This window comes from Cognatiyoonia sediminum (genome assembly GCF_900129845.1).
Lineage (GTDB): Bacteria > Pseudomonadota > Alphaproteobacteria > Rhodobacterales > Rhodobacteraceae > Cognatiyoonia > Cognatiyoonia sediminum.
The window spans coordinates 285,859-343,529 of the sequence record NZ_FQXB01000003.1; the positions used below are offsets into that span (position 1 = coordinate 285,859).

At 54.4% G+C, this 57,671-nt stretch carries 56 protein-coding genes and 2 tRNA genes (1 of these 58 running past the window's edge); 43 read left to right on the plus strand and 15 right to left on the minus strand.

The window, feature by feature from the left end:
• Positions 1–203: 203 nt before the first annotated feature.
• The 15 genes from bchF to BUA85_RS11905 all read left to right on the plus strand — a co-directional run bounded on the left by bchF (position 204) and on the right by BUA85_RS11905 (position 16,021).
• Complete coding sequence (bchF, locus tag BUA85_RS11835; RefSeq protein ID WP_072901508.1) at positions 204–707, plus strand: 2-vinyl bacteriochlorophyllide hydratase; 504 nt, start codon at positions 204–206, stop codon at positions 705–707.
• Entirely contained in the window at positions 704–1,987 is a 1,284-nt protein-coding gene (locus tag BUA85_RS11840) for a ferredoxin:protochlorophyllide reductase (ATP-dependent) subunit N (RefSeq protein ID WP_072901348.1), read from the plus strand. The genes bchF and BUA85_RS11840 overlap by 4 nt, the downstream gene beginning before the upstream one ends.
• On the plus strand, positions 1,984–3,504 hold the full coding sequence (gene bchB / locus BUA85_RS11845; RefSeq protein WP_072901350.1) for a ferredoxin:protochlorophyllide reductase (ATP-dependent) subunit B: 1,521 nt from the start codon (positions 1,984–1,986) through the stop codon (positions 3,502–3,504). Before BUA85_RS11840 ends, bchB begins: the two co-directional genes overlap by 4 nt.
• Position 3,505: 1 nt before the next feature.
• Positions 3,506–7,036: a magnesium chelatase subunit H gene (locus BUA85_RS11850; RefSeq protein ID WP_072901351.1), complete on the plus strand. Its 3,531-nt coding sequence runs from the start codon at positions 3,506–3,508 to the stop codon at positions 7,034–7,036.
• Between the two features lie 27 nt (positions 7,037–7,063).
• Positions 7,064–7,960, plus strand: a complete 897-nt coding sequence (gene bchL, locus BUA85_RS11855) for a ferredoxin:protochlorophyllide reductase (ATP-dependent) iron-sulfur ATP-binding protein (protein ID WP_072901353.1) — start codon at positions 7,064–7,066, stop codon at positions 7,958–7,960.
• 3 nt (positions 7,961–7,963) lie between these two features.
• Entirely contained in the window at positions 7,964–8,653 is a 690-nt protein-coding gene (gene bchM / locus BUA85_RS11860; protein WP_072901354.1) for a magnesium protoporphyrin IX methyltransferase, read from the plus strand.
• On the plus strand, positions 8,653–10,083 hold the full coding sequence (locus BUA85_RS11865) for a PucC family protein (RefSeq protein ID WP_072901356.1): 1,431 nt from the start codon (positions 8,653–8,655) through the stop codon (positions 10,081–10,083). Before bchM ends, BUA85_RS11865 begins: the two co-directional genes overlap by 1 nt.
• Positions 10,084–10,102: 19 nt before the next feature.
• Positions 10,103–10,858, plus strand: a complete 756-nt coding sequence (gene puhA / locus BUA85_RS11870; RefSeq protein ID WP_072901357.1) for a photosynthetic reaction center subunit H — start codon at positions 10,103–10,105, stop codon at positions 10,856–10,858.
• A gap of 60 nt (positions 10,859–10,918) precedes the next feature.
• The gene (puhB, locus tag BUA85_RS11875) at positions 10,919–11,557 is read left to right on the plus strand and encodes a photosynthetic complex putative assembly protein PuhB (RefSeq protein WP_072901358.1); all 639 of its coding nucleotides are present in this window, start codon (positions 10,919–10,921) and stop codon (positions 11,555–11,557) included.
• Between the two features lie 3 nt (positions 11,558–11,560).
• Complete coding sequence (puhC, locus tag BUA85_RS11880) at positions 11,561–12,019, plus strand: photosynthetic complex assembly protein PuhC (protein ID WP_072901360.1); 459 nt, start codon at positions 11,561–11,563, stop codon at positions 12,017–12,019.
• Positions 12,020–12,064: 45 nt separating this feature from the next.
• On the plus strand, positions 12,065–12,361 hold the full coding sequence (locus BUA85_RS11885) for a hypothetical protein (RefSeq protein ID WP_072901362.1): 297 nt from the start codon (positions 12,065–12,067) through the stop codon (positions 12,359–12,361).
• Positions 12,358–13,485, plus strand: a complete 1,128-nt coding sequence (gene acsF / locus BUA85_RS11890; RefSeq protein ID WP_072901364.1) for a magnesium-protoporphyrin IX monomethyl ester (oxidative) cyclase — start codon at positions 12,358–12,360, stop codon at positions 13,483–13,485. Before BUA85_RS11885 ends, acsF begins: the two co-directional genes overlap by 4 nt.
• Entirely contained in the window at positions 13,485–14,282 is a 798-nt protein-coding gene (puhE, locus tag BUA85_RS11895) for a putative photosynthetic complex assembly protein PuhE (RefSeq protein ID WP_072901366.1), read from the plus strand. The genes acsF and puhE overlap by 1 nt, the downstream gene beginning before the upstream one ends.
• On the plus strand, positions 14,272–15,486 hold the full coding sequence (gene hemA / locus BUA85_RS11900; protein WP_072901367.1) for a 5-aminolevulinate synthase: 1,215 nt from the start codon (positions 14,272–14,274) through the stop codon (positions 15,484–15,486). The genes puhE and hemA overlap by 11 nt, the downstream gene beginning before the upstream one ends.
• 97 nt (positions 15,487–15,583) lie before the next feature.
• Positions 15,584–16,021, plus strand: coding sequence for a cytochrome C (locus BUA85_RS11905; protein ID WP_072901509.1), 438 nt, complete (start codon positions 15,584–15,586; stop codon positions 16,019–16,021).
• 27 nt (positions 16,022–16,048) lie between these two features.
• On the opposite strand, the gene bchO is transcribed toward BUA85_RS11905, so the two are convergent.
• From bchO to crtA, 4 genes are read right to left on the minus strand one after another with little or no spacing between them, the layout of a single operon-like run.
• Positions 16,049–16,918 (minus strand): alpha/beta fold hydrolase BchO, encoded by an 870-nt coding sequence (gene bchO / locus BUA85_RS11910; RefSeq protein WP_242649059.1) that lies wholly within the window; start codon positions 16,916–16,918, stop codon positions 16,049–16,051.
• Between the two features lie 3 nt (positions 16,919–16,921).
• Positions 16,922–18,520, minus strand: a complete 1,599-nt coding sequence (locus BUA85_RS11915) for a VWA domain-containing protein (RefSeq protein ID WP_207548148.1) — start codon at positions 18,518–18,520, stop codon at positions 16,922–16,924.
• On the minus strand, positions 18,507–19,511 hold the full coding sequence (gene bchI / locus BUA85_RS11920; protein ID WP_072901370.1) for a magnesium chelatase ATPase subunit I: 1,005 nt from the start codon (positions 19,509–19,511) through the stop codon (positions 18,507–18,509). The genes BUA85_RS11915 and bchI overlap by 14 nt, the downstream gene beginning before the upstream one ends.
• Complete coding sequence (gene crtA / locus BUA85_RS11925; protein WP_072901515.1) at positions 19,508–20,212, minus strand: spheroidene monooxygenase; 705 nt, start codon at positions 20,210–20,212, stop codon at positions 19,508–19,510. Before crtA ends, bchI begins: the two co-directional genes overlap by 4 nt.
• A 117-nt stretch (positions 20,213–20,329) precedes the next feature.
• Here crtA and BUA85_RS11930 point away from each other — a divergent pair, with 117 nt between their 5' ends.
• The 9 genes from BUA85_RS11930 (at position 20,330) to BUA85_RS11970 (ending at position 29,277) form a co-directional block, all read left to right on the plus strand.
• Positions 20,330–21,871: a phytoene desaturase gene (locus tag BUA85_RS11930; protein WP_072901372.1), complete on the plus strand. Its 1,542-nt coding sequence runs from the start codon at positions 20,330–20,332 to the stop codon at positions 21,869–21,871.
• On the plus strand, positions 21,868–22,884 hold the full coding sequence (gene crtB / locus BUA85_RS11935; RefSeq protein ID WP_072901374.1) for a 15-cis-phytoene synthase: 1,017 nt from the start codon (positions 21,868–21,870) through the stop codon (positions 22,882–22,884). Before BUA85_RS11930 ends, crtB begins: the two co-directional genes overlap by 4 nt.
• Positions 22,885–22,921: 37 nt before the next feature.
• Positions 22,922–23,401 (plus strand): tryptophan-rich sensory protein TspO, encoded by a 480-nt coding sequence (gene tspO / locus BUA85_RS11940; protein WP_072901376.1) that lies wholly within the window; start codon positions 22,922–22,924, stop codon positions 23,399–23,401.
• 37 nt (positions 23,402–23,438) lie between these two features.
• The gene (gene ade / locus BUA85_RS11945; RefSeq protein WP_072901378.1) at positions 23,439–25,238 is read left to right on the plus strand and encodes an adenine deaminase; all 1,800 of its coding nucleotides are present in this window, start codon (positions 23,439–23,441) and stop codon (positions 25,236–25,238) included.
• Positions 25,235–26,716 carry an AMP nucleosidase gene (locus BUA85_RS11950; RefSeq protein WP_072901380.1) on the plus strand — a complete coding sequence of 494 codons (1,482 nt, stop codon included), beginning with the start codon at positions 25,235–25,237 and terminating at the stop codon, positions 26,714–26,716. The genes ade and BUA85_RS11950 overlap by 4 nt, the downstream gene beginning before the upstream one ends.
• Before the next feature lie 133 nt (positions 26,717–26,849).
• On the plus strand, positions 26,850–27,137 hold the full coding sequence (locus BUA85_RS11955) for an HU family DNA-binding protein (protein ID WP_072901517.1): 288 nt from the start codon (positions 26,850–26,852) through the stop codon (positions 27,135–27,137).
• Between the two features lie 80 nt (positions 27,138–27,217).
• Complete coding sequence (locus BUA85_RS11960) at positions 27,218–28,090, plus strand: DMT family transporter (protein ID WP_072901382.1); 873 nt, start codon at positions 27,218–27,220, stop codon at positions 28,088–28,090.
• A gap of 59 nt (positions 28,091–28,149) precedes the next feature.
• Entirely contained in the window at positions 28,150–28,863 is a 714-nt protein-coding gene (locus BUA85_RS11965) for a cytochrome c biogenesis CcdA family protein (protein WP_072901384.1), read from the plus strand.
• A 12-nt stretch (positions 28,864–28,875) separates the two neighbouring features.
• A complete protein-coding gene (locus tag BUA85_RS11970; RefSeq protein ID WP_072901386.1) occupies positions 28,876–29,277 on the plus strand; it encodes a thioredoxin family protein in 402 nt (133 codons plus the stop codon).
• On the opposite strand, the gene aroC is transcribed toward BUA85_RS11970, so the two are convergent.
• From aroC to petA, 4 genes are all read right to left on the minus strand, one after another.
• Complete coding sequence (aroC, locus tag BUA85_RS11975) at positions 29,274–30,377, minus strand: chorismate synthase (RefSeq protein WP_072901388.1); 1,104 nt, start codon at positions 30,375–30,377, stop codon at positions 29,274–29,276. The genes BUA85_RS11970 and aroC overlap by 4 nt on opposite strands.
• Before the next feature lie 430 nt (positions 30,378–30,807).
• Positions 30,808–31,662: a cytochrome c1 gene (locus tag BUA85_RS11980; protein WP_072901390.1), complete on the minus strand. Its 855-nt coding sequence runs from the start codon at positions 31,660–31,662 to the stop codon at positions 30,808–30,810.
• 16 nt (positions 31,663–31,678) lie between these two features.
• On the minus strand, positions 31,679–33,019 hold the full coding sequence (locus BUA85_RS11985) for a cytochrome b (protein WP_072901392.1): 1,341 nt from the start codon (positions 33,017–33,019) through the stop codon (positions 31,679–31,681).
• 13 nt (positions 33,020–33,032) lie between these two features.
• Complete coding sequence (gene petA / locus BUA85_RS11990; protein ID WP_072901519.1) at positions 33,033–33,617, minus strand: ubiquinol-cytochrome c reductase iron-sulfur subunit; 585 nt, start codon at positions 33,615–33,617, stop codon at positions 33,033–33,035.
• 154 nt (positions 33,618–33,771) lie between these two features.
• Here petA and BUA85_RS16945 point away from each other — a divergent pair, with 154 nt between their 5' ends.
• The 3 genes from BUA85_RS16945 (at position 33,772) to BUA85_RS12005 (ending at position 35,562) form a co-directional block, all read left to right on the plus strand.
• Positions 33,772–34,143 (plus strand): GFA family protein, encoded by a 372-nt coding sequence (locus BUA85_RS16945; protein WP_083526278.1) that lies wholly within the window; start codon positions 33,772–33,774, stop codon positions 34,141–34,143.
• A 75-nt stretch (positions 34,144–34,218) separates the two neighbouring features.
• Positions 34,219–34,869 carry an outer membrane protein gene (locus tag BUA85_RS12000; RefSeq protein WP_072901522.1) on the plus strand — a complete coding sequence of 217 codons (651 nt, stop codon included), beginning with the start codon at positions 34,219–34,221 and terminating at the stop codon, positions 34,867–34,869.
• Positions 34,870–34,920: 51 nt separating this feature from the next.
• On the plus strand, positions 34,921–35,562 hold the full coding sequence (locus tag BUA85_RS12005) for an outer membrane beta-barrel protein (RefSeq protein WP_072901394.1): 642 nt from the start codon (positions 34,921–34,923) through the stop codon (positions 35,560–35,562).
• Here the strand turns inward: BUA85_RS12005 and BUA85_RS12010 are convergent, their stop codons facing one another.
• From BUA85_RS12010 to dapF, 4 genes are read right to left on the minus strand one after another with little or no spacing between them, the layout of a single operon-like run.
• Positions 35,563–36,165 (minus strand): glutathione S-transferase, encoded by a 603-nt coding sequence (locus tag BUA85_RS12010; RefSeq protein ID WP_072901395.1) that lies wholly within the window; start codon positions 36,163–36,165, stop codon positions 35,563–35,565.
• A gap of 11 nt (positions 36,166–36,176) precedes the next feature.
• Complete coding sequence (locus BUA85_RS12015; protein WP_072901397.1) at positions 36,177–36,821, minus strand: glutathione S-transferase; 645 nt, start codon at positions 36,819–36,821, stop codon at positions 36,177–36,179.
• The gene (gene mtaB / locus BUA85_RS12020) at positions 36,818–38,074 is read right to left on the minus strand and encodes a tRNA (N(6)-L-threonylcarbamoyladenosine(37)-C(2))-methylthiotransferase MtaB (protein WP_072901399.1); all 1,257 of its coding nucleotides are present in this window, start codon (positions 38,072–38,074) and stop codon (positions 36,818–36,820) included. Before mtaB ends, BUA85_RS12015 begins: the two co-directional genes overlap by 4 nt.
• Complete coding sequence (gene dapF / locus BUA85_RS12025; protein WP_072901401.1) at positions 38,074–38,889, minus strand: diaminopimelate epimerase; 816 nt, start codon at positions 38,887–38,889, stop codon at positions 38,074–38,076. Before dapF ends, mtaB begins: the two co-directional genes overlap by 1 nt.
• A gap of 97 nt (positions 38,890–38,986) precedes the next feature.
• On the opposite strand from dapF, the gene BUA85_RS12030 reads away from it, so the two are divergent.
• Both BUA85_RS12030 and BUA85_RS12035 read left to right on the plus strand, forming a co-directional pair.
• Positions 38,987–39,062, plus strand: a tRNA-Lys gene (locus BUA85_RS12030).
• Positions 39,063–39,283: 221 nt separating this feature from the next.
• Complete coding sequence (locus tag BUA85_RS12035; protein ID WP_072901402.1) at positions 39,284–39,991, plus strand: IS6 family transposase; 708 nt, start codon at positions 39,284–39,286, stop codon at positions 39,989–39,991.
• Between the two features lie 248 nt (positions 39,992–40,239).
• Here BUA85_RS12035 and BUA85_RS12040 read toward each other — a convergent pair whose 3' ends face one another.
• Both BUA85_RS12040 and BUA85_RS12045 read right to left on the minus strand, forming a co-directional pair.
• Positions 40,240–41,109 carry a DJ-1/PfpI family protein gene (locus BUA85_RS12040; protein WP_083526268.1) on the minus strand — a complete coding sequence of 290 codons (870 nt, stop codon included), beginning with the start codon at positions 41,107–41,109 and terminating at the stop codon, positions 40,240–40,242.
• A 1-nt stretch (position 41,110) separates the two neighbouring features.
• Positions 41,111–41,752 (minus strand): NAD(P)H-dependent oxidoreductase, encoded by a 642-nt coding sequence (locus BUA85_RS12045; protein WP_072901404.1) that lies wholly within the window; start codon positions 41,750–41,752, stop codon positions 41,111–41,113.
• A 126-nt stretch (positions 41,753–41,878) separates the two neighbouring features.
• Here BUA85_RS12045 and BUA85_RS12050 point away from each other — a divergent pair, with 126 nt between their 5' ends.
• The 13 genes from BUA85_RS12050 (at position 41,879) to BUA85_RS12115 (ending at position 54,618) form a co-directional block, all read left to right on the plus strand.
• Positions 41,879–42,244 (plus strand): winged helix-turn-helix transcriptional regulator, encoded by a 366-nt coding sequence (locus BUA85_RS12050; protein ID WP_072901525.1) that lies wholly within the window; start codon positions 41,879–41,881, stop codon positions 42,242–42,244.
• A 459-nt stretch (positions 42,245–42,703) separates the two neighbouring features.
• The gene (locus BUA85_RS12055; protein WP_072901406.1) at positions 42,704–43,411 is read left to right on the plus strand and encodes an IS6 family transposase; all 708 of its coding nucleotides are present in this window, start codon (positions 42,704–42,706) and stop codon (positions 43,409–43,411) included.
• A 561-nt stretch (positions 43,412–43,972) separates the two neighbouring features.
• Positions 43,973–44,386 (plus strand): NYN domain-containing protein, encoded by a 414-nt coding sequence (locus BUA85_RS17110; protein WP_083526269.1) that lies wholly within the window; start codon positions 43,973–43,975, stop codon positions 44,384–44,386.
• A gap of 533 nt (positions 44,387–44,919) precedes the next feature.
• The gene (locus BUA85_RS12070) at positions 44,920–45,156 is read left to right on the plus strand and encodes a hypothetical protein (RefSeq protein WP_131802807.1); all 237 of its coding nucleotides are present in this window, start codon (positions 44,920–44,922) and stop codon (positions 45,154–45,156) included.
• A gap of 180 nt (positions 45,157–45,336) precedes the next feature.
• The gene (locus BUA85_RS12075) at positions 45,337–45,972 is read left to right on the plus strand and encodes a VPLPA-CTERM sorting domain-containing protein (RefSeq protein ID WP_131802808.1); all 636 of its coding nucleotides are present in this window, start codon (positions 45,337–45,339) and stop codon (positions 45,970–45,972) included.
• A 469-nt stretch (positions 45,973–46,441) separates the two neighbouring features.
• Complete coding sequence (locus BUA85_RS12080) at positions 46,442–47,002, plus strand: hypothetical protein (RefSeq protein WP_072901415.1); 561 nt, start codon at positions 46,442–46,444, stop codon at positions 47,000–47,002.
• Between the two features lie 291 nt (positions 47,003–47,293).
• A complete protein-coding gene (locus BUA85_RS12085; RefSeq protein ID WP_083526270.1) occupies positions 47,294–47,686 on the plus strand; it encodes a hypothetical protein in 393 nt (130 codons plus the stop codon).
• Between the two features lie 378 nt (positions 47,687–48,064).
• A complete protein-coding gene (locus BUA85_RS12090) occupies positions 48,065–48,916 on the plus strand; it encodes a universal stress protein (RefSeq protein WP_072901417.1) in 852 nt (283 codons plus the stop codon).
• 95 nt (positions 48,917–49,011) lie between these two features.
• Entirely contained in the window at positions 49,012–49,989 is a 978-nt protein-coding gene (locus tag BUA85_RS12095) for a Bug family tripartite tricarboxylate transporter substrate binding protein (RefSeq protein WP_072901527.1), read from the plus strand.
• Positions 49,990–50,014: 25 nt separating this feature from the next.
• Positions 50,015–50,518, plus strand: a complete 504-nt coding sequence (locus BUA85_RS12100; protein WP_072901419.1) for a tripartite tricarboxylate transporter TctB family protein — start codon at positions 50,015–50,017, stop codon at positions 50,516–50,518.
• Between the two features lie 25 nt (positions 50,519–50,543).
• Positions 50,544–52,055 carry a tripartite tricarboxylate transporter permease gene (locus BUA85_RS12105; RefSeq protein WP_072901421.1) on the plus strand — a complete coding sequence of 504 codons (1,512 nt, stop codon included), beginning with the start codon at positions 50,544–50,546 and terminating at the stop codon, positions 52,053–52,055.
• A gap of 66 nt (positions 52,056–52,121) precedes the next feature.
• A complete protein-coding gene (locus BUA85_RS12110; protein ID WP_072901528.1) occupies positions 52,122–53,633 on the plus strand; it encodes an AMP-binding protein in 1,512 nt (503 codons plus the stop codon).
• A 10-nt stretch (positions 53,634–53,643) separates the two neighbouring features.
• Positions 53,644–54,618, plus strand: coding sequence for a 2-dehydropantoate 2-reductase (locus tag BUA85_RS12115; protein WP_072901423.1), 975 nt, complete (start codon positions 53,644–53,646; stop codon positions 54,616–54,618).
• Positions 54,619–54,686: 68 nt separating this feature from the next.
• On the opposite strand, the gene BUA85_RS16815 is transcribed toward BUA85_RS12115, so the two are convergent.
• A tRNA-OTHER gene (locus BUA85_RS16815) sits at positions 54,687–54,777 on the minus strand.
• A 1,978-nt stretch (positions 54,778–56,755) separates the two neighbouring features.
• Between BUA85_RS16815 and BUA85_RS12130 the strand changes: the two genes are divergently transcribed.
• Positions 56,756–57,671: the start of an alpha/beta fold hydrolase gene (locus BUA85_RS12130; RefSeq protein ID WP_083526271.1), read on the plus strand. The gene runs 1,124 nt beyond the window's last position; only the first 916 of its 2,040 coding nucleotides appear in the window; its start codon is at positions 56,756–56,758; its stop codon lies off the right edge, out of view.

The window sequence follows — 57,671 nt, forward strand, 5'->3', positions numbered from 1 at the left end:
ATCCTGAAATGTCAAAGAACACTGGTGTCTGAGAAGACTGACGCCACGGCTTAAACCCCTAGTTTTGTCGTGCGAAAGCGGCTCCGCCCCCTGAAGTTGTAAACAATTTCAGTTAATTGACATGTCAGGTATAGTTGACAGATCGCGCCCTCTGAACCTAAGATTTACATAATAAAATGTCAGGGAAAGATTACATGACGATTATGAGCGATCAGCCAAAGGCTGTTGCGGCAGCGCCTCGGCGCGTGTCCGAACCGCTCTATACGCCCGAGCAACGGCAAAGGCGCGACGCAACCGTCTGGACGCTTGTTCAGGGCATCTTGGCGCCCCTGCAGTTTGTCGTCTTCCTTGTCTCTCTCGGCTTGGTCCTTCGCTACATGGCAACAGGTGTCGGTTATGATGCCGCGACTTGGTCGATTGTGATCAAAACGGCGATCCTTTTGACCATCATGGTCACAGGCGCAATCTGGGAAAAAGTCGTCTTCGGTCAGTATCTTTTCGCGCCCTCATTCTTCTGGGAAGACGTTTTTAGCTTTGCGGTTATCGCATTGCATTTATTATACATTTTCGGCCTTTGGTTTGAGTTATTCTCCCCTGACCAACTCATGCTCATCGCCTTGGCAGCCTATGCGGCTTACGTCATCAATGCCGGCCAATTTCTTTGGAAACTCAGACAGGCGCGCCTGCAAGCTGAGGTGCCGGTATGAACGATCTTTCTCCACCGACCGGCGGCGGATGTCGCAATACTCCAATCCTGAAAGAACGTGGCCAGCGGGAAGTCTTTTGTGGCCTGACAGGCATCATTTGGCTGCACCGCAAAATGCAGGATGCGTTCTTCCTCGTCGTCGGCTCGCGTACATGCGCGCACCTTCTTCAATCCGCCGCTGGGGTCATGATCTTTGCCGAACCGCGATTCGGGACAGCGATTCTCGAAGAGACTGACCTCGCCGGAATGGTCGATGCCCATGCCGAATTGGACCGTGAAGTCGCTCGATTGCTGGAAAGGCGCCCTGATATCCGGCAATTGTTTCTTGTCGGATCTTGTCCGTCCGAGGTCATCAAGCTCGATTTAGCGACCGCTGCCGAACGACTCACCAAAGTCTATGCGCCAAATGTTCGTGTCCTGAATTTTTCCGGCTCAGGCATCGAAACCACCTTTACGCAGGGTGAGGACGCCTGTTTGGCTTCCATGGTGCCGGTTTTGCCCGAATCGAACGAACGGCAATTGCTTGTCGCAGGTGCGCTGCCCGACGTGGTTGAAGACCAAATGATGGGCCTCTTTGAGCAGCTCGGCATCGGGCCAGTGAAACTGCTCCCAGCGCGAAACATCGACAACAACACGACTGTTGGGCCAAATACAGTTTACGCGCTCACGCAACCTTTCCTTGGTGACACTGCCGCCGCACTTGACCGACGCGGCGCGCGCCAAATCGCGGCACCTTTTCCCTTTGGTGAGGAAGGAACAACGGCATGGCTCGCCGCCATTGCGGAGGAATTTGGCGTCGACCGTGATCTCTTCGATCAAGTGACCGCAGCGCCTAGGGCACGAGCGCGAAAGGCCATTGCGCAAGCCGCTGAAAACTTGAACGGCAAATCGGTCTTCTTCATGCCCGATAGTCAGCTGGAGGTTCCGCTCGCACGTTTCCTGACGCGCGAGTGCGACATGACAGCAGTCGAGGTCGGCAGCCCCTACATCCACGACACGATCCACGGTCCCGACCTAGAGCTGATCCCTGCTGGCCCAACCATCAGCGAAGGCCAAGACGTCGACAAACAACTCGACCGCGTACGTAACGCCAGACCTGACCTGACGGTTTGCGGGCTTGGTCTTGCCAATCCGTTGGAGGCAGAAGGCCTTAGTACCAAATGGGCAATCGAACTCGTTTTCACGCCTGTTCATTTTTACGAGCAAGCCGGTGATCTTGCGGGCCTCTTCAGCCGTCCGCTTCGGCGGAAATCCAAACTCTCACTGGAGGCGGCGGAATGAAGCTCACCGTTTGGACATATGAAGGGCCGCCCCATGTCGGTGCCATGCGCGTTGCGACGGCGATGAAGGGTCTGCACTTCGTTCTGCATGCGCCGCAGGGCGACACCTACGCCGATCTTCTGTTCACGATGATCGAACGTCGCGACCACCGCCCGCCGGTGACATACACGACGTTCCAAGCCCGCGACCTTGGGTCTGACACCGCCAGCCTATTCAAAGACGCGGCGCAATCGGCAATGACCCACTTCGATCCAGAAGCGATGATTGTTGGCGCGTCTTGCACCGCGGAGTTGATCCAAGATGATCCGGGTGGCCTTGCGGAGACGATGGGCATCGACATTCCTGTCATCCCGCTGGAGCTGCCGAGCTATAGCCGCAAGGAAAACTTCGGTGCGGATGAGACCTTCTATCAGATTGTGAAATCGCTTTCGGTTGCGCAAGCAAAGACGGAACGGATCACCTGCAATATCCTCGGCCCAACCGCACTGGGCTTTCGCCATCGCGACGACGTTGAAGAATTGATCGGCCTTCTGTCTGAATGCGGGATCGATGTAAATGTCGTCGCCCCATTGAATGCAACGCCTTCCGACATCGCGTGTATTCCTGCCGCCCATTTCAACGTTCTTCTATACCCTGAAACGGGCGAAGCCGCCGCGCGTTGGCTCGAACGGACGCATGATCAGCCGTATACGAAAACTGTACCCATCGGCGTTGGCGCGACACGCGATTTCCTTGCCGAAGTCGCTCAGATCACTGGCCGCGACATTACCCCAGACGAAAGCCGCTTACGCCTGCCATGGTGGTCCAAATCGGTAGATAGCACCTACCTGACCGGTAAACGCGTCTTCATCTTTGGTGACGGAACGCATGTTGCCGCCCATGCGCGCATCGCGCGTGATGAAATGGGTTTTGAGGTTGTTGGCATCGGCTGTTTCAACCGCGAACAGGCCCGCAATATTCGTGCCTTGGCAAAGGAATACGGTGTCGAGGCACTGATAACCGAAGACTACCTCGAGGTCGAACAAACCATCGAAGCGCTCGCACCGGAAATGATCCTCGGCACGCAGATGGAACGTCACATCGGCAAGCGCCTTGGCATACCCTGCGCCGTGATCTCTGCCCCCGTTCATGTCCAAGACTTCCCCGCACGCTATTCCCCGCAGGTCGGGTTTGAGGGTGCGAATGTGATTTTCGATACGCTGGTTCATCCGCTCGTGATGGGACTGGAAGAACACCTACTAACGATGTTCCGTGAGGACTTTGAATTCCACGATGACGCAGGCGCCAGCCACCACGGCGGCAAGGCCGTTGAACGTTCAGAGACCGAAATCGAAGAAGCAGTCGCGAGCTCTGACAACGTTGTCTGGCTCAAAGACGCCGAACGCGAGCTGAAGAAAATCCCGTTCTTCGTCCGCGGCAAAGCGCGCCGCAACACCGAAAGTTTCGCCGCTGAGCGAGGGCTATCCGAAATTTCCATCGACACACTTTACGAGGCCAAAGCACACTTTGCGCGATGAGATGACATATCCCCCCTATCGGGTCGTGATTGTCACGCTCGATCAGCACGCCGCCGGTCCGGCTGCGCGTGTTGCGGATAGTCTTGCGCAGGATTTCCCCGGTCTCACCGTCAGCGTTCATGCCGCCGCCGAATGGGGTAAAAACCCACAGGCTTTGGCGGCGACGAAAGAGGCCGTGGCAACCGGCGATATTATCATCGCCAACATGCTGTTCCTTGAGGAGCATGTGCAGGCCATCCATGCCGATTTGCTGGCGCGCCGCGATGATTGCGATGCCTTGGTTGGCATGATTGCAGACACCGATATTGTGAAGCTGACAAAACTCGGCGATCTGGACATGTCCAAACCGTCCAGCGGTGTGATGTCGCTGCTCAAGAAACTGCGCGGCAAATCGAAACCGGGCGCTGGTTCGGGTGCGAAGCAACTCAAGACACTGCGCCGTTTGCCCAAGATTTTGAAGCTAATCCCTGGCAAAGCGCAGGACGTCCGTGCGTGGTTCCTCTCGATGCAATATTGGCTCGGTGGGTCGGATGACAACGTTGAGGGAATGATCCGTTACCTAGTTGGACGGTATGCGCAGCGGGATGGCTGGGGCGACATCGCAGCGCCACTGCCAATCGATTATCCTGAGGTGGGTTTATATCATCCAGACCTTCCGGATCACCACATCACAACCGAACTGGCGGAACTGCCGTCTCCAGCCGCACCGGTCGCCACGGTCGGTTTGCTGATGTTGCGGTCCTACATCCTTGCGTCTGACGCGGCACACTATGACGCTGTGATCCGGTCGTTCGAAGCCGCGAATATCCGCGTCATTCCAGCCTTTGCTGGCGGTTTGGATGGGACGCCTGCGATCGAAACCTACCTTGCGGGCAACATCGATGCGATGGTGTCGCTCACCGGTTTCTCTCTGATCGGTGGCCCGGCCTATAACGACAGCGATGCGGCTGTGGCCCTGCTTCAAAAGCTGAACGTGCCCTACATCGCGGCTCAACCGCTTGAGTTCCAGACGCTCGATCAATGGGCACAGAGCGGTCAGGGTCTTGGCCCAGTCGAAACGACGATGCTTGTCGCTTTGCCAGAGATCGACGGCGCAACCAATCCAACGGTGTTTGCCGGTCGTCACGGCGAAAGTGGCTGTTCTGGCTGTGCTGAGAACTGCGCGGCAGCAGGCACTCTAAAGACTATGGCGCCGTGTCCGGAAAGGATCGCCGCTCTGACGGCACGCGCCAAGAAGTTGGCTGTTCTGCGCCGCAAGGAAAACGCGAAAAAGACAGTTGGGATTGTCCTCTACGGATTCCCACCAAACGCCGGAGCCGTCGGAACAGCCGCCTATCTCAGCGTCTTTGAATCGCTTCACAACACCCTGACCCAGATGAAGCGGGATGGTTACGATCTGGACGTCCCAGAGACAGTTGATGACCTTCGCGCGCTTGTACTTGATGGCAACGCAAAACAATACGGACAAGAAGCTAACGTCGCCGCCCATGTGGTGGCGGAGGACATCGTCCGTAACACGCCATGGCTTTCCGACATTGAAGAGGTGTGGGGCCCTGCACCCGGTCGCATTCAATCCGACGGGCAGGGTGTGTTCATCCTTGGCGCCCAGCTTGGCAAAGTGTTCATCGGCGTCCAACCGACCTTTGGGTATGAGGGCGACCCGATGCGGTTGCTGTTCGAAAAAGGCTTCGCGCCGACCCATGCGTTTGCACAATTCTATCTTTGGATTCGGAACACCCTTCAGGCAGACGCCGTGCTTCATTTCGGGATGCACGGCGCGCTTGAATTTATGCCCGGAAAACAATCCGGGCCTTCGGAAAGCTGCTGGCCGGATCGGCTGATTGGCGATTTGCCCAACATCTATCTTTATGCGGCGAATAACCCTTCAGAGGCCTCGCTCGCCAAGCGGCGCAGCAATGCAATCACCGTCACCCATATGACACCGCCTTTGGCGCAGGCGGGTCTCTATAAGGGTCTGTCCGAGCTGAAAGAGAGCCTTGTTCGGTGGCGTGCGATGGAGCCAAACGATCCGGCGCGCGATGATCTGTCCGCCTTGATCCGTGATCAAGCGAATGCCGTCGACCTGAACGCACGCGATATCGAAAAGCTGTGGCTGACCGTATTGGAAACCGAAGGTTCTTTGATCCCAGACGGTTTGCATATCTTCGGGAAACCGCTGACTGATGCCGCGAAGTTTGATCTGTTGAACTTGATGCCCGCTGAGGCCCGTAAAATAGCTGAGCCGCTCTTAGGCGACGATCACGAGTTACCCGCCTTGATGCGCGCGCTGTCTGGCGAATTCATAGCGCCAGTTCCCGGTGGTGATATCATCCGCAGCCCCGAAATCCTACCTACGGGCCGAAACATTCACGCCTTTGATCCGTTCCGTATGCCGACCGCATTTGCTGTTTCAGAAGGGTCTAAACAAGCGGATTTGTTGCTTGAAACCCATGAGACTTTGCCGCGCACAGTCGCCATGGTGCTTTGGGGGTCGGACAATATCAAATCCGACGGCACGCCGATTTCTCAGGCACTTGCCTTGATGGGAGCGAAGCCACGGTTCGACAACTATGGTCGCCTTGCTGGGGCAGACTTGATCCCGCTTGAAAAACTGGGGCGGCCGCGCATCGACGTAGTGATGACGCTGTCCGGCATTTTCCGCGACTTGCTGCCGCTGCAGACCAAAATGCTGGCTGAGGCGGCGCTGAAATGCGCGGAATTGGATGAACCACTCGACCAGAATTACATCCGTGCTCATGCCCTCGCCTATGCGGAGGAGATGGGCTGCGATTTGGAAACGGCAGCGCTGCGCGTCTTCTCAAATGCGGAAGGCGCCTATGGCTCTAACGTCAATCAGTTGATTGATAGTTCTGCCTTTGGCGATGAAGACGAACTCGCCGATGCCTATGAGGCGCGCAAGAGCTTTGCTTACGGGGTTAATGGCAAGGCCGAACAGAATGCGGAGCTTTTGCAAAAGGCTCTGAAAGACGTCGATCTTGCCTACCAAAACCTTGAGTCTGTTGAGCTTGGTGTCACCACAGTAGACCACTACTTCGACACGCTTGGTGGGATCGCTCGTGCGGTGAAGCGTGCCAAAGGTGGCGAAGAAGCTCCCGTTTACATTGGCGACCAGACCCGCGGCGGGGCGAAGGTTCGGACCTTGCAAGATCAGGTCGCTTTGGAAACACGCAGCCGCAGCCTCAATCCGAAGTTTTACGAAGGGTTGCTGAAGCACGGGCATGAAGGTGTGCGCCAGATCGAAGCGCAGATCACCAATACCATGGGATGGTCCGCGACGACCGGCGAAGTGGAGCCATGGGTTTATCAAAGACTTAGCGAAACATTCGTGCTGGACGAAAGCATGAGGGAGCGTTTGGCGGCGCTTAATCCACAAGCATCGATGCGCATGGCGAACCGGTTACTGGAAGCGTCTGACCGTGACTATTGGGCGCCGGATGCAGAGACGTTGGAAGCCCTGCAAGACGCGGCGGACACGCTGGAAGATAGAGTTGAAGGAGTCGCTGCGGAGTAGCGATCAAAGAGAAGGAAGGAGGCTCAGATGAGCCCCAAAGACAACGTACCGGTCCTGAAGGGCCAAGATGGCGAAGGCTCCGTTCAGGTGCATCAAGACGCCAGTATGAAGATCGAAGGCGCAAAGGTTTTCAGTGTCTACGGCAAGGGCGGGATTGGGAAATCTACGACCTCCTCCAACCTGTCTGCGGCGTTCTCGAAACTCGGCAAACGGGTGCTACAAATCGGGTGTGATCCTAAGCATGACAGTACATTCACACTCACTGGATCGCTTGTTCCAACTGTCATCGACATCCTGAAAGAGGTCGATTTCCACGCAGAAGAACTCCGCCCAGAAGACTTCGTTTTCGAGGGCTTCAACGGTGTGAAATGTGTCGAGGCCGGCGGCCCTCCGGCAGGGACTGGTTGCGGTGGCTATGTCGTTGGCCAGACAGTGAAATTGCTGAAACAGCACCACATGTTGGAAGATACAGATGTGGTCATCTTTGACGTGCTCGGCGACGTTGTTTGCGGTGGTTTTGCAGCTCCACTCCAACACGCTGACAGAGCCTTGATCGTGACAGCCAATGACTTTGACAGCATCTACGCGATGAACCGCATTATCGCGGCGGTTCAGGCGAAGTCGAACAACTACAAAGTGCGTCTTGCGGGGTGCGTTGCAAACCGGTCTCGCGAGACAGATGAGGTGGATCGCTACTGCAAAACCGTTGGCTTCAACCGCATCGCTCATATGCCCGATTTGGATGCGATTCGGCGGTCTCGATTGAAGAAGAAAACACTCTTTGAAATGCCCGATGACGAGGAAATCGTTCAGGTCCGCAAAGAGTATATCCGGCTGGCCGAAACGCTGTGGAACGGGACCGAACCCTTAGCCCCAGCGCCGATGGAAGACCGCGATATTTTCGAACTTTTGGGGTTTGATTGATCGATGACGAGTTATTCCGCCACCCGTGACCGTGTCGAAGATTATTTCGACCGCACCGCGACCAAAACATGGGAGCGTCTGACCTCTGACGCGCCGGTGTCGGGTGTGCGTGCGACGGTACGTGCGGGGCGGGATCAGATGCGGGCGCTGATGTTGCGACAACTGCCAGAAGACTTGACCGGTATGCGCATTTTGGATGCTGGCTGCGGGACGGGCGCGATGGCGGTTGAATTGGCCCAGCGCGGTGCGCAAGTGGTGGCTGTTGATATTTCGCCCGCTTTGATCGAGATCGCTAAACAGCGTGTTCCATCGAATGTAGCCAATCGCATTGAATGGGTTGCGGGCGATATGCTCGACAATACGTCCGGTCGGTTTGATCATGCCTTGGCGATGGATTCGCTGATCTACTACGATGCAGATGACATCGCCGCACTATTGAACAAAGCTATCGAACGGATCGACGGCAAGTTCATCTTCACGCTCGCCCCGCGCACGCGGATGCTGATGGTGATGTGGCGCGTTGGTAAACTGTTCCCGCGCAAAGATCGCAGCCCAACCATGGTGCCGCATACGACTGCTGGGATCGCCACGGCGTTGCGGTCTTCTGGTTCTAAGGGACCGCTGAAAGAGATCGAGCGGATTAAGTCGGGTTTCTACATCTCGACCGCCTTTTCATATGAGGGGGCAAAATAGTGTTTATCAGAGCTGAAACCGTCAAAAAGATTTCAACTGATCTGCTGCCATTTTCGGACGCAGTGAGCGAGGACCTCCCACTCTCTCAACTCCTGCGGATGTCGCTGTTCCAATTCTCGGTTGGGATGGCGGCAGTCATGTTGCTGGGCACCCTTAACCGCGTGATGATCGTGGAGCTTTCGGTGCCAGCCTTTGTTGTGGCGATTATGATTGCGATCCCTGTTTTGGTCGCACCGTTCCGTGCTCTGCTGGGCTTCCGGTCCGATACCTACAAAAGCGCGATTGGTTGGAAGCGGATTCCATATCTTTGGTTTGGCTCTCTCTATCAGTTTGGTGGATTGGCCATCATGCCAATGGGCCTTTTGGTTCTCAGTGGCTCACAAGCGATTGGCCCGACATGGGCGGGCGAAGTCGGAGCGGCACTTGCGTTTCTGTTGACCGGCCTCGGAATGCATATGACCCAAACCGCCGGTCTGGCCTTGGCCGCAGATCGTGCGACGGAAGAAACGCGGCCTAAGGTCGTGGCACTGCTATATGTGATGTTCCTGATCGGGATGGCGTTTAGCGCTTTGATCATTGGAGCCTTGTTGCGCGACTTTAGCGAATTGCGTCTGGTGCAGGTGGTGCAAGGCACTGCGGTCGTGACGCTTCTTCTGAACCTGATCGCGCTGTGGCGGCAGGAACGTGTGCGTCCGATGAGCAAAGAAGAACGCGCAGAGCCACGACCATTGTTCAAAGACGCATGGAACGATTTGGTTTCGGGCGGCTCCGCTGGCCGCCTGTTGTTGGTCGTGTTCCTTGGGACCATGGCGTTCAATATGCAGGACGTGCTGTTGGAGCCTTACGGCGGTGAAATCCTTGGCCTGTCCGTTTCGGCTACCACCTTGATGACCGCCACCTGGGCGGCTGGCGCATTGGTTGGCTTTGCCATCGCGGCCCGTTGGTTGGCCGCGGGGATCAGCACCTACCGCATGGCCGCGCGTGGCATCCTGTTTGGGCTTGCAGCCTTTAGCGCGGTGATCTTTGCCGCGCCGTTTAACTCACCTTGGTTGTTCTACATCGGGGCAACCTTCATCGGATTTGGCGGCGGTTTGTTTGGGGTTGCGACCCTGACCGCTGCGATGACTTTACCGACCACAGGGATGGCTGGTCGGGGACTCGCCTTAGGCGCTTGGGGGGCTGCACAGGCCACCGGCGCAGGGCTGTCCATCTTTATCGGGGGAGCCTTGCGCGACCTTGTAAACCATGCCGCCGGGAACGGCATTTTGGGAGAGGCGCTCGCCACGCCAACCACCGGCTATTCTGTCGTGTACCACACGGAGATTGGCCTTCTTTTCGTAACCCTGATTGTCCTTGGACCCTTGGTAAAGGTCCGGGCCATGACAACGGAAACCTCTGCCAAGCTCGAGCTGGCAGACTTCCCGACCTGACCACTGAAAGGAATATACAATGGTTGGAGAAACATTCTTTGGAGACTTTGATCTGGCGAGCGCTGCGATATGGCTCTTCTGGATCTTCTTTGCGGGGCTGGTGTACTACCTCCAGACCGAGAACATGCGCGAAGGCTATCCGCTGACGGATGATGACGGGTCGGCCTCTGCCGGACCGGGCATCTTTCCAACGCCAAAAGACAAGACCTTCCATCTGCGCGATGGCCGCGGTGAGGTGACGGTGCCAAGCGGGCAAAACCCAGATCGGTCAGATCTTGCTTTGGCGCAATCGTCAGAGTCTGCCGGATCGCCATACGTTCCAACGGGTGATCCGATGATGGATGGCGTTGGGCCTGCATCCTGGGCGCCACGCCGTGATGTGCCTGAATTGGACGCGCATGGGCATGTGAAGATCCGCCCAATGTCGATGCTTGAGGACTTTCAGGTTTCGGCTGGTCGTGATCCGCGCGGCTTGGCGGTTGTTGGTGGCGACACAGAGGTCGTTGGTCGCGTGATCGATATGTGGGTCGACGTGCCTGAACAGATGGTTCGTTATCTGACGGTTGATCTGAACCCTGAAGGGTCCGGCAAGACACGTCTGATCCCGATGAACTTGGCCAAGATCAGCAGCGACCGTGTGACGGTACGCTCGCTTCATGCTCACAATTGGGAAGGTGTTCCGACCACGAAAGCGGCGGATCAAGTCACCCTTCTGGAAGAAGAAAAGATCACAGCCTACTACGCGGGCGGCACCATGTACGCCAATCCGCAGTGATCTAAGACCTACCGGCCCTGCTTTGGTAGGGCCGGTTCCACCAGCCAACGGGGGAACGATATGAGCCACGATGACTTCAATTTCGAGCCGATCCGCGGGTTGCCCGAACAGCTACCCGAGGGGGAGTATATCTTGTGGCAAGGCGCCCCTGATTTCCGCCGTTTGGCGCGTGAGGCGTTGGGCGTGCGTTGGGTCATGGCCTATTTCGCGATCCTTATTGTGTGGCGGGTTGGGGTGTCTTCGACGGAAAACCCCCTATCAGTATCCATATCGCACGCGGTTCCGTTTATCGTCGCTGCTACGATTACCTGCGCTTTGGTCTATTTGCTGGCCTACGTTCAGGCACGGTCCACTGTCTACACGCTTACCAACAAGCGTGTCGCGATGCGGATAGGAGCGGCGCTGACGATGACTCTGAACCTTCCATATACTTGGATCGGGACGGCGCAGTTGGATCTGAAGAAATCAGGTCACGGCACACTCGTGATGGAGCTGATTGGAGAGACGCGCCTGTCCTATCTGATGACCTGGCCGCACGTAAAGCCGTGGTCGATGGCGCGGACGAAACCTGCGCTGCGGTGCATCCCTGAGGCTGAAAAGGTCGCTCAGATTTTTGCAGACGCGGCAGAAACGCGGGTCTCTGAACCGCAGATATCAAGAAAACCAACCGGTCCGTCCGGTCAAGTTCCAGCGGAGTAAGCCATGTCTCAACTCGAACAACAGATGCGGCATCGCGACAAGGAGATGGTCCCGACCCTCCTTGTCAAAGCGATGTTTGGCTTGATGCTGGCGACGACAGGGATCGTGGCCTATGCGCAGTGGTCTGGCACGCCAGACGTTGGCGTTTTAGAAGCCGCACCGATTGAGAAAAGCCGCGAGATCGTTCTGATCGGGGATCGCAGCGGTGTCTATACCGCACAAGAACTCGACGGAACCGTTTTGGCTGTCTCATCAGACTCAAAAGCTGGCTTTTTGGGCGTTATGGGCCGCGTAGTTGATCGCGAACGGATGCTGCAAGACAGATCATCAGACGCGCCGATCACTGTTGTGCGCCGCACCAATGGCAACACCGCAATCTTAGATGAAACGACGGGTATGGCCGTCGAGCTGATCGGCTATGGCGCCGATAACGTAGCTGCGTTCGCGCAGTTTTTGGACTGAAACGACCTTGGTTAGCCATCAAGGCCAAATGTGAAAGGGAACCACATGGGACTATTGACGCGAAGCAAAGAAACCGCGCCGTGCACGGTGACGATTTCCCACCGGTTTGAGGAACTTTCGGCGCATGTGCGTTTTGACAATGGCACAACGGTGAACCCTGGTGACAGTGTTTTGGTCGAGGGGCCAGAAATCTTGGCGCCTTTCGGTGAAATCGTGGAAGAGCAGCGCACGGCCGTGATCACCCGTGCCAGTAAGCTGGAACAACTTTGGACCCGAGCCACTGGCGATTTGGAGTTCATGGAGCTCTGCGAATTTTCCTTTAGCGAAGAGGTGATGTCATGAACGTGCATAACACTCACTCGGCTGATGCGAGCACTGTTGAAGAAGCGCTGGCTGCTGGCAACTACGACCCTGTTGTCGACAGTAAGACTGCGACAGATGTGGCCATGCAGAACACACTTTTGACGCCGCGGTTCTACACCACTGATTTTGATGAGATGGATGCGATTGATGTCTCCCCTGTTCGGGCTGAATGGGATCAGCTAATCGGACAGATGAAAGCAGATCCTAACAAGGGCCATTTCAAGAAGAACGAAGACTGGGACAATATCGATTGGGATGGTATGGACCCGCAGCTTAAGGCGGAATTTATCGACTTCCTGATCAGTTCTTGTACTGCGGAATTCTCTGGCTGTGTGCTCTACAAAGAAATGAAGCGGCGCGGGTCCAATGACGATATTACGACGCTGTTCCAGCTGATGGCTCGGGATGAAGCACGGCACGCCGGGTTTATCAATGACGCGCTCCGCGAGGCAGGGATTGCGGTGAACCTTGGCTTTCTGACGCAATCGAAGAAATACACCTACTTCCGGCCGAAGTTCATCTACTACGCGACCTACCTGTCCGAGAAGATCGGATATGCCCGCTACATCACCATTTACCGTCATCTTGAGGCGCATCCGGACAAGCGGTTCCACCCGATTTTCAAGTGGTTCAAAGAGTGGTGCAATGATGAGTTTTCGCATGGCGAGGCTTTTGCCCTGCTGATGAAAACAGACCCTAAATTAACGGAATCCTTCGCAAATAAGCTCTGGATCAAATTCTTCCTGACGGCTGTGTATTCAACAATGTGGGTGCGCGACCACCAACGGCCCGCATTCCATGAAGCACTTGGTGTTGATCCTGCTTGGTACGGCCAAGAAGTGTTCCGCAAGACTTCGGAGATCAGCAAGCAAGTGTTCCCGATGACACTAGACATTGATCATCCGCGTTGGATTCCCGCGTTGGATCGTATGCAAGACGCTAACATACAGATCGCGGCGGGTAAGAAACAAGGCGGCGTCGGCGGTTGGTTCAAGCGTATGGGCGGATCTGCCAAGGCTGGTTTCGCGTTCTTGTCCCTAATGACAATCCCAGCACATTCGAATGCCGTTCCCACCAACCCAAGATTGGAGCCAGCGTACTGATGTCTTCGCCCTGGATCGCGGCCGCAATAGCGGTGTTTGCCTGGTGGGTTTCCACCGGGGCGATCCTTTATGCGGTGCATCGGGCGGATGATCAGGGTGCGAAGGCGCGGCGCGGCATTGTCCTTCTGACGGCGCCAGTCGCCTTGATTGGTTTCCTGATGGTTCGTGGATCGCTTGAGCCGATGACCGTGGGGAATGTCTATCTGTCGTTCTTTGGCGCGCTTATGGTCTGGGGCTGGATCGAGCTTTCGTTTCTCACTGGCTATGTGACCGGACCGAACCGCAAACCGTTGTCGCCAAACGGTTCGCGGTTTCTCCAGGCGTTTAAGGCTGTGGCCTTCCACGAAATCATGCTGTTGGCGGGTCTCCTCACCATGATTGCTATCTCGGCGCAGGCTGAAAATCGAATTGGAATGGCCTGTTTCCTGATCCTTTTCATTGCGCGGATCATGGCGAAGCTAAATTTGTTCTTTGGTGTGCCGCGGATCAACACGGAGTTTATCCCCTCCGGATTGATTCACCTGACGACGTATTTCCGACAGGGGCCAATCACCTTCGCCTTTCCCGTTGCGATTACAATTTTGACGGCCGTTTTGGCGGTTTGCGCCGAACGGCTGATGAACGCGCAGTCTGACGTGACGGTCGTTGGTTTTGGCCTGCTCACTGCGCTGACCGCGCTCGCACTCCTTGAACATTGGCTGATGGTGGTTCCGCTGCCAGATGCGAAACTTTGGCGATGGCTGTTGCCGTCGTCCCCCGCAATACCTGAAGAAGAAAGCAAGACCCATGGATTTTGACGCTCTGTTTGATGCCCAGCTGGACCAGCTCAAGGCGGATGGTAACTATCGCTACTTTGCTGAGCTTGAGCGCAAGTGCGGCAAGTTCCCAAAGGCGGCAAACCATCGGGAAGAAGGCGTGCGGGATGTCACCGTTTGGTGCTCCAACGACTACTTGGGGATGGGTCAGCATCCAGCGGTGATTGCGGCGATGTGTGAAGCTGTGGAGCGGACAGGGACAGGCGCGGGCGGGACGCGCAACATTTCCGGCACCAACCACGATCACTTGCTGTTAGAGCGGGAGCTAGCAGATCTTCATGGCAAGGAATCTGCGTTGCTGTTTACCAGTGGTTACGTGTCTAATTGGACGGCTTTGAGCACTTTAGGCTCTCGGTTGGACAATTGCGTAATCCTCTCTGACGCGGGAAACCACGCTTCGATGATCGAAGGAATTCGGCATTCCAAGGCGCAAAAAGTGATCTGGAAGCATAACGATGTTGTCGATCTAGAAGAAAAGTTGGCGGCTCTTCCTGCCGACGTGCCAAAGATCGTGGCCTTTGAAAGCGTCTACTCCATGGATGGTGACATCGCTCCAATCCGCGAGATTGTTGAGGTCGCCGAAAAATATGGGGCAATGACCTATTTGGATGAAGTTCATGCGGTAGGGCTCTATGGCCCGCGCGGCGGTGGCGTGAGCGAGCGTGACGGATTGGCGGATCGCATCACTCTGATCGAAGGGACGCTTGGCAAGGCCTATGGGGTCGTCGGCGGCTATATCACTGGCTCTGCCTCCTTGTGTGACTTTATTCGGAGTTTCGCGAGCGGGTTTATTTTTACGACTGCGCTACCCCCAGCCGTGGCAGCGGCAGCGCGTACGTCGATTGCGCATCTCAAGGCATCTAGCGCGGAACGGACACGTCAGCGCAGGCAAGTCGCCCGGCTTCGGGCTCGTCTGGATCAGGCTGGTATCCCGCACATGGAGAACGAGAGCCACATTGTTCCTGTCATGATTGGCGATCCAGTGAAAACACGGATGCTTGCGGATTATCTGATGCGCGAATGGGATATTTACGTGCAGCCCATCAACTACCCAACAGTGCCTAAGGGAACAGAGCGGTTGCGGTTCACACCATCGCCCCTGCACACGGATGAGGACATTGATCACCTGGTGACGGCGTTGGAGGTCCTTTGGGCTCAATGCGCGGTTTCTCACGCGGTCGCATAGATTTGTAGCCAATAGACTGGACGACGCTTTGCAAAGGACTAGATTAGCTTCGACTGGGGCTTTCGGTCACGAATTAAGGAACCAAAGGAAGATGATGATGAGCACGAAAAAACTGGCAGCAGTGTTTGCCCTGGCTGCTTCTCCGGCTTTCGCAGATGGTCATGCATCCACCCAAGGTGATGCGGCTGCGGGCGAAGAACAGTTCAACCGCCAATGCGTTGCATGCCACGTGGTTGCAAATGCCGACGGCGAAGTGCTGGCTGGCCGCAATGCAAAAGTTGGCCCTAACCTCTACGGCATTGCCGGTCGCGTAATCGGCAGCGTTGAAGATTTCCGCTATGGTAAAGACATCGTGGAAGTTGGCGAAAATGGTGGCGTTTGGACGGAAGAGGCTTTTGTTGGCTACGTTCAGGACCCAACTGGTTGGCTGCGTGAAACGCTCGACAACCGTCGCGCCCGCGGCAAGATGGCATATCAGGTGCGTGACGAAGGTCAGTCCTATGACCTCTTCGCTTATCTTGCGTCTGTAGAATAAGATCAGATTGATCAGGAAACGCCGTCGCTAACCAGCGGCGGCGTTTTTTGTTTGTAGCTTCTCAAAAATCCAATTGGCCACGGTTTCTGCATCTTCCTCATGCGCGAGGTGGCCAAGCCCATCCATTTTCGTAAGCGAGCTGTTAGGCAAACGCGCGTCGGCCCGCTCGCTAACCGAAAAAGGGACGGCATTGTCAATGGTACAAGCAAGCAAATGCGTGTCCGTGGTGATTGTGCCCAAGCGCTTGAGTAACCCGTCTAACGACCACTGGGCCATCATCGACAGAGTGCCATCGACGTGTTCGGGGTTGGTGGCGAGGCGGTAGTAGAGGTCTTCGCCACGCTCGTCGATTTTGGAGCCCGTTCCGATGAGCAATTGCCTGACGCTCGATCGGGTTGTGGTCGTCGCAAAGACATTGGCTGCAAATGGGGTGAGGGCGAGTGCTTTTGCCAAAAACGGGAAAAGCCAACCTGCCACGCCTTCGAAATTGCCCAGCGCGGCATTGATCCCCAAAACCGATTTAGCCGAGCACTCCATTTCGACCATGCGTAATGCAATCGCTGTTCCAGCCGAATGACCAATGATCGCATCTGGCTCGAAGTCGATGTCATGCAGGAGCGACAGTAAATCCTCTGCCATCGGATCAAGACCGTGCCGCGACTGTGCGCCGGATCGCGTGAACCCCTGACCAGGAAGATCAACGGCCAAAAGCTCGAAAAAAGGCTCTAACAATGGGTAAAGGTTGCGCCAGCTTTGTGTGGCACCGCCCGCGCCATGGATAAGCAATAGGCGCGGACCGTTTCCCGCACGTTGGATGTGCCACCTATGTGGGCGACATAGAATGTGCTGCGAATACTCTCGCATTGGCCAGTCAGTTGCATCGTCCGGCCACTTCACCGGTTAATCCGCGATTGCTGAGGAGACGGCTTTGGAAATGCCGGATGCGTTGGCGCGGGGAAGCGAAATGTAGCAGGCATCCATGATGGAAGAAAGCGTGCGGAGCTGCGGTTCGGGGCGGTTTCCAGTGTCTATGACGATGGAATCGAAACCCAATCCGCGAATTTGCTTCGCCATATCCTTTGCGTCTTGCGCCGCTGCTTGGCGATCTGGGCTGCCATCGCGCGCGATGTTTGCGCGACCGTCCGTTAGGATGCAGATCACAGGCGTCATGCCTTTTCGTTGGCCAGAGATGGCCTGCATCAAGCCCTGCTCGATACCCGAGGCCAATGGCGTTCCGCCCCCGCCGGGTAGCGAGGCCAGCCGTCGTTTGGTTTGAACCAAAGATCGCGTTGGTGGGAGGAGCAGTTCGGCTGCCTCTCCCCGAAAGGCGACCAATGCCACATGATCCCGCCGTGCATAGGCGTCGGCCAAAAGGTATTCCACTGCGCCCTTGGCCTCGGCCAAACGGCCGACGGCGGAGGAGCCGGACGCATCCACCACGAAGATGATCAGGCGGTCTGATTTTTCTTCGAATTGTTTGACGTGTAGGTCCGACGAACGAATCTGGATCGCCGTCCGCCTTGCTGCATTGGCGCGCAGGCCCTGCATTGGTGCGGCGGACCTGAGAGTGGCGATGACGTCGAGGCGCGTCTGAGAATCAGGATTTCCTTTGCGCGACGGTTTGGGCCTCCCGCGACGATTGCTTTTGCGCACACGACCCGCACCTCGGCCTTTGCCAGTGCGCGAGGTTCCGTTGAGGAACAACAGCACGTCATTCGGGAGCAGCATTTTCACCGCTTCGATCATCATATCCTCAGGTACGATCTCGTTTTGCGGGTTTTGCTTTGGCTCTGCTGGCGCTTCGGGTTCTTCTGGCTCAGGTTCGAACTCTGGCAGGCGCGTCGTGCGATGTGCAAAGACTAACATCGCAGCGGTATTCGCGTCGTCCTGAGTTATCTCGCTTCGACCGTCCAAACGTGCAAGTGCACGTGCTGTTTTCAAAGCGAATGATGGCGCTCGGAGCGAGGTGATCCCTAGGGTGGCACTTGTCTGCGCGAAGAGTTCAATGGCTTGATCGGTTGAAATGGTATCCGACGGGACGACTTCAGCAGGCATAGATCGCGCGTCACTAAGAGAGAGGTCTTTGAGGTCAATATGGAAGGCGAGTTGTTCTGTGAAGACCGGCGGTAGCAGGTCTTCGTCCTCGGTGCTTTCATCCAAAACATAAAGAATAGAGTCTGTTTCTGAAACCAAACGCACGGCACGTTCGTTCGGCGTTCGTTCGGCCATTGTGAGTAACAGGGGATCGTCATTGACCGCTATGCCCGACGTCATGACCACCGCACCCTTTGACAGTGTAGATGTGACATCCATTCCGCCAAACAATGCTGTGTCGTCCATCTGACCATGAATGCGACGCGTTGATTTTGGGAGGTGCCTCAGCAAACGGTCGCGCACTGGGCTGGATCGCGATGCAATTACGATGCCGCCAAGCGTCGGGTCGATCTCTAGCAGCTTCAGACAGAGAAGTGCGCGGTCCCAGGGTCTAATTAAGGACATCTTCCAACACTCGATCAACGCGGGCCGTGCTGCCGGCGTCATCCAACGGATCGCGGCGGAGACGGTGACGCAGCGCCATTGGAGCAACGGTTTTGACGTGGTCTCGGGTGATCTCTTTCGCGCAGAGCCAAGCCGCATAGGCGCGGGCGGCTTTCAGAAGGGTCAATTCGCCACGAAGGCCATCTGATCCAAGGGCGAGGCAGAGTTCGGCAACATCGCGCAACACATCATCCGTGACCGCGAGAAGCGCGAGCTGCTTGCGTGCCGTGACGATTTGGTCACGGATAGTGGCATCTTCGGCCGTCCAGAGCTTCATAAAAGCGTTGTAGTCGTTTTCGTAGGCGTCGCGACGACGGATGACTTCGATCCGCGTGTCGATGTCTTTGGGGGAGCCCACGTCTAATGACAGGCCGAAGCGGTCAAGGAGCTGGGGCCGTAGTTCACCCTCTTCGGGGTTGCCTGACCCAACAAGAACAAACCGCGCAGGATGTCGGATGGAAAGCCCTTCGCGCTCGACAAGGTTTTCGCCGCTTTGGGCGACGTCGAGTAGCAGATCGACGATATGATCTTCGAGGAGGTTCACCTCATCAATATAGAGGAACCCGCGATTGGCGCTTGCCAAGAGGCCCGGTTCAAAAGCCTTTTCGCCTTTTGTTAGAGCCTTTTCTATGTCCAATGCGCCCGTAACTCGATCCTCTGACACGCCGAGCGGAAGATCAACGACAGGTGTTTGCTTCTCAGCAGTGTCGAAGCTGTCGAGCTTGACCCAATCCGGCATCGATTCCTTGTCGGGACTGTTTACGGGGCATCCGACAACGGCCGTGATCGGAGGAAGTAAAGCGGCTAAGGCCCGAACCGCTGTGGATTTACCCGTACCGCGGTCGCCGAAGACGAGAACGCCACCAATACTTTGATCGATTGCGGTTAAGATGATGGCCAGTTTCATTTCCTCTTGGCCGACGATGGCCGAGAAGGGGAAGGGCTGTGTCATGCGGCCTCCAAGTGTTTCAGAGGGGATTCGCCACCCCAAGAGCCTAGATCAGAATGAATGACGAACCGAGCGTAGAGTTCTTCGCTGAACCAGCCTTCGTCTCTAACGGCGCGAATGGCTTCTGCATGGGGGCCGGTGCGGGCAAAATCATTCATGGATTGCACCGACGGCCAGATCGAAAAGGTGACTTGGTGCAGCATTGGGATTTCGCCGATGCCGATTTTGAAGGCGACGTTGCTGTCCTTGCCAATCACATCAGAGATCGACGGCACGCGGCCCCAGAACCGCGATAGAATGCGCGGTTTGATCGACGCACGTGTCAACGCGGCCAAGGGGCCTTGGATTGTCAGGTCTTCCGGCACAAAGGGTTCGACCCCTGACCACTGCCCCCGCGACGATGTGGCATGCAGAAAGACGGTCCAATCCTCTTCGGCGCGGTTGCGGTAGCGTTGGAAGATTGGCGCGCTTCGAATTCTATTCACAGCCGTTTGTGGATCGGGCCATGTGGCAACGATTGCGATGACCGAAGGGTTCGATGTCGGCGTAAAGCCTTCCCCAACGCCAGAGCCACAGAGTTTCCAAAAGCCGATGTCGGGGGTCTTTGAGAGGGGTCTTCGTGCGGCACCCATCATCGACATCGCCCAAAGGCGCTTTAACGCGCCTTCGAAGCGGAAAAATGACAGGCTCACGGTTTGAGACACCAAAGACTCCCTTCTTAGTGTAAATCTAGTCTGACATATTATTGATTAATAGGGAAGTATTCCGTTTCTGATCGGGAAAATGTTGTAAATTGAAGTTTACATATTTACCATGGAACCATGGAATCTACGCATCAGATCGAAACTGCTGACAATCGCGCTGTCGTTGTCGGGGCCGGATTGGGCGGGTTGTCTGCTGCGATGCGGCTGGGCGCGAAGGGATATTCTGTCACCGTCGTCGATCGTTTGGATAAGGTTGGCGGACGCGGGTCGTCGATCTCTAAAGACGGTCATCGCTTTGATCTTGGACCAACAATCGTCACGGTTCCACGGGTGTTTGAGAAGCTTTGGGCCGAATGTGGAAGAGATTTTCGCCGCGATGTCGATTTGCGCCCGTTGGAGCCATTCTATGAAATCAGATGGCCCGATGGCAGCGTCTTTACCGCGCAGAGCGATCAAGATGCGATGTTGGAGGAGGTCAAGCGCCTCTCCCCACGTGACGTAAACGGCTACAAGCGGTTTCTGAAAGATAGCAAACGGCGGTATGTCGTTGGTTTTGAGGGCATGGTTGCGAAGCCGATGCACAAGCTTTGGGACACGATCAAGGTGTTGCCGGAGTTTGCCGTCCTGCGCGCAGATCGATCGATTCTCGGACTCGCCAAGGCTCGGGTGAAGGATCATCGGTTGCGCATGGCTCTGTCGTTCCATCCGCTCTTTATCGGCGGTGATCCGATGACTGTGACGTCGATGTATGCGCTGGTCAGCCATTTAGAGGCGACTTTCGGCGTGCACTACGCGATGGGCGGGGTTCAGGCGATTGCTGATGCCATGGCCAATGTTGTGCGGTCGCAAGGCGGGCAGATTTTGCTTGGTCAGGATGTAGAAGGGATCAACGTCACACACGGCCATGCGACCGGAGTGAATCTGAAAGAAGGGCGGACATTGGCGGCGCCTTTGGTGGTCAGCAATGCCGACGCTGGCCATACCTACAAACACCTTCTTCGCCAACCTCGTAAGACATGGACAGATGCCAAGTTAAGCCGCAGCCGTTGGTCGATGGGTCTGTTTGTTTGGTACTTTGGCACCAAAGGAACACGGCACAAATGGCAGGATGTCGGGCACCATACGATCCTGTCAGGGCCGAGATACGAGGGTCTATTAAAGGATATCTTCATCAAAGGCCGGTTGGCAGATGACATGTCGCTGTATGTTCACAGGCCCTCTGTAACCGATCCAACTGTTGCGCCTGAAGGCGACGATACCTTCTATGCCCTTTCGCCTGTGCCGCACTTGGGGTTCAAAAACCCAGTAAATTGGGCGGCAGTGCGTGAAAGCTACAAGGATAAGGTCGCCGCCGTCCTAGAAGATTTCATTCCAGGTTTCCGCGATCATATCTCGACCGAAGTTGTGTTCACACCGGAAGAGTTCCGCGACCGGTATCTGTCGCCCAATGGTTCCGGTTTTTCGATTGAACCGCGCATCCTGCAATCCGCTTGGTTCCGACCTCATAACATCAGTGAAGAGGCCAAGGGGCTATATCTGGTCGGTGCAGGCACGCACCCAGGTGCGGGACTGCCCGGCGTTGTCTCGTCGGCAGAGGTTTTGGGTAAGCTTGTGCCAGATGCGCCGGTTGTCGCTGATATGAAGGTAGCAGCAGAATGATCAGGCCCGATGATCTGGAACATTGCCGCGCTGCGATCCGAACGGGGTCGCTGTCCTTTTATGCCGCTTCGAAACTGCTGCCTGCTTCGGTCCGCGATCCATCGCTCGCGCTTTATGCCTTTTGCCGTTTGGCGGATGATGAGGTGGACGAGGGGGATCAGAAAGCCTCCGCCGTTTTGCGCCTTCGGGATCGGTTGGATTTGGCTTATGAAGGACGGCCGCAAAACGCGCCGGAAGATCGCGCCTTTGCAGCGATAATTGACGAATTCGACATGCCAAGGGAATTGCCTGAGGCGTTGCTCGAAGGTCTTGCATGGGACGCGATGGGGCGGCGTTACGCGACTCTCTCTGATGTCAGAGTGTATTCGGCGCGCGTGGCCAGTGCCGTTGGCGCGATGATGTGTGTTTTGATGCGTGTGCGTGATCCTGATACTTTGGCGCGCGCCTGTGATCTGGGCGTTGCGATGCAACTGACCAATATCGCCCGAGACGTGGGCGAAGATGCACGCGCTGGGCGGATTTATCTGCCGACGGATTGGTTTGAGAATGCCGGTATCGACGTTGAGGGGTTTCTGGGCGATCCAAAAATCTCCACCGACATCGCTCAGATGGTCAAGCGCTTGCTTGAACATGCGCGGCAGCTTTATGTCCGGTCACAGGCGGGGATCAACGCCTTGCCATTGAACGCCCGCACCGGCATTTGGGCTGCACGGTTGGTCTACGATGGGATCGGAACCGAAGTGCGCCGCCATCATTACAATTCCATTGATCAACGTGCGCATACCTCCAAGACACAAAAACTGGGATGGTTGGCGCAAGCTGCGGGTCACTCTGTCCTGTCGCTGGTAACGCCTAAATCCCCGGTGCTTTATGCCGCACCGTTGCCAGAGGTGGCCTTTTTGGTGGACGCAGCGGGTGATCGACGCCCGCCTCAGAAACGATCTCAAGCGGTTCTAGACGTTCTTGCAGAGCTCACGTTGCAGGACGCGGCATTGGACATTCAGCGTCGCTGATCTATCTGTCTGCTTTTGACCAGCAGGGCAGATTTTCATGGATATTTGGCTGTTTTTCATATTTCTTCTTGCAACTTTTGGCGCGGGCGCAACCGGTGCCATGTTTCCGACCGGTGAATGGTACAAAGCGCTCAATAAACCAAGTTGGGTGCCGCCCAATTGGGTGTTTCCTGTTGTATGGACGACGATCTATTTCTTGATCGCCTTTGCAGCTGCCCGTGTCGCGACGATGGAAGGGAGCGCCTATGCGATGGCGTTTTGGGCGTTGCAAATCGCGTTCAACACACTCTGGACGCCGGTGTTCTTTGGTGCTCGAGACTTGAGGGGCTCGTTACCTATCATGGCGATGCTTTGGCTCTCCGTTCTGGGGTGTTTGGTTACCCATTGGCAGGTCGATCTTTATGCAGGTCTTGCCTTCGTACCTTATCTTACGTGGGTCACGGTGGCGGCTGCATTGAACCTGTCGATGGTGCGCTTGAACCCTGATCAGCCGAAGTTGGAACTCGATAAGATCTGATCTTGCACCTTGCCCGAAACTCATGTCAGTTTTGGGGATGGAACAGCACTTCAAAACATGGGCAGAGTGTGCCCCGCGTTTGGTTGCGGTGGCAGCAGGGCATGAGCCGGCGGATTTGGTGATCTCTGGCGGGAAACTGGTGAGCGTTCAGACGCGCGAGGTTCTGGATGGCTGGCAAGTGGCCGTATCCGATGGGCGCTTTGCCTATGTCGGGCCAGATGCGAGCCATTGCATCGGACCCCAGACAGAGGTGATCGACGCTTGCGGGCGCTATCTGGTGCCGGGTCTCTGCGATGGTCACATGCACATTGAGAGCGGGATGCTGACACCGGCGGAGTTTGCGGCTGCCGTGATCCCGCATGGCACCACAACGATGTTCACCGATCCGCATGAGATCGCAAACGTGCTTGGCTTGGCCGGTGTGCGGATGATGCATGATGAGGCACTGATGCAGCCTATCAACATTTATACGCAGATGCCGAGCTGTGCGCCCTCTGCGCCGGGATTGGAGACGACAGGCTTTGAGATCAGCGCTGAAGATGTGGCTGAAGCGATGGCATGGCCCGGGATCATCGGATTGGGCGAAATGATGAACTTTCCCGGAGTGATCAACGGCGATCCGCAAATGCTGGCAGAGATGGCAGCGACGATGAACGCTGGAAAGACCGTTGGGGGCCATTACGCGTCGCCTGACAAGGGTGTTGCGTTTAGTGCCTATGTCGCTGGCGGTGCCGCGGATGATCACGAAGGCACGGCGGAGGCAGACGCGCTTGCCCGCGTGCGCAACGGGATGCGGTCGATGATGCGGCTGGGGTCGGCGTGGTATGATGTGGAAAGCCAGATCACCGCAGTGACGGAGAAGGGCCTCGACCCGCGCAATTTCATTCTGTGCACAGATGATTGTATGGCGGGCACCTTGGTTAATGACGGGCATATGAATCGCGTTGTGCGTCATGCGATTGATTGCGGGTGTGCTCCTTTGGTGGCCTTGCAGATGGCGACGATCAACACGGCGACCCACTTCGGGCTGGAGCGGGAGTTGGGTAGCATCGCGCCGGGTCGGAGGGCGGATGTGATCTTGACGTCCGACCTGACGACACTGCCGATTGAGCAGGTCATCGCGCGGGGCCAGACGGTTGCGAAAGATGGTGTGCTGACGGTGGACTGCCCGCATTACACTTGGCCAGAAAACTCTCGGGGCTCCATTCACCTTGGTAAAAAACTCTCCGGCGTTGACTTTGAAATTCAAGCACCAGCAGGGGCGAACAGCGCCAAGGTTAAGGTTATCGGAGTAGTGGAAAACCAAGCTCCAACCAAAGCGTTGACCGCTGACCTTCCGGTGACGGACGGTGTAATCGAAGGTCAGGAAGGCGTGTGCCAGATCGCTTTGGTTGAGCGTCATAGGGCAACAGGCGATGTCGTTAATGGTTTTGTTAGCGGGTTCGGGTACGAAGGCCGAATGGCGATGGCCTCAACCGTCGCGCATGACAGCCACCATATGATCGTGGTCGGTACGGATCGAGAGACAATGGCGACAGCGGCGAACCGCCTAGGCGAAGTCGGTGGCGGCGTGACTGTCTGGAAAGACGGCGAAGAGTTGGCGCTGATCGAGCTGCCAATCGCGGGCTTGATGTCCGACCAACCGGCGGCAGAAGTCGCGGCAAAGGCGGACCAGATGGTCTCCGCGATGGAGGCTTGCGGATGTACGTTGAACAACGCCTATATGCAGCATTCGCTTTTGGCCCTTGTGGTGATTCCGGAACTTCGGATCTCCGACCTAGGGTTGGTAGATGTGACGAAATTTGAACTAACCGATTTGATCGAGACACCGGAATGAATACGCAAAAGAGCTTGGAAGCTTTATCCCCCGACGTTCCTGAGCCAGAGGTTTTCACCGATGCCGCGAAGGCCGTAGAGCGATTGAAGGAGATATATCGCATCTCCGCAAAATTTCTGTGTGATAACTTTGAGGACGCGTTGAAGACCGGCAAAGCAGAAGCGCGTTACCGGGCATTCTATCCAGAGATCAGGTTTACCTCGACCAGTCACACAAAAAGCGACACGCGCTTGTCCTTCGGCCATGTGGCGGAGCCTGGTGAATACAGCACGACGGTGACGCGGCCTGACCTCTTTGCGCATTACCTTGAGCAGCAAATGACGTTGCTGATGGAAAATCACGATATGCCAGTGACAATAGGTGCATCGGAAATTCCAATGCCAGTTCATTTCGCAGTGGCAAATGATGCGTCCGTGACTGTGCCGCAAGATGGCGCGATGGAGTTCTCCTTACGTGACTGCTTCGACGTCCCTGATCTGGAGACGACACACGACAATATCGTAAACGGGTCTGGCTATTCCTATCCTGATGGCTCGTCGCCGCTGTCGATGTTTACGGCTCAGCGCGTGGACTATTCACTCGCACGCTTGTCACACTACACTGCGACGTCGGCAGAGCATTTTCAGAACCATATCCTCTTCACCAACTACCAATTCTACGTCGAGGAATTTGAGCAATACGCCCGCAAGATGTTGGCGGATAAAAGCAGCGGCTACACGTCTTTCGTCAGCACCGGCAATGTTGAGATTACCGACGGCGATGCGCCTTTGGATGTGCCACCGAAATTGCCTCAGATGCCGACCTATCATTTGAAGCGAGAGGGCGGCGCGGGGATCACTTTGGTCAACATTGGCGTTGGACCTTCAAATGCCAAAACCGCAACGGACCATATCGCGGTGTTGCGCCCGCACGCGTGGCTGATGGTGGGGCATTGTGCTGGTCTACGGAACTCGCAACAGCTGGGCGACTTTGTTCTGGCCCACGCTTATCTGCGCGAAGATCATGTGCTTGACGATGACCTGCCGGTATGGGTCCCTATCCCAGCCTTGGCGGAGATTCAAATCGCTCTCGAAACCGCCGTTGCGGATGTGACTGAGCTGAAGGGGTATGACCTAAAGCGCATCATGCGGACGGGAACGGTTGCGACTATTGACAACAGGAACTGGGAACTGAGGGATCATTCGGGTCCGGTGCAGCGTTTATCGCAATCTCGTGCGATTGGTTTAGACATGGAAAGCGCGACAATCGCCGCCAATGGTTTCCGGTTTCGCGTGCCTTATGGAACGCTTTTGTGCGTGAGTGATAAGCCGTTGCATGGCGAATTGAAGCTGCCTGGCATGGCGTCTGATTTCTACAAAACGCAAGTTTCGCGGCATTTGATGATCGGATTGAGGGCGATGGAACATCTGCGAGAAATGCCTTTGGAACGTATCCATAGCCGGAAATTACGCAGTTTTGAGGAAACTGCCTTCCTCTAAATGGCAAAAATCGGCACAAAATGCGCTATAACCCCTTATTTTGTTATACTAATGATTGTGATGGACCCCCATATACCGTTAAATGGCCGCATATGAGGCCCAAGACATCGGGCAAATAAGGGGAGACCAGAAAATGGCGAAACCAATGACTAAAGCGCAGTTGGTAGCTGCACTCGCCGAAGAATCCGGCATGGACAAAAAAGGTGCGGCAACTGCACTTGATTCAATCGTGAGCATCATCACACGCGAAGTATCTGGCGGCGGCGCTGTCACACTTCCTGGCGTTGGCAAAATCTATTGCCGTGAGCGTCCAGAGCGTATGGTCCGTAACCCAGCCACGGGTGAGCAGATCAAGAAAGACGCTGACAAAGTAGTTAAAATGACCATCGCGAAAGCGCTGAAAGACAGCGTGAACGACTAAGCGTCTGGGGGGTCTTGCGCCCCGCATAACTTTACGAAAGGGTCGCCCTATCAGGCGGCCCTTTTGCATTTGAGGTTTGGGTGGATATTCGGGCGATCTTCATGGGGCTGGCCTTTGCGTTGATGTGGTCATCAGCGTTTACTTCGGCACGGATCATTGTCGCTTATGCACCGCCTATGGCGTCGCTGTCGTTGCGGTTCCTGATCTCTGGTTTGATTGGCGTGGGCCTTGCATATGCGTTGGGTCAAACGGCGCGGTTGGACCGAAACCAATGGATTGCGGTGATCGTCTTTGGGGTGTGTCAGAACGCGCTTTATCTCGGCCTCAATTTCGTCGCGATGCAGACGGTTGAGGCGTCGCTCGCATCGATCATTGCATCATCGCTACCGCTGTTGGTCGGTCTGATCGGATGGCTTGTGTTCGGAGACCGGTTGCGCCCACTTGGGATTGTCGGGTTGATCGTTGGTTTCGCAGGTGTGGGCCTGATTATGGGCGCGCGTTTTCAAGGGGGCGGCAATGGCTTTGGTATCGTGCTTTGCGTTATAGGTGCGCTTTCACTGGCGATTGCGACACTCGCAGTACGGGGGGCCTCATCGGGTGGGAACATCCTGATGATTGTCGGATTACAGATGCTGGTCGGTAGCGTGGTCTTGGTGGTGCCATCGCTGATGTTTGAAACGTTCGAAGTCACGTGGAGCTGGCAGCTGATCGCGGCTTTTATCTATACGACGTTGGTTCCGGGGCTGATTGCCACAGTCACTTGGTTCTATTTGGTTGGCCGGGTCGGAGCGGTGAAAGCGTCCACATTCCATTTCCTCAACCCGTTTTTTGGCGTCGCAATCGCTGCGGTTCTGTTAGGGGAACAACTGAGCATGAGTGATTTCGTCGGCGTCGCGATCATCATGGCAGCAATTTTAGCAGTAAACCTATCGAAAGACCCCACGGTGAAGTGAACGGCCACGGGACCATTTTTGCGTGACGCGTCGACACCCAAGTCGCTACACCCGCTGCGATGGATTTGATTTTAGGATACTTGGCCGGCCTGCTGACGCTGATTAACCCCTGCGTCCTGCCGGTTCTGCCGATCGTTTTGGCAACCGCGCTGCAAGCGGGGCGCACGGGGCCGCTTGTTTTGGTAGCTGGGATGAGCCTGTCGTTCGTCGTTGTCGGAATGACGGTCGCGGTGTTTGGACGGGCCATTGGAATTGACGACCAGACTATAGCTCAGGCAGGTGCCGTTTTGATGATTGTCTTTGGTGTCGTCCTTCTTGTTCCACGATTTGCAGAAAGTTTCGCCACCGCCATGGCGGGTATGTCCGCACGCGCGGATGCGGGATTGGATGAGATTGATCGCACAGGTTTGAAGGGTCAGTTCTTTGGCGGCGTGCTCCTCGGTGCGGTTTGGGTACCTTGTGTCGGGCCAACTTTGGGCGGCGCGATTGCTTTGGCGTCTTCCGGTGAAGATCTCCTGTGGGCGGCAATGACGATGCTGAGTTTCGCGCTCGGCATCTCCACAATCATCGTGTTGCTGGCTTACGGCGCCCAGAACGCGATCCAGTCTCGCAAAGATTGGATGCGGAGCATGTCGAGCAAGGCGCGACCCGCGATGGGCATCATCTTTATCCTTGTCGGTATTGGCCTGCTTTTCAATTTACACAAACACGCTGAGATCTGGCTCTTGGATCGTTTGCCGTACTGGCTCCAAGACCTATCTGTTCGCTTCTAATAGGAGACACTCATGGACCGTCGTACCTTTATTGCAACTGCTTCCGCTATAGCCCTGTTGCCTGCCACCGCCAATGCGATTGGCCTCGAATACACACCGGGTCTCGTCAAAGAACGGCTTGCAGCTGGCGAAACGGTGTTCATCGATTTTGCGGCGCATTGGTGCACGACGTGCCGTGCGCAAGAGCGGGTGATTGGTCAGCTGTTGGGTGACAATCCCGCCTATGAGGAAAACATCACTTTTGTACGCGTCGATTGGGATCAATACGGTCGCGGCGAATTGGCGACTGAGTTGAACATCCCGCGCCGGTCCACCTTGGTTGTTCTGAAAGGTGACGAGGAACTGGGCCGCTTGGTTGCCCGAACATCGCGAGGCGACATTCAGGGTTTGTTAGACACGGCCTTGAACGCCTAACCGATTTGGCCGCGTTCCCCGCCGGTTTGACCACGATCCAGAAGCAGGTGATCTAGGATCACACAGGCAATCATCGCCTCACCGACGGGCACCGCTCGAATGCCCACGCAGGGGTCATGGCGGCCTTTGGTGACGACTTCGGTCGCATTGCCGTCCATGCGGATGGATTTGCGCGGGCTCAGGATCGAGGAAGTGGGTTTCACAGCAAAGCGGACCACGATGTCCTGACCTGTGGAAATGCCGCCCAAGATGCCACCAGAATGGTTTGAGGAATATTCCGGCCCATTGGGCCCCATGAAAATCTCGTCTGCATTGTCGCGACCAGTGAGCGCTGCTGCAGCCATGCCTTCGCCAATCTCGACCCCTTTCACCGCGTTGATCGACATCATCGCGGCGGCAAGGTCCGTGTCGAGTTTGCCGTAGATAGGTGCGCCGATCCCAGCTGGGACGCCGCGGGCCACAACCTCGATGATCGCGCCAACGGAATTGTGGTCATCCTTGCGAAGCCACGCGAGGTAGTCATTCCATTCGGCCGCCGCATCTGCATCAGGGCAGAAGAAATCGTTTTGATCAATCTGGTCCCAATCGACCTTGGAGCGATCAATTTGTTTGGCGCCCATCTGGGTCATGTACCCTTTGATCTGAACACCCGGCGCCACTTTCTTGATGGCTTCGCGTGCGACACCACCCGCCGCCACGCGTGACGCCGTTTCGCGGGCAGACGATCGACCGCCGCCGCGGTAGTCACGGACCCCGTATTTCTGGTGATATGTGATGTCTGCGTGACCCGGGCGGAATGTATTGGCGATGTCGCCATAGTCTTTCGAACGCTGATCTGTGTTCTCGATCATCAACTGGATCGGCGTGCCAGTTGTTTGTCCCTCAAACACGCCTGACAGAATTTTGACCGTGTCTGGTTCGCTCCGTTGGGTGGTATTCTTATTCAGGCCTGGGCGACGTTTATCCATCCATTGCTGGATCATTCCCGCTTCCAAAGGCACGCCCGGAGGGCAGCCGTCAACCGTCGCGCCCAAGGCGGGCCCGTGGCTTTCACCCCAAGTGGTGAAGCGGAAAAGATGGCCAAAGCTGTTGATCGACATATGTGCGCTCCTGAGTTCAGGATCAGATACAATCCGCCCCAGAGATTGCCAAGCTATTCTCGCAATCGCGCACGCCCCTTCTGGGCTTGTGTGGTGATGAAGGTGACACTTCGGTCGACGGCAAGGACGAAAAGGGCAGTCAGCCAAATCGGGATTGAATAGGTCGTTGCCAGTCCGAAGATAAAATAGATGAGCCAAATCAGGCCGAGCTCAAGGCACAAAATAATCAGCGTTCCCCCAAGGGCGCCTCCTTTCTCCTAAATGTATGGATAAAGAGATCTTATCACAAAAAACCCAAAAAATCTACTGTATGGAGATAGAAATGCCTGCTTGGCAGTGAGTTTTTTGGCCAAGATGAAAGAGCTTTTGCTTCGGCAAAAAGAAAGGCCCGCATCTTTGCGGGCCTAACCAATTCTAATTCACGATCGCTTTAGTCTTTACGCTTATGTGGCGCCCAGATCTTCTTGTTTGTTAGGTACAGAAGTACGGAAAGAAGCGTGAGAAAAAGGACGCCAGTCAGACCAGCCTGCTTACGTGCAACAAGCTTTGGTTCAGCTGTCCACATCAAGAAGGCTGCGACGTCTTCGGCCATGTGATGAAGGTCGTTAGCGTGACCATCATCAAATTCGACCCAACCGTCGTCCAATGGCTGGCTCATCGCGATCCAGCTGCCAGGGTACTTGTGGCTTCCATCTTCGTATTTGCACTCGTCTGGATAGCCACCATTCGGGAAGGCAGAGTTATAGAAGCCGTCCATAGGGACTTCCATGTTTGCCGCGCATTCAGGCTCTTCTTCATAGCTGACCAGCAAGGACGCAATGTACTCTGGTCCGCCCATACCTTTGACCAACTGGTTGATCCCGAGGCCGTAAGGGCCGTGGAAACCAGCGCGGGCCTTTGCCATCAGGCTAAGGTCAGGTGCGTTGGACAAGGAAGATGCTGGGAATTTGTCAGCCGGTGTTGCCACACGGAAGTCGCCTTCGCCATCAAACAGAGCTGGATCCCAGACCTCATAGAATTCGGCGTAGGCGCGCATTTGATCTTCTGGGAAGCTTGGGCCGCCCGGATCGCTCAAGTTGCGGAAGGCCACTTGCTCAAGGCCATGACAGGCAGCACAGACTTCAGTGTAGACCTTAAGGCCACGCTGAAGCTGCATTTGGTCAAAGCTACCGAATGGACCTTCGAAGGAGAAATCGAAGTCTTCGATATGCGCTTCTGCGCCTGCCGCATAGGCAGCGGGTGCTGCCAATGTCAGGGCTGCTGCGAGGGTGAGTTTACGGAACATCAGTCTTAGTCCTTTCTCACTCAGCCGGTGTCGCGGCAGCGTCGCCGCTGGCCTTGGCCGGGTAGTGTGAATCGAAGTCTTCTTCGATTGTTGCTGGTGGCGTGTCTGGCTTCTCGATCACACCGAGGAGCGGCAGGATCACGAGAAAGTAGGCAAACCAGTAGGTCGATGCGATCAGAGCGATCCAATCATAAGGGAATTCAGCCGGACGTGCGCCAACCCACATCAGAACGATGAAGTCGACAACCAGCAGCCAGAACCACCATTTGAACATTGGACGGTAGCGACCGGAACGAACGGAGGATGTATCGAGCCATGGCGCCAGAGCCATAACAGCGATCGCGCCGAACATCGCCAGAACGCCGAAGAACTTCGCGTCGATGATGCCAAAGCTGATCCAGTTCGCAAACATCACCACCCAAACGTCAGCGGTGAAGGCCCGCAGGATCGCGTAGAATGGTAGGAAGTACCATTCAGGGACGATGTGTGCAGGTGTCGCCAGTGGGTTTGCTGGGATGTAGTTGTCTGGGTGGCCCAGGTAGTTCGGCATAAAGCCAACAACCGCCATGAACAGCACCAAGATGATCGCCAGTGCGAACAGGTCTTTTATCACGAAGTAAGGCCAGAATGGCAGCGTGTCTTTGGCTGCGTCTTCCTTGCTTGTGCGGCGGACTTCAACACCCGTTGGGTTGTTGTTGCCGGTTGTGTGGAACGCCCAAATGTGGACGATCACAAGACCTGCGATCAGGAATGGCAGCAGGTAGTGCAAGCTGAAGAAGCGGTTCAGCGCTGGCTGACCAACGGAGGATGCACCGAGCAGCCATGTTTGGATGCTGTCACCGATGAACGGGATTGCACCGAAGAGGCCAGTGATAACAGCTGTCCCGTGGAAGGACATCTGACCCCATGGCAGGACGTAACCCATGAAGGCTGTACCCATCATCAGCAAATAGATCAGCATACCGATGATCCATGTGACCTCGCGTGGAGCCTTATATGATCCGTAGTAGAGACCACGGAAGATGTGCAGGTAAACCGCGAAGAAGAACAGCGACGCGCCGTTCATGTGGAAGTAGCGGATCATATGGCCGCCGTTCACATCGCGCATGATGTGTTCAATAGAGTTGAACGCCATGTCCACGTGTGGCGTGTAGTGCATCACAAGAACAACGCCGGTGATGATCTGCAGTGCCAATGTAAATGTCAGAACGATACCCCAGATCCACATCCAGTTCAGGTTCTTTGGCGTGGGGATCATTATGGTGTCGTACAGAAGTCCGATCACGGGGAGGCGTTTCTGCATCCCTTTCTCGAAATCAGACTTTGGTTCGTAATGGTCGTGGGGAATACCAGCCATAGGTCTTTTCTCCTTAACCGAGTTCGATTGTTGTGCCGTCAACGAATGTCGCTGGCGGGATGTCTAGGTTGCGTGGCGCTGGGCCTTTGCGGATACGGCCAGACAGATCGTAGTGCGAACCGTGGCATGGGCAGAACCAGCCGCCGAAATCACCTGCACCGTCGCCCAAAGGCACACAGCCGAGGTGTGTACATACGCCCATCTGAACGATCCAAGCACCTGCACCTTCACCTTCTGGGGACGGGATCGTGCGGTTTTCATCGGTCGCCAGAGAAGCAGCATTGATGTTTTCGTTACGCGCATCCGGGTCAGGCATTGTCTCCACGATGTCATCTTCTGACTGGGCCGATTGAATTTCTTCGCCAGTCCGGTGACGGATGAAAACAGGTTTACCCTGCCACAGCACTGTCAGCTGCGTTCCAGGTGCTACATCGGTCACATCAACACGGATGGACGCGAGCGCTTGAACGTCTGCGGATGGGTTCATTTGGTTGACCAAAGGCCATACGGCCGCGCCTGTTACGACAGCGCCTGTTCCGGCGGTGGCGTAATAGAGAAAGTCGCGACGTGTGCCTTGGTAATCTTCTGCTTGTGACACGAGATGCATCTCCGGCTAGTTTCGGGCGATATTTGCCCATACATTGCTGGGGCCTCGGTCGCCCGAAGCCCAATTGGGCGCTGTTTAGCTACCAAATGCCGTGTCGTCCAGCGGACAATCGGGCGCAGGTCACAATTCTAAAGGAGCGCTTGGCGTGGGAGATAGATCAATACAAGGAAAGTGCCACTGCGGCGCAGTTTCTTTTGAATACTTCGGTCAAACAGACCGGCTTGTCTCTTGTAATTGCAGCATTTGTCGCCGCTTAAGGGCGCTGTGGGCGCACGATTCTCCATCAAAAGTTGAAATGAAGGTGAAAGAAGGCGCTTTGTTACAGTATAGCTGGGGGGATGAGGAATTGGCATTCAATACATGCCGAATCTGTGGCTGCACCGTCAGTTGGACGCCTTTAGCACCTGATTCTATTGACCGAATGGCGGTAAATATGGCGATGGCCCAACCGCAGGACATTGCTGATATCCCTGTGCGACACTTTGATGGGGCTGACTCTTGGGAATTTCTTGATTAGCCTACGTAAAAGTTAACGGTTCTGCGTTTAATTTGATTTTGCTCCCGCAGCATAAACGCCTATATGGACGATGAGATGAACCGTTTTACGATCATATCCCTTGCCGCTGCGCTGAGCCTGCCATCTGCCGTTTTGGCAGAGGTTGAGTTGAGCTTTTACACAGGCGCCCAGAACGCTCCCCATTCGGATGTGTTCTTTGACGGTGATTCTGAGATTGCGGACGGAAAGATATTTATCGGGTGGGAAGGCCGCTCTTTTGAGGCACCACCTTATTACGGCCTTCGCGCAACGATCTGGAATTCACCGACCTTTGGGTATGGCGTCGAATTCACGCACAACAAGATCTATCCGCAAGAGGGCGAGCTTCCGCCGGAATTCCAGCGGCTGGAGTTTACAGATGGTCTGAACACCTTGACGGTGAACGCCTATCGCCGTTGGCAAAATGGATATGGTGACTTCACCCCCTACATTGGCGGTGGTGTCGGCCTCTCGATCCCGCATGTGGAGGTGATCACTGATACCTCTCGCACCGAAGGATACCAAATCACTGGGCCAGCTGCGACGTGGATCGCGGGCGCAAGCTATCCAATCACCGATGAATGGTCCGTCTTTGGTGAATACAAAGGGACGTATTCGATCAATACCGGTGAATTGGATACCGGTGGTACTGTCGAAACCAATGTGATCACCAATGCGTTGAACGTCGGGGTCAGCTTTAGCTTCTGATCCGTGTCGCAATATGCCATCATTCGGTACGAGTGATTTGAGGCATTGTTGATGAAACGATCCCTGATTTTAGCAATTGCAGCTGTGCCAAGTTTCGCGGCAGCGGAAATTGAATTCAGCTTTTACACCGGTAACCAAACCGCACCCGCTTCGGACATATCTGTGCGCGGCGATGATCTTGCGCCGGACGATGACTTTCGCATCCGTTGGGAAGGGTTGCCGTTTGAGTGGCCGATCTATGCGGGCGCGCGGATCACGAAGTGGCAGACAGAGACGTTCGGGTGGGGCTTGGACTACGCCCACAACAAAACCTATCCGATTGAAGGTGAACTGCCCGCTGGATACAGCGCGTTGGAGTTCACCGACGGCTTAAACACTTGGACGATCAACGCTTATCGGCGCTGGCCCGATATGTTCGGCAATGCGACGCCCTATATCGGCGTGGGTCTGGGCCTGTCTGTTCCAGGGGTCGAGGTCACCTATTTGGGCAACACGACGTTCGAATATCAGGTCACTGGGTTGGCCGCGACTTGGCTGGCTGGTGTTAGCTATCCGATTAACGACATTTGGGCCGTCTTTGGTGAGTATAAGGGCACTTACACGTCGAACACCGTCGATCTTGATACGGGCGGGACTTTGTCGACCGACATCTTCACTGACGCGTTCAACATTGGTGTCAGCTACACCTACTGATTAGCTTGGTGTCGTGTCGATCATGCTTTGACGATCGCTAAATCCTTCGTGCCAATCGGCCAGTGCTTTGCGTCCTTCGCGCCAGTTGCGCATATCGTGGCGAAAGTCGATGTAGGATAGGGCGCATGCGACTGAGATTTGGCCCATGTTGAGCGGCCCTTCAAGGTGGCTCATCCAACGCGATCCAATCGCATCTAGGGTACGCTCAACTTTGCCCCATTGTGCGTTGATCCAGTCTTCGGATTGTTGTTCTTCAGGGCGCAATCGCCTTTCATAGGTCATGCTAACAGTTGAATCCATCATACCATCGCCTGTCGCTTCGAGGGTCAAGATTTCCCAAAGGCGCGAGGATGGATAAAGACCGCTGCTCGCGTAGTCATCAAGATACCGGCTAATCACACGGCTATCATAAAGCGCTGGACCCTCATCGCGGATCAGCGCTGGGATGCGGCCTAACGGGTTCGCTGCAACTGCTTCTGACGCCGACGCAAGCGGAGTCGTGGCAATATTCACTTCCTCAACAACATCGGTCAGCTTTGCCTCGCGCACCAAGACGCGGATTTTGCGGACAAAGGGTGAGGCGGGCGACATAATCAATTGCATTGTGGCGATCCCTAGATTTGGTTTGGGAAAAGGGTGGGCTCCTGATCGGGCACCCAAGGTTTGTATTTGCTCATGATACCGGCGAAGGCAGCGCTGTCCAGAAAGGCATCGAGCCAGCGGATCAGATTTGGCCAGTCTTGGGCGTCAAACCATGCCCGGTCTGTATTCGCGAATTGACGGACGAAAGGTAGGATCGCCATATCCGCCAAGGTTGCCCGATCTCCAAACAGGAAGGTTTGGCCTTCTAGCCGAGTCTCGAGCTTGCGCAGGAAGACCGAGGCTTTCTCTCTTTCTTCGGCTTCATCGCGGTCAGGATAGCGCACTGCGTATTTGGTGTGATCAAGCGCGGCCTTAAAGGGACCGTCACATTCTTCGATCCACGCCTCCCAGCCTTGCGGCATATCAAGCCAGCCTTTTGGGTCAGACTTGCCCAAAGCCCAGCGCATGACATCAAAGCTTTCATCTAGGATCAAATCGCCGTCTTTCACGGCTGGAACCGTGGCGGAGGCGGAGGTTTGCAAGAATGCCTCTGGCTTTTCCTTCAGAAGGATCTCCCGCAACTCAACCTGCACGCCAGAGCTTTGCACTGCCAGCCTCGCCCGCATGGCGTAGGGGCAGCGGCGAAAGCTCCAGAAAATGGGATGCGTTTCGGTCATGCGACCAACTGGGTGTCTGCGACATCTTTGATTGTCGCGCGCACGATACTGCTTTCGATTTGATCACTATCGAAAATCACTTCGGCAAATTGCTGGGTTCGACCCATGCGCGGGTTCTCCATCAAGACATCATGCGCTTTGCCGATTTGCGCGCTCAGGTGTTTGCCCACCTGAATACCGCCTGCCTCGCGCAACTGTGCGGCGCGGTCCTTAATCAAAGAGCCTTTCACCTGTGGCATCTTCGCGGCCGGTGTGCCGGGGCGCGGGGAATAGGGAAAGACATGCAGCCAGGTAAGATCACATTCACTGACAAGGCGCAGCGAGTTTTCGAACATCGCTTCGGTCTCCGTCGGGAAACCTGCAATGATGTCCGCGCCGAAGGTCATCGCAGGGCGGACCTTCTTGGCCTCTTCACAAAACTGAATTGCATCATCGCGTAGGTGCCGCCGCTTCATCCGTTTCAGGATCATGTCGTCGCCGTGTTGTAGCGACAGATGAAGGTGCGGCATCAAGCGATCTTCGGTCGCGATGGCGAGCATGAGGTTGTCGTCGACCTCAATCGAGTCAATCGAGCTGATCCGTAGGCGCGGCAGATCGGGCACCAGTTTCAGAATACGTATGACCAAATCGCCCAGCTTTGGCACGCTGGGCAGATCGGCGCCCCAGCTTGTCAGATCAACGCCGGTCAAGACGACCTCATTATATCCGCGATCCACCAACCGTTTGATCTGATCCACGACAACGCCTGCCGGAACCGACCTCGAGTTGCCGCGACCGAAAGGGATAATGCAAAAGGTGCACCGATGATCGCAGCCGTTTTGCACCTGAACATAGGCGCGGCTGCGTGTGCCAAAACCATCGATCAAATGCCCGGCAGTTTCGTTGACAGACATGATGTCGTCCACTTGGACCGCCTCGGTTTGGCCAATGAGGTCAGGGGCCAATCCTTGCCACGTTGCAGGATTCATCTTTTCAGTGTTCCCAACAACAACGTCCACTTCGGTCATTGAAGCAAAGGCGTCAGGGTCTGTTTGGGCCGCGCATCCGGTGACGATGATCTTGGCGTCGGGGTTGGCGCGGCGCTGACGCCGCACATCTTGCTTCGCTTTCCGAACCGCTTCCGCCGTCACGGCGCAGGTGTTGATCACGACAGCACTATCGACACCCGCCTGCGAGGCGAGTTCTTTCATCGCCTCGGTCTCATACGCGTTGAGACGACAGCCGTGGTTTGAAAAGATCGGCGCCTTGGTCATCAGATGTGCCACACGCCATCAAACACATGTGCAGTGGGGCCGGTCATCCACACGCCGTCGACTTTCCAAGAAATTTCCAAAGTACCGCCATCGAGATCAATCCGCACATCGTGACCGGTCAACCCGCGACGGGCAGCAGCCACAGCCGTCGCGCAGGACGATGAACCGGAGGCCAAGGTCACACCGACGCCCCGTTCCCATACCCGCATACGGATATGGTCCGGCCCAATGATCTGAGCGAATTGCACGTTGGTACGTTCCGGATAAAGCGGGTGATGTTCCATCTCTGCGCCACGCGCTTCCAGATCAACGGTTGCCACATCATCTACAAAGAAGGTGCAATGCGGATTGCCCATACCTGTCGCCGTAGGTGCGCCATCAATTGGGAGTTCCAGCGTATCGATGTTTTCGGCCAATGGCACTTCATCCCAGTTCAATTGAGGATGGCCCATATTGACGGACGTGATCCCTTGACCAAGGTCCTTCGCAGCTAAAACCCCGCGCTCCGTGACGATCGAAAGCTCTGCCTTGCCGGTTTCTTCAAACAGGTGTCGCGCGATACAGCGCGTTGCGTTGCCGCAAGCCGCAGCGGTGGAGCCATCACTGTTCCAGAACGTCAATTCCACATCCGCGGTATCCGATGCGCTAAGAACCGCGAGTTGGTCGAATCCCACGCCGCGATGCCGATCGCCGATGGCACGCGCTAGATTCGCGTCGATGCGCGGCGTCAGACCCCGTTCGTCGACGACGACGAAGTCATTTCCAAGCCCATGCATCTTCATAAAGGGCACTATATTCTGCGGATTCTGGGTCATCTTGGCGCATATAAGCAAAGCAGCTAAACTTATCCAGCATCTTCCCCATTTGTGGGGTTGACCCGATGCGCGGCTCTTCGTAGAGAGCCGGTCTAGTGGGCCGTTAGCTCAGTTGGTAGAGCAACTGACTTTTAATCAGTGGGTCGCAGGTTCGAATCCTGCACGGCTCACCACTGAATTCATCGAAAATCATTAGCTTGTATAGTTGCGCCCTTTTGAATGGCGCTCATTGGCTATCTGTGGGGGACATATGGGGGACAAAACCGTACCTACGGTCAGGTGCTATTGGACAATTTGGTTTGTTCCAAAGTTTACCTGGTACCATCTTCCGGCGGAAGGCACTGTCAGAGGAAACCGACTTGAGGCAGGCCATGCGGTTTCGTAGTTTTGCTGGATGACAAAACGTTCTCCATTTCGATACTTTAAAACCAGCCCTGAAATCATCCGACTTGCAGTGATGCTGTACGTTCGGTTCCCGCTTTCACTGAGAAATGTCGAGGACCTACTGCATGAGCGCGGTATCGATGTTAGTCATGAAACGATCCGGTTTTGGTGGAACAGATTCGGTCCAATATTCGCAGCGGAAGTCCGACGCAATCGTGTTGCCAACAACCGATATTACTCGAATTGGCAGTGGCACCTCGATGAGGTGTTCGTGAAAATCAATGGCGAGACGCACTATCTGTGGCGGGCTGTCGATCACGAAGGCGAGGTTCTTGAAAGCTATGTCACCAAGCGACTTAATCGTAAAGCGGCATTGAAATTCCTCCGAAAAACAATGGAGCGCTACGGCGAACCCGAGATAATTGTAATGGACCGTTTGAAGTCTTACGGCGCTGCTTTGAGGATGATTGGCAATTCACAACGGCAGGTGACCGGCCGTTGGTTGAACAATCGAGCCGAGAATTCATATCTTCTGTTTCGGCGAAGGGAACGCGCGATGCTACGATTTCGGCAGATGCGATCGCTACAAAAATTCACTGCCATCCATTTTTCTATCCACAATCACTTCAATCAGGAACGCCATCTCTACTCACGATCCAACTTCAAATTGAACCGTACCGCCGCTCTTGCCGAGTGGCGGCAGCTTTGTTCCGCATAGGTTCACACTTTCACCGGTAAACTGAGACTAGTTCGAATTTGTCTGACAGCATCATCGAGACGAGCAACATCCATCAGGAAACACTGCGCGCCTTGAAGCAAATCAACACAGCATTCTCGATGGTCGGTCACCCCATTCTGCTAAAGTCTGGTGACCTCCTGAAAAGCCGTCTCACTTAGGACGGCTTTTTCAATTCAAATGGGCGTAAAGGCTATTGCACCATTTTTGTATGCTCGTGCCGAGTCGACCTAAGAATTTGTTTCCGTGCGTTTTAGCAATGTCTCCGCAGCGAGCCTGCCGAAAGTATTGGCAGCCTGTGGGCTTGCGCCGGTCACAAGACGGCGGTCAACATGGGTCGAATTGTCGGCCTTTTTGTTAATGGTTTCCACGCCCAATGCGTTCAGTTTTTCGCAAACCCACCACGGCATCGGACCGGGCAAATAACCAATCATCGGCGTTTGCTTGTCCACGGCATCCGGGAAGACGGTAATCTTATAGCCGTCATACAAAAAACCAGCGTCGTTCCTGGCAGCCAATAGCGCCGCTGGGCCATGGCAAAGCGCGAGGGTATGAAGGCCGGTGTTGTGCGCCCAGTGCAGCACTTTGCCCAGATCGGCATTATCAGGCAGCCCAAGCATCGCGCCGTGGCCGCCGGGAATGAACACCGCCGCATAAAGCGTGTCGTCAACCAACGAGTTTGCCGCAAAATCTGCGAGGCTACCTGGGTTCTGAAATGCGTCGGCAAAGTCACGGTAAAGCTTTTGGATATCCGCATCATCCGCAGGCATCGCCCAGTCTTCGATGACAACCGGCGCGCCTGTAGGCGTGACAACGTCAATCTCGAACCCTGCGTTCATCAGATGCAACATAGGCAAGCCCATCTCGACAGGGTGGTTCCCGGTTGAGAACTTCTTACCGTTGGCCATCGTCATGTTGCGCTCTTCAGTGCAGACCATCAAGACGCGATTGCGGGTGCCCTTATAGCGTTCCGTGTAGGCACCGCCGTCATAATCGGTCGTGGATGACGTACCCAACTTGATCGCGAGAGGGGACGGGCTGAAAGCTCCGTCGGCTGTCGGTTGCGACTCTGCACGGAAAAGTTTGCGAAGGATGCCCATATCAGTTGACCTCTGTGACGATGGTGTCGCGGGATTTGCGCACTTTGCCCATTGGCAGCAACCAGTCGCCTGCCGGATCGCGGTAACCCAAAGGCATCAAGACGACGGACCGCAAACCACGCTCTTTCAAACCAAGGATGGCATCCACCGCATCGGGGTCAAATCCTTCCATTGGCGTGCTGTCGACCTCTTGCTCAGCCGCGGCGACCAGCGCGATGCCAAGTGCGATATAGGCTTGGCGCGCCGCGTGGGCATAGTTCGTTTCGGCATCGCGCGGCAGGTAGTTGGCCTTCAGGTTGTCATAATAGGCGTGCAGCATCGGCAGGTCGCCTCGCGCCTCAACGTTCAGGCCCACGACCTCGTCGATCCGCTCGGCGGTGTAGTTGTCCCACGCGGCGAAAACCAACAAATGAGATCCATCTGTGATCTGAGCCTGTCCACCTGCAGCCTCGGCAATTTTGCGACGGATCTCAGCGTTCCTTACGACCAACAACTCAAACGGCTGCGTGCCACTGGAGGTCGGCGCCATGCGGACGGCCTCAATGATCGCATCAACTTTCTCCTGTGGGACAGCTTTGGCGGCGTCCATCTTTTTGGTTGCATAGCGCCAGTTCAGAAGATCATGGAGTGGTTTAACTGTCATGGGGTCAGGTCCTATTGTAAGCGCCCGGGGTGGACGGTATATATTTGTTACCGACTATCTATGGGGAACCAATTTGTGCCGCAAGAAGGCACATTTCTGAACCTCGGTTACACAAGGGGAACCGCCATGCTGGACGACGAACGCTGCCCCGATTGCAAGCGCATTAACGAAGTTCTGTCGCGGGTCGGCGATCGGTGGAGTGTGCTGGTCGTGATCTCGCTGGCCGAATATGGTACGATGCGGTTCAATGAACTCAAACGCAACCTTGGCATCTCGCAACGCATGCTCAGCTTGACGCTGAAAGAGCTCGAGCGTGACGGCCTTGTGAACCGGACTTACCATCCTACAATCCCGCCGAAGGTCGAATACAACCTGACTGAAATGGGTCTGTCGTTTCGCGAACCCGTCAGCGCTTTGGGTTTCTGGGCGCTGGAAAACCTATCCAGGATCGATGCTGCGCGCGAGACCTATGACGAGGCCGTCGTAAAGTAGGCACCCATCCCATTAGTTTAGGTTCTTCCTGGGAAAGCAGATGTTGGCGTTGGCTTGGCGATTTCGGTCATTGTCCAGCAGAACTTGAGTTCAATCAAATGTTGATTTTGCGCGTGCAGCGAATGGCAGGAATGCGGATTGCAACCGCAGCATTTGGAGGTCGTGTTCAATGGCCGGTATGGGCCGTCCTCGAGTTGCCTGGACATAATGCTACTGTAGACGCTGTGCAGCCCCCGATGTCGACTTTGAGCCCAAGGTGGTCATTGCGTTTTCATGCTGCGCGCCCGCGCAGCATGAAAATCGCTGCAAGGGTATGGTTTCGGACGCTGTATCGCTGTGGGAAAACCGGCCATTCGTATGTCGCGCAGCGAGGCTCGGCCAAGAAATTCACAGATCGCGGACGGCACTGTCAAAAGAAATCGGCTTGATGGTGGCGGGTTGGGCACATAGCGTTTCCAAATGACAAGAAGCTCCCCATTCCGATACTTTAAGGCCAGCCCCGACATCATCCGTCTGGCTGAAATGATGTACGTTCGATTTCCACTGTCTTTGCGCAATGTTGAAGACCTTTTGCACGAGCGCGGGATCGATGTGAGCTACGAAACTATCCGGTTCTGGTGGAACAGATTTGGTCCAATTTTTGCCGCTAAAATCCGTCGCAGACGCGTCAGTCAGAAGCGCGCCTATTCAAACTGGCAATGGCATCTGGATGAGGTATTCGTGAAGATCAACGGCGAAACACACTACCTTTGGAGGGCTGTCGATCACGAGGGCGAAGTACTGGAAAGCTTTGTTACAAAGCGCCGTGATCGAACAGTAGCGTTGAAATTCCTCAGGAAATCAATGAAGTGCTATGGCCAACCCGAAATCGTCGTAACAGATCGGCTAAAATCTTACGGGGCAGCGATGAAAGCCATCGGTAATCTTCAGCGGCAAACAACAGGACGGTGGTTGAACAATCGGGCCGAAAATTCGCACTTGCTGTTTCGACGACGAGAACGAGCGATGTTGAGGTTTCGACAACTACGATCCTTACAGAAATTCGTCGCCATCCATACTTCCGTCCAAGATCACTTCAATCAAGAACGCCACATCTATTCCCGAACAATATTCAAACTCAGCCGCGCCACCGCACTTACTGAGTGGCGCCAACTATGTTCCGCATAGGTTCGCGCATTCTGCGGCAAACTGAGACTGGTTCGAATTAGTCTGACAGCATCACCACTGTCTCTCATAAATATCAAAGGCTTAGCAAAATGTATTGTCTAAGCCGGTGCGATTTTTCGGTTGTTGGGGGACATATGGGGGACAAAGTTCCCTTATCTGGCGACATGGCGTAGCTCGAAAGAACGCGACTGTATGCGCTTTGCCACCGAGTGACTTGACACGGTGTAGGTCGTGAATCATGTAGAAATATATTGCATCCCGGCAGACTTGTTCTGTCGCCAGCCGTGGTCATGAAAATGCTCGCGGCATTTGCATTTTTGGGATCGAATGATGGAACGTGTATTTTGTTACATTGATGGCTTTAACGTTTATCACGCGATTGACGATGCCAACCGCGCTGTTCGAGGTGCGCGCTCGCACCTAAAGTGGTTGAATTTGAATTCCCTAATGACTGAATTTACAGATCCGTCGGTTCACGAAATTTCCGCAGTGAAATTCTTCACTGCTTACCCAACATGGAATCGGTAAAAAACAAATCGCCATAAAAACTACACAGCTGCACTGAAATTTACGGGCGCGACAATTATCGAAGGTCAATTCAAGCCGAAGACTTGTTTCTGCAAAAACTGTAGAACCAATTATAAGGCCAGAGAGGAAAAGGAGTCTGACGTCAATATTGCCATGCACTTAATAAATGACGCACATTTTGATCACTTTGATCAGGCCTTCTTGGTAACTAATGACTCAGACCTATTGGGACCAGTAAGACTCCTTCGAAACACCTTTGCTGACAAGAAGATAAAAGTAATTGCTCCGCCTTATCGAAGGCACAGTAAGGAGTTGTGGGCAGCGGCAGACAAACGCGGTCAGAATTCAGAAGAACATATGGCTCGCCATCTTCTTCCGGAAACGGCGGTTGACGAAAATGGCATTGAGCTGTTTCGTCGACCAGCAGACTATGCCCCATTGACTTGAACGCTGATCCATCGGCATTCCTCTGATCCCCGTGCCTTATCTGCAAGCCGTTCGCATGCCGCAGAAGTGCCGCCAGCGTTGCTATCGATCATCGAGTCTACTCGCGAGTTTTTGCGCTTTTTAAAACAGACCGTTTCGCGATTTCCCTACAGAACTGTCCTTTTGGACAAGTGATTTCTTCCGAGACAATCGGTATAAAGATTGATGTAAATAGTATTGAGTAACCGATGTTTAGATATTCCCGCACCACATTTCCTGTTTTGGAAACGGCAATGTTTGTTGTGTTAATGATTGGCCTTTGTTTCTAGGCCTAGCGCGGATCCCATAGAAAAGCGGAGCGATCAACAGAGTTTGATCCTCCCATTTTCGCATCACCGTTCAATTAGTATTTTCTCGGATATGAACTATCACTGCCGTCAAAATAGTTCTTCTGGACAAATCTGACCTCGATACCTCCATCCCTGATGTATTCGAGATTTGCATTCAGTCATTCTGGCTTTGTGCCAAAGCAATCTCGCCCTGAGCAAATGAGCGTGTCGCCCATCGCCATCCATGCAATCAACCTAGAAAGCGCTGGTCGCTTCAAGACATGGCCCTTGGGTAGTCCCAATTTAACACTCTCCGCCAAAAACCTGCTCAAGGTTCAAAAGGCATTCGGGGCTGCAGTGGTTCAGTTTCTTGAAGAAGGGCATATAGCGCTAGGCCAAGGCGTGACGCTCAAAAAACCAAAAATGCGTATGTTTCGAGCGGCTGCAATGCGGACATTGTAGCCGTTCGCCGCGTTGCGGCGGGCTCTATCCAGCTCACCTATCCAAAAGAGTGAGCCGGATATTCCTTTACCCGCTCCAAAACCTATTCTGTGAAATGCTACTCTCACATTCGTGGGAAGCATGGCTTGAGTGTATTATTGTCCTTGGTCGCGCGTAAACTTTGAACCGTAAGAGGAAAAGGTGAGTGTGAAATCTCTGTTAGTTACAAGTACTATTTTGGCTTCGACATCTTTGAGCGCGGTGCTTTTGCCCGGAAGCGGTGCGACCGCTGCCACGTTCGATGCGATTTACATTGAAAGTACTGACAACCGCCCCGGTTCAACGGGGGACATTAGTGGCGCAAACGACTTGGGTCTCATTGCTGATGGAAGCCAAATAGGCATTGCAGGTCGGATCGTATCAGCCGAGGATATGTGGCGCTTCCAAACAGACGCCGGATGGGTCATCGGCTTTGTTGATCTGCCAATTGATGACCAGCTGTATTTCGACAGTTCGAATATCACAAACCCGATTGGCGATTTCGCGGATAACGCTGACACTACAACAGCTATTTTCTCGATATTTGACGCGTCAGACAACTCGCTTCTTTTCTCGAATACGATCTCTGCGGCAGCATTTGGCGTCGGTACACAGAGCGAACTCGACTATTCCGGGACTGCTGGTAGTTTCCTACTTAGGATTGATGGCCAAGATGGTAGCCCCGGCGCTACCTACGACATAGGCATTTCAACGGTTCCGCTTCCAGGGGCAGTTTGGCTCCTGTTGGCTGGCGTGGGTGGCTTGGCAGCCATGAAGCGTCGTAAGAATGCTAATTAGTTCACCATTAAATATAACTTTTTTGGCAGATGAGTTGTCTGTTTACCTCACTTGAGTGTTCAATATTGATAGTGAGTGCATGATTGGCTCTTGGTCCACATCGACGATGGGCTCTGACGAAGTTCGGCCTTCACCCGAAGCGGCACTCCGCTCCAATCATTTTTGACGGGGGAACCCAACACCAACATAGCCTGAATTTGTGGTTTGTTGTGGGCGGAGACGGGATATTCTCGCATTCACAAAGACGTTTTCTATCTAACCGACCGTAAACGACCGGACCTGTCGCCCGTTCCCGCCCTCCCAATTGAAACACATTGTTTCCACATTTCCGCCGCGATTCGCCTTTTTTGCCGATGATTTCTGCAGCTTTGCTGATAAAGGAAATGTGTCGGAAGTAGCTGATTCACCTTCGAAGAGCATTTTCGACACGGGTGGGGGCACGTGTTTTTACGAGTTAGAGGATAATCTCATGTTACGCTCCATTTCTGCACTTGCTGCTTTTTCCATTCTTGCTGGTTGTCTCAATGGCGTCGGATCAAACGATGCGGCCGGTCCAATCGAAAGCAATTCGTTCTTGGCGTCTTCGTCATTCGAAGGTGCAACCACGATGACTGGCGAACTCGACGTTGCGGGCTTTGGAACGCTTGGGTTTTCTGTTGAAACGGATTCAAACGGGAACAGCACTTTTTTAGCGGCCCCTTTGACGCCGAAAAGCAGTCTACCTGAACTGTTCCACCCCAATGCGGGCTCTGCGCCGATGAGCGGAAATTGGGCTGTGGCCTATGCAGCGAATGGTATTAATTTCGGTGACGAAGGCGACGTGGCGCTTACCCTAGATTTCGAAAAGGGTACTTTAAGCGGATCTGGTGACGGCTTGGTTCTTGCGGGCCAGTTTGTGGACGGTGTCCTTACCGGTACAGCATCGTTTAATGGTGCGTCTGGCCAGCTTGAAGGTGTTGTCGGCTCTAATACGTCGGTTGGATTCTTTGTTGGCCCCAACTTTGTCGGTGCGTTCTCCGTATCAAACTAACGCAAAGCGACCACAAAAGACGTTGAGGCAGCCTCCAGCTTCTTAGCGGGTGCAGTAAATTGCGCCCGCTTCTTCAATGGTTTTGATCTGCTGAAGCTAAATTACAGCCAATACTTCGGTTCTTAAGAGCACAGTTGGAATCTATGGCGAGTTACGAGCCAGCAGGCAGAGGAATGAACGTTGGCGGCAAAGACGAAAAAACCAAAGGGCTGGGCGCGGGTTGATGGATCGGCTTTTGGCATGGTCTATGGCGCAATAATGGTGCTGAGCATCCTGATGGCCGTGGGCTAGGTGGTCGAGTCGCCGCTGGAAACGGGTGTTGTTCTCTTTGGATCAGTCTTTGCGATTGTTTGTGCAGAGAAATTCGCGGAAACCTTATCGAAGCCGCTCGAATCCGATACGGCACCAACGCTTCCCGATCTTCGTTCCGCTTGGCATCACTCGCGCGACACTCTGATTGCAGCCAATATACCGACATGTCTGTTTATCGCGGCCTGGTTTGGGCTGATCACACCAGCTTTTGCTCTCGTCGGTTCGCAGTTGTTCGCGACGTCTTTGCTTGCGCTAGTGGGCGCGCGGGTGGGCTGGCGCTCAACCGGTTCGATCTTCTGGTCGAGCGTTTCGGCAGTGTGCGCAGGGAGCGTCGGAGTGCTTCTCGCCGCGCTGAAATATGTGATTCACTAGCTTGAAACACACCGGCATCAGCCGTCAAGATTTCCTGCAGACTTCGGTTTAGCAATGCTTCGCTTCGCGATGTGTCGGAATCGATCTTCCAATACACTGATTCATTTTGTTCAAATGTTGAACGTCGCGCACCTCATCGGAAACAACGTTTCTGCTAATTTCGATGTATACTATTGGATGCAGAAAAATATTTATATTCCAAGGGCTTAAAAATACACGAAAAATTGATAGAGTTATAAAATTTCAATAAATTATAACTTGACGAAATAAAAGTTCGCACAAAATTTACCTCCAAATTAATGGTCGGCGCGTCTTGAGGTGCGATCCGCCTTTTTACGAACCGTCCGCAACACTGGGTCTGAAGCGAGGGGAGGCATTATGATTAAGTCAATTTTGGTTCCCGTTCGCGGTGACGGAATGGTCGCGACTGTTCTGGCACACGCAGCAGAGCTGGCAAAGAAACATGATGCCCATGTCAACGTCGTTCACTGCCGCACTCGTACAAAGGATTTGATCCCTCAAGGCATCCCGCTTCCAGATTTCGCCCGCAAGATGATGGTGGAGCAAGCGGGTGAGTTGGCGAACCGGCAAGAGGATCACCTGCGTCGCATCCTACATCGTTTGGCGCGTGAGTTTGGGCTTGCTGAGGATACTCCGAGCGACGTGGGCGCAAGCTGTTCTTTCACCGAAGAACACGGGCGCATGGCCGATGTGGTGAAACACGCAGGCCGTCTGGCTGACATTATCGTTTTGCCGAAACCGCAGCGCGAACGAAACCTTGGACAGAGCTCACTCAAATCAGCTCTTTACGGTGCGGGTCGGCCTGTCCTGATTTGCCCTGGGCAGCTACAACCCGATGAAACCTTCGCCCAGCATGTGGCTGTTGGCTGGAATGGATCACTACCTGCCGCGCGGGCGGTGGCGTCCTCCTTGGATGTTGTGGCCGCTGCGAAGAAGGTCAGCATTCTAACCGGCGGCAAGGTTCAAGCGCATGGTCCGACTGCGGAAGAGCTGCAAGATTACTACGCGCTTCGCGGGCTCGAGGCAGACATCATCCGCTTCGACGTACGCGACCCCGCAAAGGACTTGCTTCAAACCTACAGCGACGTTGGCGCGAGCCTGCTTGTCACCGGTGCTTATAGTCACAGTCACGAAACCGAAATGCTGCTTGGCGGCAATACCGAGCGGATCATCGATCAAACCGAGATGCCAGTGCTTATGGCGCACTGAATGAACACCCTCGCAGAGCTCGCAGCGGGGGAGGAATGGGCGCCAAGCGCGTCGAATGGCGGTCCGAGAGGATCGAAAAATGGAGGAACCAAAAAATGAAATTTACAAAGAGACATTTCCTAGGTCTCGCAGCAAGCACTGCAATGGCTGCAATGCCAATGGCTGCTCTCGCAGATGGATGGGAGCCTAAGCGCCCAATCGACTTCACCATTATGGCTGGCCCAGGCGGCGGCGCTGACCAGATTGCGCGTTTTGTGCAGTCCGTCGTTGAAACCAACGACATGACCAATCGACCGCTGATCCCAACAAACCGCGGTGGTGGTTCCGGTGCAGAAGCGCTTTTGCACATGAAAGATGCGCGTGACGCCGACCACACTTTGATGGTGACGCTGAATTCTTTCTACACAACACCGATCCGTCAGGAAGGTTTGGGTGTAGACATCGAAACATTCACGCCAATCACGATGATGGGCGTCGATCCGTTCGTGCTTTGGGTCCACAAGGATTCCGGCATCACCACGTTTGAGCAGTACATCGAAACGGTGAAAGAGATGAACGGTGAATTCGTGATGGGCGGAACCGGTTCAGGTCAGGAAGATTCTATCGTCATCGCCTTTATGTCTGGCGTCTATGACCTCGACATCAAATACATCCCATACGATGGCGGCGGCGCTGTTGCGAAGGATCTGGCTGGTCAGCAGATCATGGCGACCGTGAACAACCCAGCCGAAGCAAAGGGCTTCTACGAGGCTGGTGAGTTTGTACCACTTCTCGCATTTTCTGATGAACGTTTGGATGCCTACCCAGATGTTCCGACGATGAAGGAAAAGGGTCACGATTTCTCTTACTACAACCAGCGCGCAATCGTTGGTGCACCGGGCATGTCAGACGAAGCGGCAGCTTACTACCGCGAAGTCTTTGGCGCTGTCTATGAAGGTGCCGATTGGCAGAACTATCTGACATCCGAAAGCTTGGCACCACTGCCAATGGATGAAGCTCAGACACGTGAATACTGGGCGATTCAGGTTGAGAACCATCGCGACCTTCTCGGCGCGATTGCTGGCCAAAGCTAAGTAAAGATAACGGGAGAGGGCAAAGATGCGCCAAGGTGAGATATCTCTTGCAGGGTTGCTTGCCCTCTTCTCTCTCTACTTGATGTGGAAGAGCACCGAACTGCCCATCGGCTATATCCGTGGGCAAGGACCGGGAGGCGGCTTTTGGCCGTTCTGGTTGTCGTTCGGAATGCTACTGAGCTGCGGCGCAATCGCCTGGAATTGGTGGCGTGGCAAAAGCCCGGCATCGCAATCGGATGATCCAATCATGGATGCCTTCGGTTGGCGCACGATCATTTGGGTTGGTGGTGGCCTAGTCGCCTTTGTCGCCTTGATCCCGATTGTGTCCATGTATGGTGCAATCGCGCTCTTTCTCATCTACTACTTACGTTTTCTGGGGCGGCATTCGTGGCTTCTGACTTTGATCCTCGCGACTGCTTTGCCCATCGGCCTGTTTTTCTTCTTTGAAGCGGCCATGCTCATTTCGATGCCGCAAGGTATGCCATTCACCCAGCCGTTCTTCGATGTGATGTACGACATCATTTACTGAAGCTGCTTACTCCCAAAGGTCTGTCATGGAAGTCCTGTCGTTTCTAACGGATGGTGTTTTGCTTGCGCTGGCACCGACCAACCTTTTCCTAATCGTTATTGGTGTAACAGTTGGTCTGTTCATCGGCGCGATGCCCGGGTTGGGGTCGGTGAATGGTGTGGCGATCTTGTTGCCGATCACATTTCTTGTACCACCGGGGTCAGCCATCATCTTCCTCGCGGCCATCTACTACGGCGCTATGTATGGGGGTGCGATTTCATCGGTCGCGCTGGGGATACCTGGGGCATCTACGGCGGTGGCAACGACCTTCGACGGGCGACCGTTAGCATTGCAAGGGCGCGCGAGCCTTGCGCTCGTCACTGCTGCACTGGCCTCTTTCGTCGGTGGCACAGTTGCAAACGTCTTCTTCACGCTATTTGCGCCGATCCTAGCGTCACTTGCGCTTTCCTTCGGCCCGCCTGAGATCTTCGCGCTCATGCTGCTCGCCTTTGCGACATTCGTGGGATTGGGCGGAGATGACATTCCAAAGACGATCTTCTCTATTTGCTTTGGGCTCGTCTTGGCGACGGTAGGTTTTGACACGATCTCTGGCGAACCTCGTCTGGTTTTGTTTGATATCCCCGGCTTCTTACGCGGCATCGGGTTCATCGTTTTGGCGATTGGCGTTTATGGGATCGGAGAGATGCTTTGGACGATCGAACAAACTCGTGGCGAGATCACGACCACCAACCCAAAGATGACTGCCAAGGGCATGATGTCGGACACAAAAGAAGCGGTTCGGCGCGGTTGGAAAGGTACTTGGATCGGGTCGTTGATCGGTTTCTTCGTGGGTATTTTGCCAGCGGCAGGCGCAACACCGGGATCGCTGATGTCCTATGGTGTTGCGAAAATGGTTTCGAATACACCGCAGGAATTCGGCAACGGCTCCCCAAACGGGGTTGCCGCACCCGAAGCCGCAAACAACTCAGCCTCGACCGGTTCGATGTTGCCTATGCTGACCCTCGGAATCCCAGGTTCCCCAACGACTGCAATCCTGCTCGGAGGCATGGTGATCTGGGGTCTGACACCCGGCCCACGTTTGTTCGTTGACGAAAGCGAATTCGTTTGGGGGTTGATTGGCTCCTTCTATATCTCAAACATCGCGGCCCTTTTGATCAACTTGGCCTTCATCCCCCTGTTCATCTGGATGCTGAGAATGCCATTTACCATTCTCGCGCCGCTGATCTTCGTTCTTTCTATCGTAGGGGGCTTCGCCGCCTCGCGCAGTATGCATGATCTGTGGCTCATCGTGATCTTCGGCATCGCGGCCTTCTTTATGCGCAAATTTGACTATCCCCTCGCGCCGGCTGTATTGGCAATCGTGTTGGGGCCAATCGCGGAACCGACGCTCCGCCAGTCCTTGCTGCTCTCTTCTGGTGATCCAATGATCTTCTTCACCCGCCCGATTGCCGGACCGATCACAATCATCGCGATCATCTTGATCCTTCTGCCCGCAATCAAACTGATAAGAGGCAGCCGAAGGGTGGAAGAGGCCTAAAGCGCGCTAAGTAACGAAGCAGACCGGCGATGCCCGGCAAAGACCAATTGAATGAAAGAGAAGTCGATGCACACTATCGCAGACCTAATTCAGCAGCATCCTGATACAGCAAATGCCATTGGCGCACCCGGCCGAGAGTGGATGACCTATGGCGACCTCAAGTCCTTGGCGCAAACTGTGCGCGTTTCTCTACGAAGTGCTGGGGTTGGCGCTCAGGATCGCGTCGCGATTGTTCTGCCCAACGGACCCGAAATGGCGGCTGCCTTCGTGACAGTGGCGCAATCGGCTACGACTGCCCCTCTCAATCCAGCCTACAAGGAAGACGAATTCGCCTTCTATCTGGAAGACTTGAAAGCCCGCGCAATCATTTTAGAGGCTGGGTATGACGGCCCAGCTCGAGCAGCGGCGGAGCGGTTTAATCTGACCATTATCGAGTTAACCGCAACAGAACCTGCCGGTACATTCAACCTGTCCACCGAGACAAAAGGCGATGCGGCTGATACCGCGCCTGCCTCAGATGACGTAGCATTGATCCTGCACACATCTGGCACGACATCCCGACCAAAAATCGTACCCTTGCTGCAGTCGAACGTCGCGGCATCTGCCGAAAATATCCGCGCGTCTTTGGCTTTGACGCCAGATGATTGCTGTTTGAACGTAATGCCTTTGTTCCATATTCACGGCCTCGTCGCGGCTGTAAGCGCATCGCTCGCCGCGGGCGCATCAATCAGCTGCGCACCAGGGTTTGATGCGCTGAAATTCTTCGGTTGGCTCGAAGAGATTGATCCAAGCTGGTACACAGCTGTTCCGACGATGCACCAAGCCATCCTTGCCCGCGCGCCCCGCAATGCTGAGATCATCAAAAACGCGCGGCTGCGGTTCCTGCGGTCCTCCTCATCCTCCTTGCCAGGTCCAGTGATGACACAACTCGCCGATACCTTTGGTGCACCGGTTGTCGAAGCCTATGGCATGACTGAAGCGGCGCATCAGATGTGTTGCAATCCAATTGAACCGGGTCGTCAAAAACCGGGTGCCGTGGGTGTGCCTGCTGGCCCGGAAGTTCGCATTGCACATGAGATCGAAAACCGCTTGGTCGAGGGGATTGGCGAAGTGTCCATTTCCGGTCCGAACGTGACTCCGGGGTACGAGGGCAACTCAGAGGCTAACGAAAAGAACTTTTTCGAAGCGGAAGGAAAGCGCTGGTTCCGTACCGGAGACCAAGGTGCATTTGACGAAGACGGGTATCTCGCCCTCACCGGACGCCTGAAGGAGATCATCAACCGCGGCGGCGAAAAGATCAGCCCGCTTGAGGTGGATAGCATCCTGTCGGACCACGCGGCGATTGCGCAATGCGTGACCTTTGCAGTGCCGCACGCCAAGCTCGGCGAAGAGGTCGCTGCGGCTGTGGTTTTGAAAGAGGGGCAAGAAGCGACCGATCGCGACATTCGTGATTTCGCCAGTGAGCGACTTGCGGCGTTCAAAGTCCCTCGCAAAATCCTGATCCTTGACGAAATCCCAAAAGGCGCAACGGGTAAGCTTCAGCGCATCGGTTTGGCCGAAAAGCTCGGCTTGGGTTAGGGAGCGAACGATGAAAATCTGTATCTTTGGCGCAGGCGCAATCGGCGGCTATATGGGTGCAAAGCTCGCAGAAGCAGGGGCAGACGTTAGCCTTGTTGCACGCGGCCCTCACTTGAAAGCAATGCGCGAAAACGGGCTCCGGCTGATCGAGGAGAACGGTGAAAGAACGGCGAATGTCGTCGCATCTGATGATCCGGCTGATCTTGGCCCGCAAGACTATGTGATCGTCACGCTTAAGGCGCATTCGGTCCCGCCCGTTGTTCCCAAAATGCAGCCTCTGATCGGCGAGAACACCACAATCGTATCCGGTGTGAACGGCGTCCCTTGGTGGTATTTCCATAAACTCGGTGGCGCTTTGGAAGGCACCCGCCTTGAAACCGTCGATCCGGGCAATGCGCAATGGGACGGCTTTGGCCCCGACCGAGTGTTGGGCTGCGTGGTGTATCCTGCGGCAGAAGTCATCGAACCCGGCGTGGTAAAACACATCGAAGGAAATCGCTTTTCGCTCGGCGAACCGGACGGGTCAAAATCTGAACGCGCCTTGGCGCTTTCCAAAGCACTCGCCTCCGCTGGCTTGCGTGCGCCGGTGCGCCCAAAGATCAGAGATGAGATTTGGGTCAAGCTTTGGGGCAACCTGTCGTTCAATCCGATCTCGGCACTTACCCACGCCACACTGGATGTGTTATGCACTGATCCCGGTACCCAAGCAGTCGCCCGCAACATGATGGTCGAAGCACAGGAAATTGCCGAAAAGCTCGGTGTCAAATTCCCAATCGACGTGGACCGCCGGATCAAAGGCGGCGCCGAAGTCGGCGCGCATCGGACATCAATGTTGCAAGATTTGGATCAAGGCCGCCCGATGGAAATCGACGCCTTGGTTGGCTCAGTGCAGGAATTGGGTCGAGTGACGGGCACTCCGACACCGACGATTGATACAGTGCTTTCGCTGGTGGCCTTGAGGGGCAGGGTTGCTGGGTTGTATTGATCCACAAGCCTCAGCGATCCTTTAGCCTTCATTCCAAATCTTATTCGTCGCGGCATTATTGGACGAATTGGTGCCCAGAAGAGGACTCGAACCTCCACGTCCATACGGACACCAGCACCTGAAGTCGTGTAGAAGCATGTTCTCCACTAACTCAACAATATCAAACCCTTGTTGAGCCAGGCGCCCCAATTCCGACAGTGGTTGTAATTCCTGGCGGTATCATTAGGCGCGGACTAATTGGTGTCAATCACCATTGAATAGCAAAATGTGTGACAGAATGTGTGACAAGGAAATGCTGCGGTTGGTTGGAAGATAAAAGGTCTTAGTTTGTGAATGATAAATTGCGATACACTCAGTCTCGAATTTCCGAGAGTTAAACGTCTAAGGCAAATACCCACCCCATAAATTCTGGGGTTTTCTTTGCTACTTGGTCGCCATTTGCGCATGAGGGGCCGGAAATTTGGGAAATCTGGCGAAAGTAACACGAAAGGTGGGCAAGGCATTGGACTTCCAAGCGAAAGTCTGCATTGGGCCAAACCTTGCGCAGCTGTTCGTCGATCACCATCTTCTTAAGAACTATAAGGAGTTCCTCAAATAAAAGCCGGAGTTTGGATTGCGTTAGCAATTGATATCGCCTGTGTTGTGCTCGTCGCCAACGGTTACTTCATGAGGTGATCGAATGGGTTTTGAACGGCTGCCAATCGCATTTTCACATCCGTAGGATTTATGCTTGGCTTTCATTCATAACGACTCAGCCCATAGTGAATTAACTCACAATTGCGTTTATGCGATGAGCTTATCATTACCTTATTGCTTGATTGTTTTCGGGGTAATTGCCTTTCAGATTGCCCTGATTTTTGGTGCGCTTTGGGGGAGGCTCACACAGGGCGGACAGACGGAAGGTCCGCTACCTCTCTCAATTCGGCTTATAGCGGCAGCGTCAATTCCCCTGTTACTAGGGATGACACTTGCGGTTCTTTCCGCAGATGGCAACTGGCCGTTTTGGCCAACTTGGACGATGTAGGTTGCTGTGGGAGTGAATGGAGCGCGTATGGGGCTCAATTGGATCATCCCATCTAAAGAAGAACGCAAGCTTTGGGCGTCGATCAATACCGTCATGTTCCTCTTGGCTTTTGTCGTCCTTTGGTTTTGATTGTCGACGTTTTGGCTAGGCGGGTATCCAGTCATCTAGCAATCAAGTCATGCCGAAAGGGGACGTCCGTACAAGTTGCAGCATCTGTGACTTGGGCTCACAGCGGTCCTCCGGCTCGTTTCGGGAAACGACCGCTAAGTGGACGAAGTCGCCGTTCACCATTCTTGGACCAACGAACGCTATCAGCTTCGTATGCCAAAGAAGGATTGAAATTTGTCGGATTTCCTTGGCGGCATCAACCCTTTTCAAAACGTTAAAGGAAGAGAGTTTTGGGACTTAAGGTTTGAATATGGCAAAACTAGACGATGGCATTCTACCCTTTTGGCTTATAGCATTATACTTTTGGATAGCAGAATTTATCACGGTTATAAATTAACATAACGTTATATGTGTCATGAGAGTTTAAAGTCGGTTCTTTATACGGCGGAGTAGCTCCTTACGCCCGACTGACCCCAAACGTCGTGGCGAGTTCGCGATGCAGTTTACATAACGTAAATTGCATCGCGAAGCTCCTTATTGGTGCCGACAGTCGAGCGAATTTCTTTAAAAACAAAATCAAAGGACTTTGCAACAAGGTGTCTACCAACCAGAACTTAGTGACCGTTCGCGGCCGTAGACCTTTCCACTCGGCGACCTGACACTACCCATAGAAAGAAAATCGCCAGTAATTCAACAATGTCAGAGGTATAGTTAACGGTTCGCAGGTCGTTCCAAAACAGATGTTTTATGCAGGGCTATATTAGCAAAACTGTATTTATATGGTGCAAATTCGAAGGTTTAACCTGAATTCTATTTTTGGTGTCAGAGAGTTCGAAGCTGATAGTTTCGTTGTGGAAATGATTGATGGTACTTAGCTCGAGCTCTTACGAAGCGGATATAAAGCGCTCATCATTGGACCTGAGTAGACTTCCAGCTGCGACGCATGCTCTAAGTTTTATGGCATGTTGTTGCTATGGCTAATAGATTCAAAGCGAAGGATCAGTGATGGTACAGTTTAATCTTAGACTCTTTATCTTAAATTTAGCCGCCACCGTACTACTCGGCAGTTTGGCCGTCAAAGCAACATCAGCAGATGCTTTGTTTAGTCCCATGCCGTGCCCATTGCAGCTCCCTTGGGACGAGGAAGTGGAAGGTGAAACCTATGATTGCGGAGTCGTGTTGGTCCCAGAAAATCACAATGTTCCAGATGGACGTCATATTGAATTGACATTTTTGCGGCTAAAGGCAATGAGCCTTTCGGCTGAACCAGACCCCCTAGTCTATCTTTCTGGAGGTCCCGGCGGTTCTGCAATATCCGAAATCACGTCTATTGCGCCACTATACCAAAATATGACCAGCATTCGCCAGCGTCGGGATGTAATTTTTTTGGATCAGCGTGGCACTGGGCATTCGACTTTGATTGCTTGTGGTCCGATGTCAGCAGCTGTTGGTATTGCAGCAGAAACAATGGATATTGGCGATGTATCTATTCAAGAACTTGAAACGATGAATGCTGGCGAGGGCTCGATTGAGTTTGTGTTGAGTCTTTGTGCGGCAGGTTATGCTGGAGAAAGTATTGATCTTGGCCAGTTCAATAGCATTTCAAGCGCGAATGACATCGCGCTTCTTACACGTGCTTTAGGCTATGTCGGTCAGTATAATTTATATGGAACAAGTTACGGCACTCGTCTCGCTTTGGTTGCAATGCGAGAAACGCCTGATCGTATACGTTCTGTTATTTTGGATGGTGCTGTGTCACCAGCAACAGCAGGAACTGCAGAAACCTCAACAAAGGTCCGATATGCATATGATACTATTTTTGATCTATGCATGGCGGACAAATTTTGTTCCGACAATTACCCTGACATACGCCAACGATTTATAGATTTACTCGAAAAGCTCAGTTCAGATCCGGTTACTC

Excerpts from the sequence above, each read along its gene's own strand:
- bchF (WP_072901508.1), top strand. The coding sequence starts at position 204 with ATGAGCGATCAGCCAAAGGCTGTTGCGGCAGCGCCTCGGCGCGTGTCC.
- BUA85_RS11840 (WP_072901348.1), top strand. The coding sequence starts at position 704 with ATGAACGATCTTTCTCCACCGACCGGCGGCGGATGTCGCAATACTCCA.
- bchB (WP_072901350.1), top strand. The coding sequence starts at position 1,984 with ATGAAGCTCACCGTTTGGACATATGAAGGGCCGCCCCATGTCGGTGCC.
- BUA85_RS11850 (WP_072901351.1), top strand. The coding sequence starts at position 3,506 with ATGACATATCCCCCCTATCGGGTCGTGATTGTCACGCTCGATCAGCAC.
- bchL (WP_072901353.1), top strand. The coding sequence starts at position 7,064 with ATGAGCCCCAAAGACAACGTACCGGTCCTGAAGGGCCAAGATGGCGAA.
- bchM (WP_072901354.1), top strand. The coding sequence starts at position 7,964 with ATGACGAGTTATTCCGCCACCCGTGACCGTGTCGAAGATTATTTCGAC.
- puhA (WP_072901357.1), top strand. The coding sequence starts at position 10,103 with ATGGTTGGAGAAACATTCTTTGGAGACTTTGATCTGGCGAGCGCTGCG.
- puhB (WP_072901358.1), top strand. The coding sequence starts at position 10,919 with ATGAGCCACGATGACTTCAATTTCGAGCCGATCCGCGGGTTGCCCGAA.
- puhC (WP_072901360.1), top strand. The coding sequence starts at position 11,561 with ATGTCTCAACTCGAACAACAGATGCGGCATCGCGACAAGGAGATGGTC.
- BUA85_RS11885 (WP_072901362.1), top strand. The coding sequence starts at position 12,065 with ATGGGACTATTGACGCGAAGCAAAGAAACCGCGCCGTGCACGGTGACG.
- acsF (WP_072901364.1), top strand. The coding sequence starts at position 12,358 with ATGAACGTGCATAACACTCACTCGGCTGATGCGAGCACTGTTGAAGAA.
- puhE (WP_072901366.1), top strand. The coding sequence starts at position 13,485 with ATGTCTTCGCCCTGGATCGCGGCCGCAATAGCGGTGTTTGCCTGGTGG.
- hemA (WP_072901367.1), top strand. The coding sequence starts at position 14,272 with ATGGATTTTGACGCTCTGTTTGATGCCCAGCTGGACCAGCTCAAGGCG.
- BUA85_RS11905 (WP_072901509.1), top strand. The coding sequence starts at position 15,584 with ATGAGCACGAAAAAACTGGCAGCAGTGTTTGCCCTGGCTGCTTCTCCG.
- BUA85_RS11915 (WP_207548148.1), bottom strand. The coding sequence starts at position 18,520 with ATGTCCTTAATTAGACCCTGGGACCGCGCACTTCTCTGTCTGAAGCTG.
- bchI (WP_072901370.1), bottom strand. The coding sequence starts at position 19,511 with ATGACACAGCCCTTCCCCTTCTCGGCCATCGTCGGCCAAGAGGAAATG.
- BUA85_RS11930 (WP_072901372.1), top strand. The coding sequence starts at position 20,330 with ATGGAATCTACGCATCAGATCGAAACTGCTGACAATCGCGCTGTCGTT.
- crtB (WP_072901374.1), top strand. The coding sequence starts at position 21,868 with ATGATCAGGCCCGATGATCTGGAACATTGCCGCGCTGCGATCCGAACG.
- tspO (WP_072901376.1), top strand. The coding sequence starts at position 22,922 with ATGGATATTTGGCTGTTTTTCATATTTCTTCTTGCAACTTTTGGCGCG.
- ade (WP_072901378.1), top strand. The coding sequence starts at position 23,439 with ATGGAACAGCACTTCAAAACATGGGCAGAGTGTGCCCCGCGTTTGGTT.
- BUA85_RS11950 (WP_072901380.1), top strand. The coding sequence starts at position 25,235 with ATGAATACGCAAAAGAGCTTGGAAGCTTTATCCCCCGACGTTCCTGAG.
- BUA85_RS11955 (WP_072901517.1), top strand. The coding sequence starts at position 26,850 with ATGGCGAAACCAATGACTAAAGCGCAGTTGGTAGCTGCACTCGCCGAA.
- BUA85_RS11965 (WP_072901384.1), top strand. The coding sequence starts at position 28,150 with ATGGATTTGATTTTAGGATACTTGGCCGGCCTGCTGACGCTGATTAAC.
- BUA85_RS11970 (WP_072901386.1), top strand. The coding sequence starts at position 28,876 with ATGGACCGTCGTACCTTTATTGCAACTGCTTCCGCTATAGCCCTGTTG.
- aroC (WP_072901388.1), bottom strand. The coding sequence starts at position 30,377 with ATGTCGATCAACAGCTTTGGCCATCTTTTCCGCTTCACCACTTGGGGT.
- BUA85_RS11980 (WP_072901390.1), bottom strand. The coding sequence starts at position 31,662 with ATGTTCCGTAAACTCACCCTCGCAGCAGCCCTGACATTGGCAGCACCC.
- BUA85_RS11985 (WP_072901392.1), bottom strand. The coding sequence starts at position 33,019 with ATGGCTGGTATTCCCCACGACCATTACGAACCAAAGTCTGATTTCGAG.
- BUA85_RS12000 (WP_072901522.1), top strand. The coding sequence starts at position 34,219 with ATGAACCGTTTTACGATCATATCCCTTGCCGCTGCGCTGAGCCTGCCA.
- BUA85_RS12005 (WP_072901394.1), top strand. The coding sequence starts at position 34,921 with ATGAAACGATCCCTGATTTTAGCAATTGCAGCTGTGCCAAGTTTCGCG.
- BUA85_RS12010 (WP_072901395.1), bottom strand. The coding sequence starts at position 36,165 with ATGCAATTGATTATGTCGCCCGCCTCACCCTTTGTCCGCAAAATCCGC.
- BUA85_RS12015 (WP_072901397.1), bottom strand. The coding sequence starts at position 36,821 with ATGACCGAAACGCATCCCATTTTCTGGAGCTTTCGCCGCTGCCCCTAC.
- mtaB (WP_072901399.1), bottom strand. The coding sequence starts at position 38,074 with ATGACCAAGGCGCCGATCTTTTCAAACCACGGCTGTCGTCTCAACGCG.
- dapF (WP_072901401.1), bottom strand. The coding sequence starts at position 38,889 with ATGACCCAGAATCCGCAGAATATAGTGCCCTTTATGAAGATGCATGGG.
- BUA85_RS12035 (WP_072901402.1), top strand. The coding sequence starts at position 39,284 with ATGACAAAACGTTCTCCATTTCGATACTTTAAAACCAGCCCTGAAATC.
- BUA85_RS12040 (WP_083526268.1), bottom strand. The coding sequence starts at position 41,109 with ATGGGCATCCTTCGCAAACTTTTCCGTGCAGAGTCGCAACCGACAGCC.
- BUA85_RS12045 (WP_072901404.1), bottom strand. The coding sequence starts at position 41,752 with ATGACAGTTAAACCACTCCATGATCTTCTGAACTGGCGCTATGCAACC.
- BUA85_RS12050 (WP_072901525.1), top strand. The coding sequence starts at position 41,879 with ATGCTGGACGACGAACGCTGCCCCGATTGCAAGCGCATTAACGAAGTT.
- BUA85_RS12055 (WP_072901406.1), top strand. The coding sequence starts at position 42,704 with ATGACAAGAAGCTCCCCATTCCGATACTTTAAGGCCAGCCCCGACATC.
- BUA85_RS12080 (WP_072901415.1), top strand. The coding sequence starts at position 46,442 with ATGTTACGCTCCATTTCTGCACTTGCTGCTTTTTCCATTCTTGCTGGT.
- BUA85_RS12090 (WP_072901417.1), top strand. The coding sequence starts at position 48,065 with ATGATTAAGTCAATTTTGGTTCCCGTTCGCGGTGACGGAATGGTCGCG.
- BUA85_RS12095 (WP_072901527.1), top strand. The coding sequence starts at position 49,012 with ATGAAATTTACAAAGAGACATTTCCTAGGTCTCGCAGCAAGCACTGCA.
- BUA85_RS12100 (WP_072901419.1), top strand. The coding sequence starts at position 50,015 with ATGCGCCAAGGTGAGATATCTCTTGCAGGGTTGCTTGCCCTCTTCTCT.
- BUA85_RS12105 (WP_072901421.1), top strand. The coding sequence starts at position 50,544 with ATGGAAGTCCTGTCGTTTCTAACGGATGGTGTTTTGCTTGCGCTGGCA.
- BUA85_RS12110 (WP_072901528.1), top strand. The coding sequence starts at position 52,122 with ATGCACACTATCGCAGACCTAATTCAGCAGCATCCTGATACAGCAAAT.
- BUA85_RS12115 (WP_072901423.1), top strand. The coding sequence starts at position 53,644 with ATGAAAATCTGTATCTTTGGCGCAGGCGCAATCGGCGGCTATATGGGT.